The 54,693-nt window shown below is 60.2% G+C and carries 59 protein-coding genes (2 of these 59 cut by a window edge); 35 read left to right on the top strand and 24 right to left on the bottom strand.

Translation table 11 applies throughout. The annotated features are described in order from the left end of the window. Window positions 1-867, top strand: partial view of a CDF family Co(II)/Ni(II) efflux transporter DmeF gene (gene dmeF / locus WA845_RS00930; RefSeq protein WP_112553458.1) — the 3' portion only. Its footprint begins 153 nt before the window's first position; 867 of the gene's 1,020 nt are visible here — the last part of the coding sequence; the start codon falls outside the window, past its left edge; its stop codon occupies window positions 865-867. Between the two features lie 10 nt (window positions 868-877). Here the strand turns inward: dmeF and WA845_RS00925 are convergent, their stop codons facing one another. The 6 genes from WA845_RS00925 to WA845_RS00900 all read right to left on the bottom strand — a co-directional run bounded on the left by WA845_RS00925 (window position 878) and on the right by WA845_RS00900 (window position 7,380). Then, window positions 878-1,165 carry a hypothetical protein gene (locus WA845_RS00925; RefSeq protein WP_004440595.1) on the bottom strand — a complete coding sequence of 96 codons (288 nt, stop codon included), beginning with the start codon at window positions 1,163-1,165 and terminating at the stop codon, window positions 878-880. Between the two features lie 375 nt (window positions 1,166-1,540). After that, a complete protein-coding gene (locus tag WA845_RS00920; protein WP_004440598.1) occupies window positions 1,541-2,644 on the bottom strand; it encodes a quaternary amine ABC transporter ATP-binding protein in 1,104 nt (367 codons plus the stop codon). After that, a complete protein-coding gene (locus WA845_RS00915) occupies window positions 2,637-3,545 on the bottom strand; it encodes an ABC transporter permease (RefSeq protein ID WP_004440601.1) in 909 nt (302 codons plus the stop codon). Before WA845_RS00915 ends, WA845_RS00920 begins: the two co-directional genes overlap by 8 nt. A 242-nt stretch (window positions 3,546-3,787) precedes the next feature. Next, on the bottom strand, window positions 3,788-4,798 hold the full coding sequence (locus WA845_RS00910; RefSeq protein ID WP_112553462.1) for a glycine betaine ABC transporter substrate-binding protein: 1,011 nt from the start codon (window positions 4,796-4,798) through the stop codon (window positions 3,788-3,790). A 357-nt stretch (window positions 4,799-5,155) separates the two neighbouring features. Continuing rightward, complete coding sequence (locus WA845_RS00905) at window positions 5,156-5,281, bottom strand: hypothetical protein (RefSeq protein WP_257784218.1); 126 nt, start codon at window positions 5,279-5,281, stop codon at window positions 5,156-5,158. After that, window positions 5,281-7,380: a S9 family peptidase gene (locus tag WA845_RS00900; RefSeq protein WP_337322147.1), complete on the bottom strand. Its 2,100-nt coding sequence runs from the start codon at window positions 7,378-7,380 to the stop codon at window positions 5,281-5,283. Before WA845_RS00900 ends, WA845_RS00905 begins: the two co-directional genes overlap by 1 nt. A 223-nt stretch (window positions 7,381-7,603) precedes the next feature. On the opposite strand from WA845_RS00900, the gene WA845_RS00895 reads away from it, so the two are divergent. The 4 genes from WA845_RS00895 (at window position 7,604) to WA845_RS00880 (ending at window position 11,149) form a co-directional block, all read left to right on the top strand. Continuing rightward, the gene (locus WA845_RS00895) at window positions 7,604-8,005 is read left to right on the top strand and encodes a DUF930 domain-containing protein (RefSeq protein ID WP_004440606.1); all 402 of its coding nucleotides are present in this window, start codon (window positions 7,604-7,606) and stop codon (window positions 8,003-8,005) included. Window positions 8,006-8,109: 104 nt separating this feature from the next. Further along, window positions 8,110-9,018: a dihydrodipicolinate synthase family protein gene (locus WA845_RS00890; RefSeq protein WP_112553468.1), complete on the top strand. Its 909-nt coding sequence runs from the start codon at window positions 8,110-8,112 to the stop codon at window positions 9,016-9,018. Window positions 9,019-9,079: 61 nt separating this feature from the next. Further along, complete coding sequence (locus tag WA845_RS00885; RefSeq protein WP_112553470.1) at window positions 9,080-9,805, top strand: polysaccharide deacetylase family protein; 726 nt, start codon at window positions 9,080-9,082, stop codon at window positions 9,803-9,805. 258 nt (window positions 9,806-10,063) lie between these two features. After that, window positions 10,064-11,149, top strand: coding sequence for a methylated-DNA--[protein]-cysteine S-methyltransferase (locus WA845_RS00880; RefSeq protein ID WP_112553472.1), 1,086 nt, complete (start codon window positions 10,064-10,066; stop codon window positions 11,147-11,149). Window positions 11,150-11,225: 76 nt separating this feature from the next. Here the strand turns inward: WA845_RS00880 and WA845_RS00875 are convergent, their stop codons facing one another. Together WA845_RS00875 and WA845_RS00870 are read right to left on the bottom strand one after the other, a co-directional pair. Next, on the bottom strand, window positions 11,226-12,386 hold the full coding sequence (locus tag WA845_RS00875) for an AI-2E family transporter (RefSeq protein WP_004440617.1): 1,161 nt from the start codon (window positions 12,384-12,386) through the stop codon (window positions 11,226-11,228). Between the two features lie 85 nt (window positions 12,387-12,471). Beyond that, window positions 12,472-13,332 (bottom strand): VOC family protein, encoded by an 861-nt coding sequence (locus WA845_RS00870; RefSeq protein WP_107341003.1) that lies wholly within the window; start codon window positions 13,330-13,332, stop codon window positions 12,472-12,474. A 274-nt stretch (window positions 13,333-13,606) separates the two neighbouring features. Between WA845_RS00870 and WA845_RS00865 the strand changes: the two genes are divergently transcribed. The 4 genes from WA845_RS00865 to WA845_RS00850 all read left to right on the top strand — a co-directional run bounded on the left by WA845_RS00865 (window position 13,607) and on the right by WA845_RS00850 (window position 16,046). Then, window positions 13,607-14,017 (top strand): universal stress protein, encoded by a 411-nt coding sequence (locus WA845_RS00865; RefSeq protein WP_112553474.1) that lies wholly within the window; start codon window positions 13,607-13,609, stop codon window positions 14,015-14,017. A 122-nt stretch (window positions 14,018-14,139) separates the two neighbouring features. Then, window positions 14,140-14,460 carry a TraR/DksA family transcriptional regulator gene (locus tag WA845_RS00860; protein ID WP_006700060.1) on the top strand — a complete coding sequence of 107 codons (321 nt, stop codon included), beginning with the start codon at window positions 14,140-14,142 and terminating at the stop codon, window positions 14,458-14,460. Window positions 14,461-14,776: 316 nt separating this feature from the next. Continuing rightward, window positions 14,777-15,445, top strand: a complete 669-nt coding sequence (trhA, locus tag WA845_RS00855) for a PAQR family membrane homeostasis protein TrhA (protein ID WP_004440627.1) — start codon at window positions 14,777-14,779, stop codon at window positions 15,443-15,445. A gap of 103 nt (window positions 15,446-15,548) precedes the next feature. Further along, a complete protein-coding gene (locus WA845_RS00850) occupies window positions 15,549-16,046 on the top strand; it encodes a GNAT family N-acetyltransferase (RefSeq protein ID WP_035210812.1) in 498 nt (165 codons plus the stop codon). A gap of 194 nt (window positions 16,047-16,240) precedes the next feature. Here WA845_RS00850 and msrB read toward each other — a convergent pair whose 3' ends face one another. After that, on the bottom strand, window positions 16,241-16,648 hold the full coding sequence (gene msrB / locus WA845_RS00845) for a peptide-methionine (R)-S-oxide reductase MsrB (protein WP_004440632.1): 408 nt from the start codon (window positions 16,646-16,648) through the stop codon (window positions 16,241-16,243). Between the two features lie 207 nt (window positions 16,649-16,855). Between msrB and WA845_RS00840 the strand changes: the two genes are divergently transcribed. The 10 genes from WA845_RS00840 to WA845_RS00795 all read left to right on the top strand — a co-directional run bounded on the left by WA845_RS00840 (window position 16,856) and on the right by WA845_RS00795 (window position 25,372). Next, a complete protein-coding gene (locus WA845_RS00840) occupies window positions 16,856-19,222 on the top strand; it encodes a putative monovalent cation/H+ antiporter subunit A (RefSeq protein WP_004440634.1) in 2,367 nt (788 codons plus the stop codon). Next, window positions 19,219-19,638, top strand: a complete 420-nt coding sequence (locus WA845_RS00835) for a Na(+)/H(+) antiporter subunit B (protein ID WP_004440637.1) — start codon at window positions 19,219-19,221, stop codon at window positions 19,636-19,638. The genes WA845_RS00840 and WA845_RS00835 overlap by 4 nt, the downstream gene beginning before the upstream one ends. Continuing rightward, the gene (locus WA845_RS00830) at window positions 19,638-20,015 is read left to right on the top strand and encodes a Na+/H+ antiporter subunit C (protein ID WP_006700064.1); all 378 of its coding nucleotides are present in this window, start codon (window positions 19,638-19,640) and stop codon (window positions 20,013-20,015) included. Before WA845_RS00835 ends, WA845_RS00830 begins: the two co-directional genes overlap by 1 nt. 19 nt (window positions 20,016-20,034) lie before the next feature. Continuing rightward, on the top strand, window positions 20,035-21,600 hold the full coding sequence (locus WA845_RS00825) for a Na+/H+ antiporter subunit D (RefSeq protein WP_112553476.1): 1,566 nt from the start codon (window positions 20,035-20,037) through the stop codon (window positions 21,598-21,600). Next, window positions 21,597-22,076: a Na+/H+ antiporter subunit E gene (locus WA845_RS00820; protein WP_035210819.1), complete on the top strand. Its 480-nt coding sequence runs from the start codon at window positions 21,597-21,599 to the stop codon at window positions 22,074-22,076. The genes WA845_RS00825 and WA845_RS00820 overlap by 4 nt, the downstream gene beginning before the upstream one ends. Next, window positions 22,073-22,459: a cation:proton antiporter gene (locus tag WA845_RS00815; protein ID WP_112553478.1), complete on the top strand. Its 387-nt coding sequence runs from the start codon at window positions 22,073-22,075 to the stop codon at window positions 22,457-22,459. Before WA845_RS00820 ends, WA845_RS00815 begins: the two co-directional genes overlap by 4 nt. Beyond that, window positions 22,459-22,788 carry a monovalent cation/H(+) antiporter subunit G gene (gene mnhG, locus WA845_RS00810; protein WP_004440653.1) on the top strand — a complete coding sequence of 110 codons (330 nt, stop codon included), beginning with the start codon at window positions 22,459-22,461 and terminating at the stop codon, window positions 22,786-22,788. The genes WA845_RS00815 and mnhG overlap by 1 nt, the downstream gene beginning before the upstream one ends. A 432-nt stretch (window positions 22,789-23,220) precedes the next feature. Next, on the top strand, window positions 23,221-23,649 hold the full coding sequence (gene ros / locus WA845_RS00805; protein WP_004440665.1) for a MucR family transcriptional regulator Ros: 429 nt from the start codon (window positions 23,221-23,223) through the stop codon (window positions 23,647-23,649). 480 nt (window positions 23,650-24,129) lie between these two features. Next, window positions 24,130-24,552 carry a helix-turn-helix domain-containing protein gene (locus WA845_RS00800; protein ID WP_004440668.1) on the top strand — a complete coding sequence of 141 codons (423 nt, stop codon included), beginning with the start codon at window positions 24,130-24,132 and terminating at the stop codon, window positions 24,550-24,552. Then, the gene (locus WA845_RS00795; protein ID WP_112553480.1) at window positions 24,545-25,372 is read left to right on the top strand and encodes a DUF6456 domain-containing protein; all 828 of its coding nucleotides are present in this window, start codon (window positions 24,545-24,547) and stop codon (window positions 25,370-25,372) included. Before WA845_RS00800 ends, WA845_RS00795 begins: the two co-directional genes overlap by 8 nt. Window positions 25,373-25,375: 3 nt before the next feature. Here the strand turns inward: WA845_RS00795 and WA845_RS00790 are convergent, their stop codons facing one another. Together WA845_RS00790 and WA845_RS00785 are read right to left on the bottom strand one after the other, a co-directional pair. Beyond that, window positions 25,376-25,792, bottom strand: coding sequence for a SufE family protein (locus WA845_RS00790; RefSeq protein ID WP_112553482.1), 417 nt, complete (start codon window positions 25,790-25,792; stop codon window positions 25,376-25,378). A gap of 179 nt (window positions 25,793-25,971) precedes the next feature. Beyond that, window positions 25,972-26,397 (bottom strand): DUF5330 domain-containing protein, encoded by a 426-nt coding sequence (locus tag WA845_RS00785; protein WP_112553484.1) that lies wholly within the window; start codon window positions 26,395-26,397, stop codon window positions 25,972-25,974. 487 nt (window positions 26,398-26,884) lie between these two features. Here WA845_RS00785 and WA845_RS00780 point away from each other — a divergent pair, with 487 nt between their 5' ends. The 3 genes from WA845_RS00780 to WA845_RS00770 all read left to right on the top strand — a co-directional run bounded on the left by WA845_RS00780 (window position 26,885) and on the right by WA845_RS00770 (window position 29,828). Continuing rightward, a complete protein-coding gene (locus WA845_RS00780; protein ID WP_112553486.1) occupies window positions 26,885-28,417 on the top strand; it encodes an ATP-binding protein in 1,533 nt (510 codons plus the stop codon). Further along, window positions 28,389-29,291 (top strand): peptidoglycan-binding domain-containing protein, encoded by a 903-nt coding sequence (locus WA845_RS00775; protein ID WP_022555835.1) that lies wholly within the window; start codon window positions 28,389-28,391, stop codon window positions 29,289-29,291. Before WA845_RS00780 ends, WA845_RS00775 begins: the two co-directional genes overlap by 29 nt. A gap of 180 nt (window positions 29,292-29,471) precedes the next feature. After that, a complete protein-coding gene (locus WA845_RS00770) occupies window positions 29,472-29,828 on the top strand; it encodes a DUF1491 family protein (RefSeq protein ID WP_045532458.1) in 357 nt (118 codons plus the stop codon). Window positions 29,829-29,901: 73 nt separating this feature from the next. Here the strand turns inward: WA845_RS00770 and WA845_RS00765 are convergent, their stop codons facing one another. After that, the gene (locus tag WA845_RS00765; RefSeq protein ID WP_202049000.1) at window positions 29,902-30,837 is read right to left on the bottom strand and encodes a DUF2336 domain-containing protein; all 936 of its coding nucleotides are present in this window, start codon (window positions 30,835-30,837) and stop codon (window positions 29,902-29,904) included. Between the two features lie 553 nt (window positions 30,838-31,390). On the opposite strand from WA845_RS00765, the gene WA845_RS00760 reads away from it, so the two are divergent. Then, on the top strand, window positions 31,391-31,579 hold the full coding sequence (locus tag WA845_RS00760) for a hypothetical protein (RefSeq protein WP_004440680.1): 189 nt from the start codon (window positions 31,391-31,393) through the stop codon (window positions 31,577-31,579). 20 nt (window positions 31,580-31,599) lie between these two features. Here WA845_RS00760 and WA845_RS00755 read toward each other — a convergent pair whose 3' ends face one another. The 3 genes from WA845_RS00755 to WA845_RS00745 form a co-directional block, all read right to left on the bottom strand. Next, window positions 31,600-32,148 carry a DUF1254 domain-containing protein gene (locus tag WA845_RS00755; RefSeq protein WP_004440682.1) on the bottom strand — a complete coding sequence of 183 codons (549 nt, stop codon included), beginning with the start codon at window positions 32,146-32,148 and terminating at the stop codon, window positions 31,600-31,602. After that, window positions 32,141-32,728: a DUF1214 domain-containing protein gene (locus tag WA845_RS00750; RefSeq protein WP_004440683.1), complete on the bottom strand. Its 588-nt coding sequence runs from the start codon at window positions 32,726-32,728 to the stop codon at window positions 32,141-32,143. Before WA845_RS00750 ends, WA845_RS00755 begins: the two co-directional genes overlap by 8 nt. A gap of 110 nt (window positions 32,729-32,838) precedes the next feature. Continuing rightward, window positions 32,839-33,447: a LysE/ArgO family amino acid transporter gene (locus tag WA845_RS00745; protein ID WP_004440685.1), complete on the bottom strand. Its 609-nt coding sequence runs from the start codon at window positions 33,445-33,447 to the stop codon at window positions 32,839-32,841. Window positions 33,448-33,547: 100 nt separating this feature from the next. Here WA845_RS00745 and WA845_RS00740 point away from each other — a divergent pair, with 100 nt between their 5' ends. Beyond that, window positions 33,548-34,447, top strand: a complete 900-nt coding sequence (locus tag WA845_RS00740) for a LysR family transcriptional regulator ArgP (protein WP_112553488.1) — start codon at window positions 33,548-33,550, stop codon at window positions 34,445-34,447. Between the two features lie 244 nt (window positions 34,448-34,691). Here the strand turns inward: WA845_RS00740 and WA845_RS00735 are convergent, their stop codons facing one another. The 3 genes from WA845_RS00735 to WA845_RS00725 all read right to left on the bottom strand — a co-directional run bounded on the left by WA845_RS00735 (window position 34,692) and on the right by WA845_RS00725 (window position 39,990). After that, entirely contained in the window at window positions 34,692-35,987 is a 1,296-nt protein-coding gene (locus WA845_RS00735) for a serine hydrolase (protein WP_162719124.1), read from the bottom strand. A 25-nt stretch (window positions 35,988-36,012) separates the two neighbouring features. After that, on the bottom strand, window positions 36,013-37,455 hold the full coding sequence (locus tag WA845_RS00730; RefSeq protein ID WP_112553492.1) for an alginate export family protein: 1,443 nt from the start codon (window positions 37,453-37,455) through the stop codon (window positions 36,013-36,015). Window positions 37,456-37,797: 342 nt separating this feature from the next. Further along, window positions 37,798-39,990: a PBP1A family penicillin-binding protein gene (locus tag WA845_RS00725; protein WP_162719114.1), complete on the bottom strand. Its 2,193-nt coding sequence runs from the start codon at window positions 39,988-39,990 to the stop codon at window positions 37,798-37,800. Between the two features lie 253 nt (window positions 39,991-40,243). Here WA845_RS00725 and WA845_RS00720 point away from each other — a divergent pair, with 253 nt between their 5' ends. From WA845_RS00720 to WA845_RS00690, 7 genes are all read left to right on the top strand, one after another. After that, window positions 40,244-40,723 (top strand): YcgN family cysteine cluster protein, encoded by a 480-nt coding sequence (locus WA845_RS00720; RefSeq protein ID WP_112553494.1) that lies wholly within the window; start codon window positions 40,244-40,246, stop codon window positions 40,721-40,723. 170 nt (window positions 40,724-40,893) lie between these two features. After that, a complete protein-coding gene (gene blaOXA, locus WA845_RS00715) occupies window positions 40,894-41,718 on the top strand; it encodes a class D beta-lactamase (protein ID WP_112553496.1) in 825 nt (274 codons plus the stop codon). Between the two features lie 34 nt (window positions 41,719-41,752). Further along, on the top strand, window positions 41,753-42,361 hold the full coding sequence (locus WA845_RS00710) for a methyltransferase domain-containing protein (protein WP_112553498.1): 609 nt from the start codon (window positions 41,753-41,755) through the stop codon (window positions 42,359-42,361). 67 nt (window positions 42,362-42,428) lie between these two features. Beyond that, on the top strand, window positions 42,429-42,809 hold the full coding sequence (locus tag WA845_RS00705; RefSeq protein WP_337322146.1) for a YkvA family protein: 381 nt from the start codon (window positions 42,429-42,431) through the stop codon (window positions 42,807-42,809). 49 nt (window positions 42,810-42,858) lie between these two features. Next, the gene (locus WA845_RS00700; protein WP_337322145.1) at window positions 42,859-45,444 is read left to right on the top strand and encodes a heavy metal translocating P-type ATPase; all 2,586 of its coding nucleotides are present in this window, start codon (window positions 42,859-42,861) and stop codon (window positions 45,442-45,444) included. Beyond that, complete coding sequence (gene cueR / locus WA845_RS00695; RefSeq protein WP_004440702.1) at window positions 45,441-45,863, top strand: Cu(I)-responsive transcriptional regulator; 423 nt, start codon at window positions 45,441-45,443, stop codon at window positions 45,861-45,863. Before WA845_RS00700 ends, cueR begins: the two co-directional genes overlap by 4 nt. A gap of 46 nt (window positions 45,864-45,909) precedes the next feature. Continuing rightward, window positions 45,910-46,110 carry a heavy-metal-associated domain-containing protein gene (locus tag WA845_RS00690; protein WP_006700082.1) on the top strand — a complete coding sequence of 67 codons (201 nt, stop codon included), beginning with the start codon at window positions 45,910-45,912 and terminating at the stop codon, window positions 46,108-46,110. Window positions 46,111-46,158: 48 nt separating this feature from the next. On the opposite strand, the gene WA845_RS00685 is transcribed toward WA845_RS00690, so the two are convergent. Together WA845_RS00685 and WA845_RS00680 are read right to left on the bottom strand one after the other, a co-directional pair. Continuing rightward, window positions 46,159-46,461: a hypothetical protein gene (locus WA845_RS00685; RefSeq protein WP_162719116.1), complete on the bottom strand. Its 303-nt coding sequence runs from the start codon at window positions 46,459-46,461 to the stop codon at window positions 46,159-46,161. Between the two features lie 35 nt (window positions 46,462-46,496). After that, complete coding sequence (locus WA845_RS00680) at window positions 46,497-46,745, bottom strand: hypothetical protein (protein ID WP_004440706.1); 249 nt, start codon at window positions 46,743-46,745, stop codon at window positions 46,497-46,499. 176 nt (window positions 46,746-46,921) lie between these two features. Between WA845_RS00680 and WA845_RS00675 the strand changes: the two genes are divergently transcribed. Then, entirely contained in the window at window positions 46,922-48,307 is a 1,386-nt protein-coding gene (locus WA845_RS00675; RefSeq protein ID WP_337322165.1) for an MFS transporter, read from the top strand. A 19-nt stretch (window positions 48,308-48,326) separates the two neighbouring features. Here WA845_RS00675 and WA845_RS00670 read toward each other — a convergent pair whose 3' ends face one another. Together WA845_RS00670 and WA845_RS00665 are read right to left on the bottom strand one after the other, a co-directional pair. Then, window positions 48,327-48,500 carry a hypothetical protein gene (locus tag WA845_RS00670; protein ID WP_004440709.1) on the bottom strand — a complete coding sequence of 58 codons (174 nt, stop codon included), beginning with the start codon at window positions 48,498-48,500 and terminating at the stop codon, window positions 48,327-48,329. A gap of 72 nt (window positions 48,501-48,572) precedes the next feature. Next, window positions 48,573-50,291 (bottom strand): glycoside hydrolase family 32 protein, encoded by a 1,719-nt coding sequence (locus WA845_RS00665; RefSeq protein ID WP_004440712.1) that lies wholly within the window; start codon window positions 50,289-50,291, stop codon window positions 48,573-48,575. A gap of 171 nt (window positions 50,292-50,462) precedes the next feature. Between WA845_RS00665 and WA845_RS00660 the strand changes: the two genes are divergently transcribed. After that, entirely contained in the window at window positions 50,463-51,923 is a 1,461-nt protein-coding gene (locus WA845_RS00660) for a protein adenylyltransferase SelO family protein (RefSeq protein ID WP_112553502.1), read from the top strand. Window positions 51,924-52,066: 143 nt separating this feature from the next. Here the strand turns inward: WA845_RS00660 and WA845_RS00655 are convergent, their stop codons facing one another. After that, on the bottom strand, window positions 52,067-53,167 hold the full coding sequence (locus WA845_RS00655; protein ID WP_112553504.1) for a saccharopine dehydrogenase NADP-binding domain-containing protein: 1,101 nt from the start codon (window positions 53,165-53,167) through the stop codon (window positions 52,067-52,069). A gap of 123 nt (window positions 53,168-53,290) precedes the next feature. Here WA845_RS00655 and WA845_RS00650 point away from each other — a divergent pair, with 123 nt between their 5' ends. Further along, window positions 53,291-53,722, top strand: coding sequence for an Lrp/AsnC family transcriptional regulator (locus WA845_RS00650; RefSeq protein ID WP_004440719.1), 432 nt, complete (start codon window positions 53,291-53,293; stop codon window positions 53,720-53,722). Between the two features lie 232 nt (window positions 53,723-53,954). Here the strand turns inward: WA845_RS00650 and WA845_RS00645 are convergent, their stop codons facing one another. Beyond that, window positions 53,955-54,323 (bottom strand): winged helix-turn-helix transcriptional regulator, encoded by a 369-nt coding sequence (locus WA845_RS00645; protein ID WP_037091555.1) that lies wholly within the window; start codon window positions 54,321-54,323, stop codon window positions 53,955-53,957. Between the two features lie 143 nt (window positions 54,324-54,466). On the opposite strand from WA845_RS00645, the gene WA845_RS00640 reads away from it, so the two are divergent. Beyond that, window positions 54,467-54,693, top strand: partial view of an NmrA family NAD(P)-binding protein gene (locus WA845_RS00640; RefSeq protein ID WP_112553508.1) — the 5' end (the start) only. Its footprint extends 613 nt past the window's final position; 227 of the gene's 840 nt are visible here — the first part of the coding sequence; the start codon lies at window positions 54,467-54,469; the stop codon falls past the right edge of the window.

Below are 54,693 nucleotides of genomic sequence, written 5' to 3'. Positions count from 1 at the left end.
TCCATGGCGCTAACGGCGGATGGCTGGCACATGTCCACCCATGCGGGCGCGATGCTGATTTCGGCACTCGCTTATCTCTATGCCCGCCGCGAGGCCCGCAACCCACGCTTCACCTTCGGCACCGGCAAGTTCGGCGATCTCGCGGGTTTTGCCAGCGCCATCGTGCTGGCGGTGGTGGCGTTGCTGATTGCCGTGGAAAGCGGGATGCGCCTCGTCAGTCCCGTCGAGATCGATTTCAACCAGGCCATCCTCGTCGCCATCATCGGCCTTGCCGTCAATCTTCTCAGCGCCGTGCTTTTGAAGGATGACCATCACCACGATCATGGCCACGGCCACGGCCATGCCCACGGCTCACATGCCCACCATGGGCACGGCAGCCACGCCCACCATGATCACGGGTCCCATGCCGGGCACCATGCCGGGCACGGGGCAAAGGGCGGCCGGGACAATAATCTGCGCGCTGCCTATCTGCATGTGCTGGCGGATGCGCTGACCTCGGTTCTGGCAATCGTCGCGCTGCTGCTCGGCAAGTGGAACGGCTGGTCGTTCCTTGATCCGTTGATGGGTATCGTTGGCGGCCTGGTGATTGCCCGCTGGTCATGGGGCCTGATCCGCTCCACGGCGACAACCCTGCTTGACGCGCTGCCGCCGGCCGAGGATCTGTCGCAGGAAATCCGTGAAAGCGTGGAGACGGAAGAGGATCGCATTACCGATCTTCATGTCTGGCAGGTGGGGCCGGGGCATCACGCCGCCATCGTGGCGATCCTTTCGCAGGCGCCCAAAGCACCGGCATTTTATAAGCAGAAACTTGCCGCCATACATGAACTCTCGCATGTGACGGTGGAAGTCAGCCCGGCAAGAGGCTGATTGGAATCGCCTATTCGGTATATTCCGAATAGGCGCTGCGTACCCATTCAGCCTGCGCTTCCGCCTTGTCCTCGGGGGAGGCGGTGGCCGCATCCTGATAGGCCGGCGCGCTGCCGTTGCCGACGGCCCATAGAACATTGGCCAGCGACTGGGAAAGAATGGTGCTGGAAACGGTGGGGTTGCCGGGGCCGCGTTTTACCGCCTGCTCCTCCGGCGCGCTTTGGGCGCTGCCAGCTTTTTCGATGTCGCGGATGCGACCCTGATAGTTGTATCCGCCAATATTGCTTTCGATCTGCATGTCGGTGATTCCGCGTTCAAAAGTTAACGAATGGTTAACGGCGGCGACTTGTCCGAAACTTGCGCTTGCTGCGCTGCAGCGACTGTCGAGGGTTGACAGCCGGCGAAGTAGTGCTTCGTTTTGGCATAGTGAAGACGGGGCAGGAGGCAATTGCCAGCTTTGTCCCTCGCGGCATTGCAGTCCGGTTTAAATTTCTGGCGCCGTGAATACCTCACTCCCGTCATTCCGGCCTTGAGCCGGAATCCAGCCGACGCGCGTCTGCGCGGCGAGAGAGTCCTTTCAGCCCAAGGACTTGGGCTGGCTGGATACCGGCTCAAGGCCGGTATGACGGAAAGAGGACATCTCGCGGACGCGGCCAATCCGTCCGGTACCGGATTACGCCGTTTCCTTCTCCACCGACATAACCGTTTCCTGGAGCTTTTCCGGCTCCTCCGCCTTCACCTCCGCCTCAACCTCCTGCGGTGCGGGCGTCACCATCGCAGCCACCAGCGTATCAAGCCCGATGCTGCCGACCGGCTTGCCGTCCTCGTCCACCACATGGGCCTGCGTCTCGTTGGCTTCCGACATGTCGCGGGCGATGGTTTCGAGCGTTGCGGTCTCGGGGACCGGCATGCCCTCGGGCTTGCTCTCCAGCGGCTCCATGACAGTGTTTGCCTGCAGCACGCGGCCACGATTGACGTCGCGCACGAAGTCGGTGACGTAACCATCGGCTGGCGAGAGGATGATGCTCTGGCCGTCGCCCTGTTGCACCACTTCGCCGTCTTTCAGGATGGCGATATGGTCGCCAAGCCGCAAAGCCTCGTCGAGATCATGGGTGATGAACACAACGGTCTTCTTCAGCTCCTGTTGCAGATCGAGCAGCATCGTCTGCATATCCACGCGGATCAGTGGATCGAGCGCCGAATAGGCCTCGTCCATCAGGAGAATATCGGCGTCATTGGCAAGCGCCCGGGCAAGGCCCACACGCTGCTGCATGCCGCCGGAAAGCTGGTTCGGATAATAATCCTCGTAACCGGCAAGGCCGACACGCTCCAGCCAGTAACGGCCCTTTTCCTCGCTTTGCTTGCGCGGCACGCCCTGGATATCGAGGCCGTAGACGCTGTTTTCGAGTACCGTGCGATGCGGCAGAAGGCCGAATTTCTGGAACACCATCGCCGTCTTGTGGCGGCGGAATTGCCTGAGCGCCGAGGCGCTCATGCCGCAGATATCCTCGCCGTCATAAAGAACTTCGCCGGCGGTCGGGTCGATCAGCCGGTTGATGTGGCGGATCAGTGTCGATTTGCCGGAGCCTGACAGCCCCATGACGACGGTGATCTTGCCGCCCGGCATGGTGATGTTGATGTTGTTGAGGCCGAGAACGTGGTTGTGCCTGTCGTTCAGCTCGACCTTGTCCATGCCCTTACGCACCGCTTCGAGGTACTTCTCGGGATGCTTGCCGAAGATCTTGTAAAGATTCCTGATTTCGATGCTTTTAGCCATGGGAGACCTCGCGGTATTTCTGCAGGCGCTTGCCGAAAGCCTGGCTCGCCCGGTCGAACATGATGGCGATGGCGACCAGAGCGAAACCGTTCAGGAAGCCCACCGTGAAGAACTGGTTGTTGATGGCCTGCAGCACATTCTTGCCAAGCCCGCCGACACCGACCATGGAGGCAACGACGACCATGGCCAGCGCCATCATGATGGTCTGGTTGATGCCGGTCATGATGGTCGGCAGCGCCAGCGGCAGCTGCACGTTGAACAGCTTCTGACCGTTGGAGGAGCCGAAGGCGTCTGCCGCTTCCAGCACTTCGCGATCAACGAGGCGGATGCCGAGGCTGGTCAGGCGAATGACGGGTGGAATGGCATAGATCACCACTGCTATCAGGCCCGGAACCTTGCCGATGCCGAAAATCACCACCACGGGGATGAGATAAACGAAACTTGGCAGGGTCTGCATCACGTCGAGCACGGGATTGATGAGGCGTTGCAGGCGTTCGGAACGACCCATCAGAATGCCGAGCGGCAGGCCGATGACGATGGCGATCAGGGTAGCGATGGCGACGATGGAGAGCGTCGTCATGGCATCGCGCCAGAGGCCGACCGCGCCGATCATCAGCAGGGAAATGGCGGTGCCGCCTGTGATCTTGAAGCTGCGTCCGGCCAGATGCACGATGGCGAGAATGACCAGCATGGTAATGATCCACGGCGTCTGGATGAACAGACGCTCCGAGGAATTGAGGAAAAGCTGCAGCGGGTGAACGACGACGTCGATCGCATCGCCGTAATTGCGCACGATATCGCGAAACCCGTCATCGATGGTTTTGCGAGCCACGCGCATGGTGGAGTTGTCGATTGCCGGGAACTTGCAGAGCAGGTCCGGCAGGTAGGTGCAGAGGGCCATTATTGTTGTTTTCCCTTTGGGTTGTTGGGGAATGGTGCGGCGGAGGTTGGTGCGTGCGGGCACCCCCCTCTGTCCTGCCGGACATCTCCCCCTCAAGGGGGGAGATCGGCAGGGCGCACCCTTTCCAAAATCTCAACGTAAGCGATGGGCGAGACCCCCGCCGCAGGTCGATCTCCCCCTTGAGGAGGAGATGCCCGGCAGGGCAGAGGGGGGTAAGCGGCTTGCGCCAACCCCGCCTCCCGTCACATCGAAGCCTTGATCTTCTCAGCCACCTCGGGCGAAACCCACTTCGTCCAGAGTTCCTCATGGTTCTCGAGGAAATATTCGGCCCCATCTTCATTGGTGCCCTGATTTTCATCCATCCACGCCAGAACCTTGGCGACGGTGTCGTTGTCCCACTGCCGCTTGCGGATGTAGTCGATGGAAGGGCCCGCCTTTTCGGCGAAATCCTTGGTCACGACGGTGAAGACCTCCGCCACCGGATAGGCATTTGGCTTGGGATCGGCGCAATCGGGCTTGGCGATGCAATTGTCGTAAGCCGCCCGGTCAAGCGGAACGCCATCGTCCAGCTTCACCATATCGTATTTGCCGAGAATGGCCGTCGGAGCCCAATAATAGCCGAGCCAGCCCTGCTTCTTTTCGTAGGCATTGGAAATAGAGCCATCCAGACCGGCCGCGGAGCCGGTATCGATCAATGTAAAGCCCTTCTCATCAGCCTTGCGGGCCTTGAACAGGTTGGCGGTGGTTGGCTGGCAACCCCAGCCCGGCGGGCAGCCGAACACGGCGCCCTTGCTGGCGTCTTCAGGCGCGGGAAACAGTTCAGGATGCTTCAGCGCATCCTCGACGGTCTTGATGTCTGGATGTTCGTCGGCGAGATATTTCGGAATCCACCAGCCTTCAACGCCGCCTTCGCTCAGGATTTTGACTTCCTGAATGAGATTGCCGCTCTTGACGGCTTCCTCGTAGGGGGTGCCAAGTGTGTTCACCCACATTTCGGGCGCCATATCCGGCTGGCCCTTTTCATTCATGGAGGTGAAAGTGGGGGTGGTGTCGCCGCTGACGACATTGACCGTGCAGTCATAGCCGTTTTCCATGATGAACTTGTCGACGTAGGCCGCGACACCGGCGGATGCCCAGTTCATTTCGGCGATGGTGATGCTGCCACAGCTGTCTGCGGCATTGGCGGAAGATGCTGCACCGGCAGCGATGGTAAAGCCCGTTACGAGAATGGTCGAGGCCAGGAGTTTCTTCATGAGGAGACCTCCAAGTCTGATGCAGTGTTTTCATTTGGCAAAGCGGGAGCACTGCAAAGCCCGGATTGCCAAGGGCGAACTGACATGGCGCGTGGAGATGCCGAAAACCCGGCGAGAGAATATCCGCAGAACAAGCCGCGGGATTGCCGCGGAAACTGCGGCGAAAAGGCGCATGAATATGTCAACGCCGTGCATAATACGGCCAAAAAGTGATATTGCAACGCGGCAATGCGCAGGGCAGCCATGCAGGTGATCTATGGAGCGATTTTCCTGTCCGGGTAATACATGGCGTGTATTTTATTATTCAGTAGAAAATATAGACTATACAGTAGATCGAAATAAAAATTCCCAATAATTTCAAGTTTTGTTTAAATAAGAAATTTTTGCCGCAATTTGTGGAAAAAATAATCTGAAATCTTTTTTCGCGAGGTATTTTTGTGCGAAACGATGCGGGCGGCAGCCTACGCCGCCCGCATCGGGCATCAGACGGCGTCCTTGCCGGCTACCTTCAGCGCGAAGGCGTATTCGAAGGCTATTTCCTCCAGCCGCTGGAAGCGGCCCGACTTGCCACCATGGCCGGCCGCCATGTTGGTCTTGAGCAGGATCGGCGCTTCACCCGTGGTCTTTTCGCGCAGCTTCGCCACCCATTTGGTCGGCTCCCAATAGGTCACACGCGGATCGGTGAGGCCGGAAAGCGCCAGAATCGGCGGGTAAGGCTTCGCACCGACATTGTCATAGGGGCTGTAGGCGGCGATCCAGCCATATTCCTCTGCCGATTCCAGCGGATTGCCCCATTCCGGCCATTCCGGCGGCGTCAGCGGCAGCGTGTCGTCCAGCATCGTTGTCAGCACGTCCACGAAGGGAACGGCGGCGATGATGCCGGCAAACTTCTCCGGCGCCATGTTGGCGACGGCGCCCATCAACATGCCGCCGGCAGAACCACCTTCGGCGATGATGCGCTCGTAAGACGTGAAGCCTTCCTGAACGAGATGATCGGCAGCGGCAATGAAGTCTTTGAACGTGTTCTGCTTGTGCTCCATCTTGCCGGTTTCGTACCACTCGAAACCCTTGTCCTTGCCGCCGCGAATATGGGCGATGGCATAGATGAAACCACGGTCCGCCAGAGACAGCGTCGTGGTGGAGAAGGAAGCGGGAATGGTGATGCCGTAAGCGCCGTAGCCATAGAGCAGGCAGGGGGCGGAACCGTCGAGCGGCACGTCCTTGCGGTAAAGCAGGGAGACCGGCACCAGCTCACCATCATGCGCAGGGGCCATGATGCGGCGGGTGATGTAATCATCAGGATTGTGGCCCGATGGCACTTCCTGCGTCTTCAGGAGTGTGCGTTCGCGCGTCACCATGTCGTAATCAAACAGCTGGCTCGGCGTCGTCATCGAGGAATAGGAGAAACGGATGACGTCGGTGTCATATTCCGCCGCGCCATGCAGGCCCAGCGAATAGGCCTCCTCGGCAAAGGCGATGGAATGTTCCTCGCCGGTGCGGCGGTCGCGGATGACGATGCGCGGCAGGCCGTCACGGCGTTCCAGCCAGATCAGATGGCGGGCATAGGCATCGACGGAGAGGATCAGCCGGCCCGGCTCATGCGGCACCACCTCTTTCCAGTTTTCCTTGCCGGGCGCGGTGACCGGGGCTTCCACAATGCGGAAATCCTTGGCATCGCCGTCATTGGTGAGGATGAAGAAGACATCGCCGCCTTCGCACATCGAATATTCGATGCCCTCTTCGCGTTCCGCCACGATAGCCGGTTCGGCGGTCAGGTCTTTCGTAGAGAGAATGCGATATTCGCTGGTCTCATGATCGTGAATGTCGATGAAGATGAAATCATCGAGAACGGACGCACCGACACCCATGAAGAAACCGGGATCCTTCTCCTCATAGACCAGCCGGTCGGCCGATTGCGGCTCACCGATAATATGGTGGAAGACCTTGGAAGGGCGGTGGTTCTCGTCCTGCAGCGTATAGAAGAAGCTCTTGCCGTCAGGCGCCCATGCGCCGCCGCCACCGGTGTTTTCGACGATATCGGCAAGGTCCTCGCCGGTTTCGAGGTTACGGATGCGCAGGGTGAAATATTCCGAGCCCTTGTCGTCATAACCCCAGATGCCGTGTGTGTGATCGGAAGACTGGTCGAGACCGGCAAGACGGAAATAATCCTTGCCCTCGGCTTCTTTGTCGCCGTTCAAAAGCACCTGTTTCTCACCGCCGCCGCGCGGGGTGCGGAAATAATGCGGCTGCTCGCCGCCAGTCACGAAAAGCGTGCCATAGGCGTATGGCCCGTCATTGACGGGCACGGAGGAATCGTCCTGCTTGATGCGGCCCTTCATCTCCTCGAAAAGCTTCTCCTGAAGCGCCTTGGTGTCGCCCATGGCCGCTTCCATATAGGCGTTTTCCGCCTCCAGATGGGCGCGGATCGCCGGGTCGAGAATGGAGGTGTCCTTGAACATGGCCTGCCAGTTATCGGCCCGGAACCATGCGTAATCGTCGGTGCGGGTAATGCCGTGATGCGTATCCTGAACGGGGCGTTTTTCGGCGGTCGGGGCGGCGGGCAGGTTCTTGAAAATCGGCAATGGAAACTCGCTTTCCTGTAAAAATTCTTGAGCGGCACCAAGATGTAGAGCGGGGCTTGCGGCCGATCAAGTTTCAAATCTCCACAGGCGGAATGGCGTTCGGGCACAATTTCGTCAGCTTTCGATCACATTTTGGCAATATCCGGCAAATCAGCGATGATGCGTGCCGCCCGCTGGCACGCCATCCATCGTCAAGAACAAACGAAAAAACTGACAGGAACCCATGCGAAAGCTTCTTCCCGCTGCCCTTTCTGCCTTTTTCCTTGGCTTGCAGACCCTTACCCCCGCTTTTGCGATTGATGCCAGCGTCATGCGGCAGTTGAACGCGCTTGCTCCCGAGGAGCGTCTGGAGCAGCGTTGCGACATTGAGGCGATGGAGCGGATAGCAACCGAGCAGAAGGGCATGAAGCCGGACAAGGTGATCGCCTATACGTTCGGTGATCCGGAAGTGGGAAAAAACTCCATCAAGGCGCCGGGCGCGGTCTTCAGAAGTTCGGGCGAATGGTACAAGCTCAGATACAAGTGTCAGCTGAAGAGCGATAGTCTCAGCATCCAGTCCTTCGACTACCGTGTGGGCGACAAAATTCCCGAGGAGCAGTGGAAGAAGTTGTATCTTTATGACTGATCACGGAATTTTTCGGTTTCGAACCGGCGTTTAGCCGCCGCTTTGTTGCCCCGTCGCAACCGGCTCTGTAACCCTGACATCTGATCGAAGTGAGGGGCACAGACATGGCGAGACGATTCAAAGGACTTTCTGCTTTTCCGATAACGCCGGCAGATGAGGCAGGGCGGGTCGATGTTGAAGCCTTCTCCGCCCTGATCGAGCGGCTGGATGTCGCGGCAGTTGATTCGGTCGGCATTCTCGGCAGCACCGGCATCTATATGTATCTCACCCGCGAGGAGAGACGCCGCGCCATCGAAGCGGCCGCCGCCATCCTCAAGGGCAGGCGCACACTGATGGCCGGCGTCGGGGCGTTGCGCACCGATGAAGCCGTAGCGCTGGCAAGGGATGCGGAGGCCGCCGGTGCCGATGCGCTGCTGCTCGCGCCGGTTTCCTATACGCCGCTGACGCAGGAAGAGGCCTATCACCATTTCGCCGCCGTGGCGGGTGCGACGGCCCTGCCGCTCGCCATCTATAATAACCCGACGACCACCCGCTTTACCTTCAGCGACGAACTTCTGGTGCGGCTCGCCTATATTCCTAATATCCGCGCCATCAAGATGCCGCTGCCCGCTGATTCCGATTATGCGGGCGAGCTTGCGCGGCTCAGGCCCAAACTGTCGGAGGATTTCGCCATCGGCTATAGCGGTGACTGGGGCTGCGCCGAGGCCACACTCGCCGGCGGTGACACCTGGTACAGTGTTATTGGCGGCCTGCTGCCGGTTCCGGCGCTGCAATTGATGCGGGCGGCACAGACCGGCAATGCGGAGGAGGCAAAAAGGCTCGATGCTGTCTTCCAGCCGCTCTGGGCGCTGTTCAGGGAATTCGGCAGCATCCGCGTGGTCTATGCAGCCGCCAATACCCTGTCGCTGACGGTCAGCGAACCGCCCCGACCGATCCTGCCGCTTACGAGTGCGGAACGCCAGCGGGTGGAAGAGGCGCTGGAGGCGCTCTCCGCGCTGGAAACCGCGCCATAATTCGGGCGCTTTGCGGGCGGATTGCCACACACCATGACTGCATGAAATTGCGGAACCAGAAATGATACGTCGTCTCCTCCTCGCTGCCCTGTTTGCCTCTGCCGCCACGACCGCCTTTGCGGCGAACGGCCTTGTCGAGCCGTCGCTGAAAATGTCGCCGCAGCATGATGGCAAGGTGCGGGTGGCGATGACGCTCGACGCCTGCATGGGCAAGACCGACCACCGCATTCTCGATATGCTGGTGCGGGAGCGCATCCCCGCGACGATCTTCGTCACTGCCCGCTGGCTGAAGCATAACAGCGAGGCTCTCGCGGTGCTGATGGCAAATCCCGACCTGTTCGAGATCGAAAACCACGGCGAAAACCATGTTCCGGCGGTGGACAAGCCCGTTTCGATTTACGGCATCGCTGCTGCGGGATCGGAAGCTGCGGTCGTGCAGGAAGTGGAAGGCGGTCGTCAGGCCATCGTCGCTGCCACAGGCATCCAGCCGCAATGGTTTCGGGGTGCGACGGCCAAATATACAAGCTCGTCCATGGCCACCATCAACCGGCTCGGCATGCGCGTGGCGGGTTACTCCGTCAATGGCGATGGCGGCTCGCTGCTGGGCGCTGCCGCGACGGCCAAACATATCGCCGCGGCGAAGAATGGCGATGTCATCATCTCCCACATCAACCAGCCCACCCACGAGGCGGGCGAGGGCGTGGTGAAGGGCCTGTTGGCGCTCAAGGCACGCGGCGTGATTTTCACGCGGCTGGACGACCCATCCTTCGCGCCGCCGGGGAATTGATCTCCGAGGTTGCCGCCCGTTTCTTCTCCCCGCCGGGGAGAAGATGCCCGAAGGGCAGATGAAGGGGCAAGCTTTCCGCATATCTCTGCCCTTGCCCCCTCATCCGGCGCTGCGCGCCACCTTCTCCCCGGCGGGGAGAAGAAATATGCCGCAGACTTTTCCTTCAAACGGCGCGGAAGAAAAGAGCTGACAACATCCTCCACATCTACGCCCGTTTTTCGGCGGCGTGCCGTTCGAAATTGCGCTAGCATCTTCGTCATGATGTTGTTCAAACGCCCCGACACCGAAACCCTGTATTCCGCCCTTGTGAACAAGGACCCCGCCTATGAAGGCGTGGCCTATGTGTGCGTGACCTCGACCAAAATCTTCTGCCGCTTCACCTGCACGGCGCGCAAACCGAAGATCGAAAACTGCCGGTTCCGCGAGACCATCGCCGAATGCCTGGAGGCGGGGTTCCGCCCCTGCAAGCGCTGCAAACCGATGCTCTCCTATGGCACGGCCGATGAAACGGTAACGCAACTGCTGACGGCGCTGGAAAACGAACCGGCGCGGCGCTGGCGTGAGGAGGATGTGGTGGCGCTTGGCCATGATCCCTCCACCGTGCGCCGCACCTTCAAGCGCCGTTTCGGCATGAGCTTTCTGGAAATCGCCAGATTGCGCCGATTGGGAGATGCGGTGGAAAGCATCGCTTCCGGCGAAGCGGTGATCGGCGCGCAGATCGACGCCGGTTACGACTCCGGCAGCGGCTTCCGCGCCGCGATCAACCAGTTCTTCGGCTCCTCTCCCGCCGCCATGAAGGGCAGGGGGTTCCTGAAGGGTGACTGGATCGATACGCCGATTGGTCCGATGCTCGCCGTTGCCGACGATCATGCCCTGCATCTGCTAGAATTCGCGGACCGGCCGGCGCTTCCGGCCGAACTGAAGCGGCTGAAGAGCCGCACCGGCGCGGACATGGTGCTCGGCCGAACGGCGGTAACAGGTCAGATCGAAGCCGAGCTCAAGGCCTATTTCGCCGGGCAGTCAGCCTCCTTCGAAACCCGCCTTGCCGGCCAGGGCACGCCCTTCGAGCGCGATGTCTGGCGCAGCCTGCGGCAGATCCCGGTGGGTGAAATCGTCAGCTATTCGGCACTCGCAACCGCCATGGAAAGGCCATCCGCCGTGCGCGCGGTGGCACGCGCCAACGGTGCCAACCAGATCGCCATCGTCGTGCCGTGCCACCGGGTGCTCGGTGCGGATGGCAGTCTGACCGGTTATGGCGGCGGCCTGTGGCGCAAGAAATGGCTGATCGAGCATGAGCGTCGCATGGCGCAAGGGCAGGTGCGCGAGATGCCGCTCGCTTCCTGAGCGGCCTCGTTGTGGGGTTTCAGGAGATTTTCCGTTGGCGGAGGCGCGTCGCGCCCTCCGCCTCTGTATCCGCCGTTCAATCCGGCAGGTTCGGCACGACCCGGCGGGAGGGGAAGAGTTCGCGCGTCACCGTCATGACGATCAGCGACAACGGCAGGGCCAGCATGGCGCCGGCCGCGCCCCACATCCACGTCCAGAAGATGATCATCACAAAGACGAGGAAGGGGTTGATCTCCATGTTGCGGCCCACCACCGCCGGAAAGGCGAGGTTTTCCATCAAGAGGTGGATGGTGAAGAACACTCCCGCCGGCAGCAGCGCGAGGATCATGTTGTCATGCGTGATGATACCGGCGACGGTCAGCGATATTGTCATCAACGTGATGCCGAGAAACGGAATGAAGCTCGAAAGAAAGGCAAAAAGCCCCCAAAGAAGCGGCATGGCGAGGCCACCGAGATAAGCGATCACGATCATCGTCACACCCAGCGCGGCGTAGATGAGGCTTGCCGTGGCAAAATAGGTGCCCAGCACCTTCTCCACCGAGCCGATGATGCGAATGGTTCTGAGCCTTTGATGGCGCGCCGGAAAGGCCATGATGAGAGCCTTGCGCAGTCGCAGCCGGCTGTAGAGAAACATTAGAAGAGCCGCCAGGAAGATCAGTCCCTGAACGATGGCCGGCGTCACATTCGCGCCAAGCAGGGAAATGATTTCGCCGCTACGCGACAGCAGCGATTCCATCGACATGGAGCCCATGCTGAACGTGGCCGCGGAAATATTCAGCCACCGCAGATTTTCGAGGTAAGGAAGGAAGCGGTCAATGCTGCGCTCGATCAGGGCAGGGCCTTCCGATGCCAGCTGTGAGACCGGGTCGATCAGGGAATTGACCACGAAAAAAATGACCGCAGCGACGAGTGTGGACAGGATGATGGCGACACCGGCACCCGGAATGCCGTAGGAGGCCAGTTTTTCGGCGGAGATGCCCAGGATCATGCCAACGACGACAGCCATGACGACGGGCATGAGAATCATCGATAATTCGTGAATCACCGCCATGGACATGATGAGGAAAATGCCGATGACCGACCAGGCAACGAAAACGTCAAGCGCCTCGCGCCCCAGCGGCTGCTGACTGCGCGCGTCATCCCGCTGTGAAACAGAGGCGGGTGTCGCAAGCGGATCGGCCTTGTCTACTGGCAAGGCCGCAGTGCCGGAAAGATCCGGCTTGGCATTCTCATTCATCGGACTATCCCCCAATAAAGAGGTTAACGTCCGACAAATCCGGCGGTTCCGGGGCGGCTGAAATTTCTGCCGCCCCGTTCAGCGTTTATGCGGAAAGCTTTAGCCCTATGCCCCACGGATCCTTCAAAAAGACGCCGTCACTTTGCCTTTCGGTGGAGATTTCCAGCCGGTCGAGTGCGGCAAGAGCCGTCTCAAGCGCGGCCGGCTCGTTGAATTTCAGCGAGTAACCGGAAAGCCCGGTCATGTTCTCCCTGCGGGCCACGGCGCCACGGCTGTTCCAGATATTGGCGGCCACGTGGTGGTGATACGCGCCCGATCCGAAGAAGCTTGCTCCGGGATACCGCGCCATGATCTTAAGCCCCAGCACATCCTGATAAAACTCATCCGCCTGCGGAATATTGCCGACCTGCAGGTGAATGTGGCCGATGGCGGTTCCCTCCGCTGCACCGGTGAAGGCCGCCTTCGGGGCGCTGTCGTAAAGCGCCTGAAGATTGAGGCCGATTGTCGCCATCTCCACCGTGCCATCCGGCTGGTAGGTCCATTCTTCCGGCAACCGGTCGCGATAGACCTCTATGCCGTTGCCTTCCGGATCTGCGAGATAGATTGCCTCGCTGACCAGATGGTCAGACGCACCCTGAAGCTGAACATTGTTCTGAGCGGCATGTGCCAGCCAGTGCGCGAGGTCATCGCGGCTCGGCATCAGGAATGCGGTGTGGAACAGGCCTGCGGCATTGCGCGGCGCGCGTTCCGCCGTGCTGGAGGTGGAAAGCGTGAGCAGCGGCTGGCCTCCGACGCCAAGCACCTCGCCGCTCGGGTTCTTTTCAAGAACGGAAAGACCGATGATCTTTTGATAGAAATCCGAAACGCGCGGCAGATCGTGAACGACGAGATGGGCCTGGCCGACATAGGCCGGCCGCGTCAGGGCGAATTGTTTGATTTCACTCATCATCATCTCCATATTGATTCCGACGCGCCAAGGGGTGGGCCGGTTGCCGACGAGGTCGGCTTCGCCGCTTTGCGGCGTTTGTCGAAGACGAATATGGGCAGGTTTCGTCGTTCAGCAAAGATCACCAGTTGGCGATTGACTGTCCACTATTCGTTGACAATGCCCTGTTCCGGCATGGCTTCGGCTTTGACTTCGATCAAGGTGAAGGCTGCGCCGGCCGGCAAATATGAGCTTGAGCCCGACACAACGGCGGATCACGTCAAAGGAGACAGCCATGTACAAGAAGATCATCGTACCGGTAGACCTCAGCGCCACTGACAAGGGAGAAAAGATTCTCGACAAGGCCAAGGCGCTGCTGGACCCCGACGGCGAGATCGTTCTCATCAACGTTGTCGAGGAACTGCCGGGCTATATGGCGATCGACCTTCCTGTCGACCTCATCGAAAACGCCATCAAGGACGCCAAGGCGAAACTCTCGGACCTCAAGGCCAGGGTCGGTTTCAACGGCAGCCATGAAATCAGAAGCGGCGCGCCGGCGCGGGAAATCATCGCTGCGGCAGAGGAACACAAGGCTGATCTCATCATCATCGCGTCGCACACGCCTGACTTCAGCAACTATTTCATCGGCGCCACCGCCGACCGCGTGGTGCGCCACGCCAAATGCTCTGTGCTGGTGGATCGCTAAGGTTTGACGCTTTAGGGTTGCGGGCGGGTTTCCCGCCCCTCCAAGCATTTCCAGGAAAAGTGGAATCCGGTTTTCCATCCGGAAATGCGACAAAACAAGAAGATCGGCTGGAGGAAAAGTCCATGAATACCGAAAGTTACGAGAAAATCCTGCGTGACCGGCAGCGCGAGCTTTATCGCCGCCTGCATAAGATCGAGGCCGACTTCGAAGAGCCGCGCAATCCTGATGACGATGACAGGGCCGCCGAACGCAGCAATGACGAGGTGCTGGACGAGCTGGGGCAGGTGGGACAGGATGAGTTGCGCGCTATCGACGCCGCCCTCGAGCGTATCGCCAAGGGCACTTTCGGCACCTGCGTCAAATGCGGAAGCGAGATTTCGGAGGATCGGTTGAAGGCTGTTCCCTATACGCCGTTCTGTCAGGAATGTGCTGCGGCGTTGTGAGGGCAGGGAAAGCGTGGCTGGGTTTCTTTCCCGCTGGGGAGGAGGTGGCCCGAAAGGCCGGACGAGGGGGCAAGCTCTCCGACCACATCTACCCTTGCCCTCTCATCCCGCTGCCGCGGGCTTCTCCCCGGCGGGGAGAAGAAACAAGTGTATACCGCTCGCTTCACAGGCAATTGGTCTGGCCGCAGGGCAACCCAGGACCTCTCCTTTCGCAACAGCACCGAACGCAATTTGATCGCCATTAACCGGCTGCTGTCTTGTTCCTGTCTAATATTGTCTTCATGCTTTGGTGAAAGCACGCAGACAGGATTGGACTATGAGTGATTTGTGGCGGTTCGGACGCCAGTATGATTTTCACGAGATTGTCGCCGATGGCATCGTCCACGGGGTCGGCATCGTGCTGGCGCTTATCGGCGCAACGGCGCTGATTTTCTACGCGATGGTATGGGGTACGCTCAGCGCCATTGCAGCGGCGTGGATTTACGGCCTCGGTCTCGTCGTCTGCCTATCCGTCTCCTTCACCTATAATATCTGGCCGCACTCGAACGTGAAATGGTTCCTGCGCCGGCTGGATCACTCGGCGATCTTCATTCTCATCGCAGCCACCTATACGCCGTTTCTGATGCGCGGTATCCACGATCCCATGATCGCGGTCATGCTGGGGCTGATCTGGCTCGCTGCGATCTGCGGCATCCTTCTCAAATGCCTGTTTCCCGGCCGTTACGACCGGGTCGCCATCGGCCTTTATCTCGCCATGGGCTGGAGCGGCGTCATGGTGGTCGAGCCGCTGTCGTCGCATCTCGCGCCGGTCACGCTCTGGCTGATCGTCGCCGGCGGCGTCATATATTCGCTCGGCGTCATCTTCCATGTCTGGGAAAAGCTGCGCTTCCAGAATGCGATCTGGCACGGTTTTGTGGTCGCAGCCGCTGCGGTCCACTATTTTGCCGTGGTCACCGCCTTCAGCCTCGTTCCCCTGGCTTCGTAAAGATCGTGAGAGCGCGGCGCTGGACATGTCTCCGTCTCATCGCTTAAGGCTCGGCGCAGGCGCGGCAAAGCCGCGTATTCGCAAACCAGGCGGAGCTAAGAAAATGACCATGGAACTTCGTGACGCGACCGTTGATGACCTCTCCGGCATCATGGAGATATACAATGACGCTGTCGTGAACACGACGGCGATCTGGAACGAGGTGGTGGTCGATCTCGACAATCGCAAGGACTGGTTCGCCGCCCGCAAGTCGCGCGGCTTTCCCGTCATCGTCGCGGTTCTGGACGGCAAGGTCGCGGGCTACGCTTCCTATGGTGACTGGCGCGCTTTTGACGGTTATCGCCATACGCGCGAACATTCCGTCTATGTGCATAAGGACGCCCGCGGCCACGGCATCGGCAAAAAACTGATGCAGGCGCTCATCGATCATGCCGCCGGCAACGACGTGCACGTACTGATCGCCGCCATCGAGTCGGAAAACACCGCTTCCATCCGCCTGCATGAAAGCCTCGGTTTCACGGTCGCGGGCCGGTTCTCGGAAGTCGGCACCAAGTTCGGGCGCTGGCTGGATCTGACGTGTATGGAACTGAAATTAGGTTAAGCCAAGAAGCTTAAGCCAAGAAGCTTAAGCCATCTTTTGATCGGTCGAGTGTCACGAGTCTCTTCTCCCCGAGGGGGAGAAGTCCGCGGCAGCGGGATGAGGGGCAAGCTCTCCGAATATCGCTAACGTAGCCCCCTCATCCGACCCTTCGGGCCACCTTCTCCCCGCCGGGGAGAAGAAATACGCGGCATGGCTCACACCGGCTCGAACACCATCGAATGGCCGTTGATGCAATAACGCAGACCGGTGGGCGGCGGGCCATCGGGGAAGACGTGGCCGAGATGACCGCCGCAATTGGCGCAGCGGATTTCAGTGCGCACCATGCCATGGCTGGCGTCGCGATGTTCCGTCACTGCGCCGGGCTTCACCGGTTCGAAATAGCTTGGCCAGCCGCAGCCGGCGTCGAATTTCGTGTCGGAGAGGAACAGCGGCTCGTCGCACGCCGCACAGCGGTAGAGGCCTTTTTGGAATGTGTCCCAATAGGGCCCGGTAAAGGCGCGCTCGGTGCCGTGCTCGCGCAGGATGCGATATTGCTCCGGCGTCAGCTGCTCACGCCATTCGGCGTCGGTCTTCTTCACTTTTGGGGATGTCAGATCGCTCATGGAATGATCCTTTCTGTTCATGCCTCAGATAATCATCGCCATGACGGATTGAAAGAGGACATATCCCATAACGACTCCGTTATGATGCGGGACCGGGAGTCGATTTGGGTTGAGAAGGCATTGCCTATGCCTTAACTGAAAAATCCGATTTGAAACAAGAACGCCAGCCATGGCGCGCAGGGGTGGGGGACACCCCGGGAGATATGAATGACGTCCGATGTCACGCCGATGACATTTCTGTCGCTATTTCTGCCGTTTCTCGCGGCGCTCGCCGCACCGGCGCTGGTGAAGAGATTCGGGCACAATGCCGCCTGGATACTGGCGATTGCGCCGGCGCTTTCCTTTGTCCATTTCGCACTGATGTTGCCGCAGGTGGCGGCTGGCGGCGTGGTGACGGGCGGTTATGCCTGGGTCCCAAGTTTCAATCTCAGCTTTTCCTGGTTCATCGACGGCCTGTCGCTGACATTTGCGCTGCTGATCACCGGCATCGGCCTGCTGATCGTGCTTTATGCCGGCGGCTACATGAAGGGGCATCCGCAGCAGGGCCGATTCCTGTCTTTCCTGCTGCTGTTCATGGGCGCGATGCTGGGCGTCGTCGTCTCGGACAGTCTGCTGATGCTGTTCGTCTACTGGGAGCTGACCTCCATCACCTCCTTCCTGCTGATCGGTTTCGACCATGAACGTGCCGCCTCGCGCCGCGCCGCATTGCAGGCACTGGTGGTGACCGGCGGCGGCGGACTGCTGCTGCTGGCCGGGCTGATCTTCATCTGGGACATGAGCGGGATGACGCAGCTGTCGATGCTGGTGCGCAGCGGCGATATCCTGCGTGACAGCCCGTTTTATCTGGCCGCGCTGCTGCTGGTGCTCGGTGGCGCCTTCACCAAATCGGCGCAGTTTCCCTTTCATTTCTGGCTGCCCAACGCCATGGAGGCGCCTACCCCCGTTTCGGCCTATCTGCATTCCGCGACCATGGTGAAGGCCGGCGTCTATCTGCTGATGCGGCTCAATCCGGTTCTGGGCGATACCGCCGCCTGGCAGATACTGCTGCCCTTCTTCGGCGGGCTGACCATGCTCACCGGCGCGCTGCTTGCCATACGCCAGACCGATCTCAAGCTGATGCTCGCCTATACCACGGTGTCGTCGCTCGGCCTGCTGGTCATGCTGACGGGTTTCGGCTCCGACCATGCCATCGAGGCGGCGGTGCTCTATCTGGTGGCGCATTCCCTGTTCAAGGGCGCACTGTTCATGGTCGCCGGTATCATCGACCATGAGACCGGCACACGCGACGTGACGAAGCTTGGCGGCCTGCGAAGAGCCATGCCCGTCACCTTTGCGGCGGCGCTGGCGGCCGCGATTTCCATGGCCGGCCTGCCGCCCTTCTTTGGTTTTCTTGCCAAGGAAGAGATTTATTATGCGCTCGCGCATGGCAATCCGCGTGCCGTGCTGTTCACCGGCATTGCCATTCTCGGCAACGGGCTGATGTTTGCCGTCGCCTTTGCAGTGGCGCTGAAACCCTTTCTCGGCAAGCCGGTAAAGACCCCGAAACATGCACATGAAGGCCCGCTGCTGCTCTGGCTCGGCCCGGCGCTTCTGGCGCTGAAGGGGCTCACCATCGCTCTGTTCTCCGGCATCGCGCATTTCTACATCTCGACACCCATGGCAAGCGCCATTGCCGGTGAGGCGCGACCGGTGGAAATCTCGCTCATTCCGCATATCGGCGTGCCGCTCGGCCTGTCGCTGCTCACCATCGCACTCGGCATCGTCCTTTATACGCAGCTTTCCGCTGTCCGTGGCCTCATCGATCGCACCTTCAGGGCGCTGGGGGCAGGGCCGGACCGAGGCTTTGACGTCTTCATCGAAATGCTGGTGAAAATGTCGTTCCACATCACCCGGCTGATCCAGCCGGGCCGTCTCGAATTTTACGTTACCGCCACTTTCGCTGTCATCGCCGCCGTGCTGCTCGTGCCGCTGTTTCTTTATGGCGAATTGCCGTCCATGCCGTCATGGCCGCGGGATGCGCCGATCCATGAACTGACCTTCATCGCCATTGCCGTGGCAGGGCTCATCGCTGTGCTGACGGCCTCGAGCCGCCTGACGGCGATCATCGCGCTCGGCATCCAGGGCTTCGCGGTGGCAGTCATCTTCCTGCTGTTCGGCGCCCCGGACCTGTCCTTCACGCAGTTCATGGTGGAAACGCTGTCCGTCGTCATATTGACGCTGGTGATGACGCGGTTGCGCCTGTCGCCATCCGACCATCGCGGCCTTGGCCAGAAGCTCTTGGACAGCAGCATTGCAATCGCCTGCGGGACTGGCTTTGCGCTTTACCTGATGCGCGCGACGCAGGTGAGCTTCGACAATCGCCTGACCGATTTCTACAACAGCTATTCCAAGGTCATCGCCCATGGAGCGAACGTCGTCAACGTCATCATCGTCGATTTCCGCGGCACGGATACGCTGGGAGAAATCGCTGTCGTGATGATAACGGGCCTTGCCATCCTGGCGCTGATCCGTATCCGCCCTGCCGCGGTCAAGGAGCCGGCGAAAAGGTTCAAAAAGAAGGGAGCGCGGGCATGAACACGCTCATTCTGCGCACCGTGGCGCCCGTCGTCACCAGCCTGATGGTGCTGTTTTCCATCTTCGTCCTGCTGCGCGGCCATAACGAGCCGGGCGGCGGCTTCATCGGCGGCCTGATCGCGGTCTCGGCGCTGGCGATCTACGGCATCGCCTATGGCGTGGCGGCGGTGCGGCGCGCAATCTTCTTTCACCCGCTGGCGATTGCCGGGGCAGGGCTCCTGCTTTCGATGCTCTCCGGCCTCGTTTCCATTGTCGCCGGCGTGCCCTTCATGACCGGGCTTTGGGTCTACCCGAACCTCTTCGGTGTCGAACTGGCGCTCTCCACCGTCATGTCCTTCGATATCGGTGTCTATCTGGTCGTGGTCGGTGCCATCACATCCATTGCGCTGGCGCTGGAAGAAAGGGAAAGCGACTGATGGAAGCGATCTTCTCCATTCTCGTCGGCATCTTCTTCTCGGTCGCGATCTACCTCATGCTGTCACGTCACAGCATCCGCGTGCTGCTGGGCATCGCCATTCTCGGCAATGCGGTGAACCTGCTGCTCTTCACGGCGGGGCGGCTCACCCGGGAGGTGCCGCCGATCATTCCGGCGGGCATGGACACGCTGCCCGCAGGGGCTGCCAATCCGCTGCCGCAGGCGCTCATCCTGACGGCGATCGTGATTTCCTTTTCATTCTTCTGTTTCCTGCTGGTCCTGACATGGCGCGCGTTTCAGGAGTTGCAGACCGACGATACCGATGAAATGCGCACCGCAGAACCGGCAGGCGAGCCCCTGCCGCCGCTCGGTTATTGAGCGGCGAGGCTGAAACGACATGGCTTCATCCCCCACCTCCGCTGTTACCGATCTGTCCGCCGCGCTCGTCATGGCGCCCGTGCCGCTGCCGGACTGGCTGATCATTCTACCGATCGCGCTGTGCATCGGCGCGGGCGCGGTGCTGATGATGATGCGCCACGCCATTCGCTACCATGCGCCGGTCGCCATCACCGCACTGGCCCTCCTCGTGGTTCTCGATGCCGCCCTCTTATGGAAGGTTGCCACGCAGGGGCCGTTCACCATGGTCATGGGCCGCTGGCTGCCGCCCTTCGGCATCGCCTTCACGGCCGATCTCACCGGCGCGTTGCTGTCACTCGCGGCCGCCATCGTCGCGCTGGCCGGCGCCATTCACGCCGGCAGCGATATTGACGCCAGCGGCAGACGTTACGGCTTCTATCCCTTCCTGATGCTGCTGATGGCCGGCGTTACCGGCGCGTTCCTGACCGGAGACATCTTCAACCTCTATGTCTGGTTCGAAGTGCTGCTGATCTCGTCCTTCGGCCTCATCGTGCTCGGCTCGACGCGGGAGCAGATCGACGGCGCGTTGAAATATGCCGTCCTGAACCTCATCGGCACGACGCTTTTCCTGATCACAGTGGGTTATCTCTACGCCATCTTCGGCACGCTCAACATGGCCGATATCGCGTTGAAGGCAAACGGACTGCGCGAAACCGCGCCGCTGATGACGCTTGCCAGCCTCTTCACGCTTGCCTTCGCCATGAAGGCGGCGGCTTTTCCGGTGAATTTCTGGCTTCCCGCTTCCTATCACACGCCGCGCATCGTCGTCTCCGCCCTGTTCGGTGGACTGCTCACCAAGGTCGGCATCTATTCGCTGCTGCGCGTCATGGTGATGCTGTTCCCGGTCGAGCGGGAGGAACTCAGCATCGTCATCGCCGCTTCCGCCGCGCTGACAATGGTGCTCGGCGCCATGGGTGCGCTCGCCCAGAACGATATTCGCCGGATGCTCGGCTATATCGTCATATCCGGCATCGGCTACATGATGGCGGGCATCGCCATCGGCACGCCGTCAGGCGTCTCGGGCGCGATCTTCTACGCGCTGCATTCCATGGTGCTGATGACGGCGCTCTACCTTGCCGCAGGCCACGCCGCCCGTCTCGGCGGCGGTTTCAGCCTCACCGTGCTTGGCGGCCTTTACCGGCAGGCTCCGTGGTTTTCGGCGCTTGCGCTCGCGCTGTTTTTCGCCGGTTCCGGCCTGCCGCCCTTTTCCGGCTTCTGGCCGAAGGCGGTCCTGGTCAAATCGGCGATCGATATCGGCGCATGGTGGCTGGCCGCCGCCATTCTCCTCTCCGGTTTCATCGCCACCATCGCCTTCGGACGCGTCTTCCTTCTGTGTTTCTGGCGTCCGGCGGCAAAGCCATTGCCGCAACCCTCCTTGCCCGCCGCGGCGCCCTCCGTCGCGCCGCTGGTCGCGCTGACGCTGCTGGTCGTGTTCTTCGGCCTGTTTCCCGAAAGCCTGCTTGATCTCAGCCAGGATGCCGCAGCCGGGCTCGGGAACCCGCAAGCCTATATTCATTCGGTCTTTCCAGAAGGAGGCAAGCCATGAGCCTCTATGTCGTGCAATTGCTGTTCGTGGCGGTATGGCTTGCGGTAACGGGCAGCCTGACGCTGGCAAACATCATCTTCGCCCTCATCGTCTCCACGCTGGCGCTCTGGCTTATCCGCCACCAGCTTCCCGGCGGGCGCAATCACTGGCTGCGTCTTGGCCGCGTGTTGTCGCTGGTGCTGTTGTTCTTCAAGGAGCTTGCGCTTTCCGCCTGGAAGGTTGCCGTGATGGTGACACGCCCGAAACTGGACGTTCAACCCGGCATTTTTGCCTATCCGCTGACCGTAACCACGGATTTCGAAATCACGCTGCTCGCCAATCTCATCACGCTCACGCCCGGCACGCTTTCCGTCGATGTTTCCCCTGACAGAAAGATGCTCTACGTGCACGCAATCGATTGCAGCGATATCGAAACCGCAAAAAACGACATTAAGAACGGCTTCGAAAAGAAGATCATGGAGGCGTTTCAGCAATGACGCCGGAACAGATAGTTTCATTTGCAAATATACTTGCGCTGGTTGTTCTCTCGGTGGCCTTTTTGCTGACAGTCTACCGCGTTGTCGTTGGTCCCACCTTGCCGGACCGTATCGTTGCGCTGGACATGCTGGTCGGCATCGCCATCGGCTTCATTGCGGTCATTGCCATCCGCACCGGCTTCAATCTCTATGTCGACATTGCCATTGCCCTCGGGCTCGTCGGTTTTCTGGCCACGGTGGCGTTCGCGCGGTTCGTGCTGTCGCGCGGACCGGATGGCGGGCGCGGCCCGAAAGGGGTTCTGGATGGCGCACGCCGGTCTGAATTCGCTGAGAACCCCTCGAAAATTCAGGTGAATAGCGGAAAAGAAAAGGGAAGGCAGTAATGGGTTGGATCGTTGCTATCCTGGTTGCGGCGCTGATGATCTCGGGTGCCGCCTTTTCACTGATCGCCGCAATCGGACTCAATCGCCTGCCTGATGTTTACACCCGCATGCATGCTGCATCCAAGGCGGGGACGGTCGGCTCCGGCCTGCTGCTTCTGGCGGTAGGCATCCACTCTATGGATATATCGACGCTGGCTCGGGCGCTCGCCGGTTTCTTCTTTTTCGTTCTGACGGCGCCGGTTTCCGCGCATCTTCTTGCAATGGCTGCGCACAAGGCAGGTTATCCGCTTTCCGTTAAATCGGTAGTTGATGACCTCAAGAAAATTTGAAGTTGAATTACCCCCTAATAATAGGGGGTGCGCGTTTTCAATTACTACTAGGCATAGTATTTTATTACCCGTAATTTTTTGTATTCCGATTAGACTGTTTTGAACTAAAAAATTCACAGCAGGAATTTGACTTTTGCTGTTTTGCTGTTATCCAAATTAAGTGTAAAGTTGCTAATCGCGATTTGCATCTAGCCTCTTCATAGTCGGCATAGGCATTTTATTAATGTCTAATCTATGGGCCTCAGGACCATTGCTGCCCATGTCGCGGGTCATAAGTTGAATCTCGGACCAATACGTTTCCGGTTTTCGCTTGAAATCTAGGGGTAGATTTCACGTTGGTTTCAACAGGGCGAAGGTGGGGGCACCGGTAACTTCACATCGCTCGATGCGGCGTTCGCCCGTGTCAGGGGATCACTAACAGGAGATACTTAAATGACGGAAACTGCATACGGTAACGCCCAGGATCTGCTGGTCGAACTGACGGCGGATATTGTGGCTGCCTATGTTAGCAACCACGTCGTCCCGGTAACGGAGCTTCCCGGCCTTATTTCGGATGTTCACACGGCGCTCAGCGGAACGTCCGCGCCGGCATCGGTAGCGGTCAATGTTGAAAAGCAGAAGCCGGCCGTCTCTGTCCGCAAGTCGGTTCAGGACGATCATATCGTCTGTTTGGAATGCGGCGGCTCCTTCAAGTCGCTCAAGCGCCATCTCACGACGCATCACAGCATGACGCCGGAAGAATACCGCGAAAAATGGGACCTGCAGGTCGATTATCCGATGGTTGCGCCCGCCTATGCCGAAGCCCGCTCGCGGCTCGCCAAGGAAATGGGTCTCGGTCAGCGCCGCAAGGCCAACCGCTGATTTTCGAAGACAGTCCGGCTTGCAGTGAAAGCCGGAAGTCGCAAGTTAATACGGCCGGTCCTTAGACCGGCCGATTTTGTTTTCGGGATTGAAGACCATGCCTTGGCGTGCCGTTCCCCGGGAACGAAGCCGAGCATCATAAGGCCGCCATCAACGTCGTATCCGCTCCGTGAGAAACAACCCTTTCGCGATAGGGAACCTTATTGCGCTGCACGCCGGATGCTACGCGGCGAAAGCCTGCGGGCGCCGCTGCTTGCCATCATCCACTCTCCAGTGAAAATCATCACCCCCCAGCCAGCGTGGAGATCGGCTTTTTTTCGTCTCGCGCAATATCGGATGAGGAAAAAAATCCTCAATTACGTCCGTCACTTTCGAGAAAATCAAGCCATGTCAATGGCCTGAACTCCATCGCAAAATTTGCGCTTCCCCAGGCCTCTCCTCAGGTGTATGAATTAATTCCTATTCGTAGAGGAGTTGCATATGCCGTCGGATACCGTGTTTCTGCCTGCTGCCGCGCGGCCTTGCCTGCGGGTGCGTGATCGTCCCTTTCGTTCGTGGCCGTCTGCGGGCGGGCGGGATGACATTTCCCGTCTTTGCCGTCTGGTGCGGCAACTCACCGGGGAGATGGTGCGATTGACGGGTGAGCGAACACCGGTGCGCCGCGATATCAGGCGCATGGAGTGCCACGTCCGCCAGATCGCCATGTATGTGTGCCATGTGCAGCTCGGCATTCCCATGTCGGATATTGGACCCTGCTTCGGCCGGGACAGGACGACGGTCGGCCATGCCTGCCAGGTGGTCGAGGACCGACGGGACGAACCGGCATTTGACGAGTTTGTCGCCACGCTCGAGCGGCTTACCGGCAGTATCGTCAACGTGATGACAGGGGGCCGGGATGACTGAGACGAAACCTATGCCGGCTGCCTCCTCCGATCCTCATCTATTGCGGCTGCTGCGGTGCATCGCCGCCGGCGCGGCCGAGATGTCCCCGGAGGGGGGCGATATTGTGCTGCGCCGGGGGCGGGCAGGGCATCCCGCACTGCGGCTTCCGGCCGCGACGGTGCGGCTTGCCGTTTCGTCCGGGCTGGTCGAGCAGCGGGAAAACACCCTTCATGCGGCGCCGCCGCTCGCCTCCTACCTGAAACGCGCAATGGCAAAAGACCGCGCCGAGATTTTTCAGGAGCAGCATCGGGATATGCAGACGGTTGTCGTGGATATCGGCGATGCGAAGCAGTCGGCCAGGCGTAACCTCAACACCTCGCAGCTGATCAGCCTTTCAAGGCTGAAGGAGCGCGACGGCGCGGCATTCTTTCCACCGGATGCGCTGGAGGCAGGGGAGCGGCTGGCCGCCGATTTTCATCGCGGCCACCTCAATCCCAGGGTGACGGCAACATGGGAACCCAGAACGGCGAGCCGCACAAAGGGTGAGGCGGGAGGCGCGCTCGAACTCACCGAGGCAGCAATGGCCGCAAGAACACGGTTTTCCCGCGCAGCCGAGGCGATGGGGCCTGAATTATCCGGCGTGGCTATCGATATCTGCTGTTTCGAAAAGGGATTGGAGACGGTGGAACGCGAGAGGCAATGGCCGGCGCGTTCGGCAAAATTGCTGCTGCGTGCCGCATTGCTGGCGCTGGCCCGCCACTACGCGCCGACTGCAACCCGTGCAGGCAGGAAAGAACACCATTGGGGCGATGCTGATTATCGCCCATCGATGACGCGATAAATCTCAGGCGGTAAGCAGCCGGGCTTCCTCGCGGATACGCTTGATCATCGAGCGCAGGCCGTTGGCGCGCTGCGACGACAGATGTTCCACGAGCCCTATTTTGTCGAAAACCTCGATCGCGTCGAGACCGGCGATTTCGGAGGCCCTTTTGCCGGAATAGACCGCAAGCACGATGGCGACGAGGCCGCGCACGATATGCGCATCCGAATCGCCCTCGAAGGTCAGGAGAGGGTCTTCGGCGCCGTCGCTATGGCTGACGAGCCAGACCTGACTGGCGCACCCCTGAACCTTGTTTTCAGCCGTGCGCTTGTCTTCAGACAGATCGGGCAGCGCCTTGCCGAGTTCGATGACATAACGATAGCGATCCTCCCAGTCATCGAGGAAAGCAAAGTCGTCAAGGATCGTTTCGAGAGAGGCCATTTGTGCGCCGTATCATCCGTTATTGCAGGTCTTCGTCACGATATAGGTGAAGTGCGGTCGGTTTTGAACCATAGCCCACGAAAAAGCCCACGGAAAACAGGTTCCGTGGGCAAGTTTGGCAGGCAGTGGCGGAAGGAAATCTCCATCCGCAATAAAGGCGGGCGCAGTGGCCGGCAGGATCAGGGAGCAGGGCGCTTCTGCGGCAGGGGAATGACGGTGCCGGTCTTCAGCATGTCGGCATCTGCGGGAAACTCGACGCTGACAACAGGTGCCGCTGCAAGCTTTTCGGCTTCTGCCGCAACGTCGGCAACATCGGCGGGCTTGTCCCCGGAGGCAAGCTGCTTGTCCAGCAGTTCATAGGCAACCTTTGCGCCTTCCTTTGCCCTTTCGCCCAGCGCATGGAAGGTTTCGGCGCCCTTGATGCAGACATCGGGCTTTTCGGTGCAGATGGCGCTGACATAACGATAGGCCTCGCCGGCAGCCGAAACGGCGCTGGGAATATCGAAGGCCGAAGGTTCCTTGGCCGGATCGTTGCTGCTGCCGAAATAGGACAGCGCCACCAGTACCAGCGAAAACCAGAATGTTCCTTTGATCAGAAACCACATTGTCAGACACCCTGCCAGATGATCTTTGTTTTCGAAAGCCCCGCCCGGTTTCGGGTCATCGGCCTTTTTCCCGTTTTTCGGGCTTGTGAACAACCTACAGACGACCGGCGAACAGCCGATTGCAAAAAGCGGCGCAATTTAATTCAAATTGTATCTATTCTGCTCGGATCGGGGCGGTGGCCATCAGTTCACTCGCATTTTAACGGTCCATGTTAAGCATAATTGCGACAGAGGCCGCGCGTTCCGGGCGAAAGCGGCGAAAAGCTCTGCCGCAAAAGTTAACGCGATGGCAAAAATGAAGCGAAATCCGTCGCTTACCCGTCATTAACCATGATTGGCAAAGCTTCCTGGAAATGCCCCGTAATGGGACTGTCACGCATTTGACGGGCTTTTCAGCCCATTCTTTTTATCCATTCCTTAAGCCGCCGCCTTCTATTGTCGGAGCCGTTGGAACCGCCTTCAGGATTCGGGTTTGGTATTGCGTAATATGAGAGAAAAAGCGGTCGCACTGGTCGACCATGCAGCGGGCAGATGGCTTGCGCGCATGGAAGAGGACGCCGAAAGGCGCGCCGGGACCGTTGCGCGCCTGCGCTGGCTGATTGCCTTCAGCGCCGTTGGCCTTGTGGTTGTACCAGCCATTTTCAGCCTCGTCGTCAGCCCCGCCATCGCGCTGCCCATCGGTGCGGCCCTGGTGCTGGCGCTGTTTCTGGCCGCCGCCGCCCTGCTGATCGCCTTCTCCCATTCTGCGCACGGCGCATCCGCTCATTCGGTTTCCTCGGTGAACGACGATCTGATCGCGGCATCGCAGGTGCCGGGTCTGGTGCTGGTGATCGGTGAAACCGGCTTCGTCGAACACGTGTCCGGTCGCGATTGCGCGGCATTCCCGGCCGACCTTCAAGCCAGCAAAGGACATATCCTCGTTGAATATGTCTATGTCTCCGATCGTATCGAACTGATGCAGGCTTTCGACGTCCTGCGGCAGGGTGAGGACAGGGCAACCGCCGAACTCCGCTTCGAGACCGGTGCGAAATCGCGCCAGGCGCAATTCATGCACGCCCGTATCGAGATGACCGCCATTCGCGGCGCGACAGGTCGCCTGCGCCGCATCGTCGCCCAGCTCACCGATATTACCGAGATGGAGCGTCTGCGCCGCGATGTCGCCCGCAAGGCAGCCGAGGCGGAATCCGCCAATGACGCCAAGTCGCGTTTCCTCGCTGCCGTCAGCCATGAACTGCGCACGCCGCTCAATGCCGTCCTCGGTTTCTCCGATATTCTCGCCGGCGAATATTTCGGACGGCTGGAGAACGACCGTCAGCGGGAATATGTCGGCCTCATCCGCCAGTCTGGCGCCCATCTTCTGTCCGTCGTCAACACCATGCTCGACATGAGCAAGCTGGAGGCCGGCCGTTACGAGCTGATGATGGAAAGCTTCCCGATTGCGGAAACCATCTCGTCCTGCGAAGCCATGCTCGGCCTTCAGGCGAAAGAAAAGGGCCTGACCCTGACCAGCCGCATCCAGCGCGGCATCGGTGAAATCTCGGCCGATCAGCGCGCCATCCGTCAGGTTCTCATTAACCTCGCCGGCAATGCCATAAAATTCACCGATGCCGGTGGTGTAGTATCGATCGACGCTGCGCGCGAAGGCGCAATGCTGAAATTGACGGTAAGCGACACCGGCATCGGCATCGCGTCTGACAAGATTGAACTGCTGGGCCAGCCCTTCATGCAGGTTCAGAATGAATATACCCGTCGCTATGAAGGCACGGGTCTGGGATTGTCCTTGGTCAAGGGGCTCGTGGCTCTGCATGGCGGCACATTCGCCATCGCCAGCAAGCCCGGCGAGGGGACGGTCGTAACGATCACTTTGCCTGCCGATGGTTCCGGCATGGCGGGTGGCGGCGAAAGCGCTGACGCCGAAAGCATGGTGGAGTTCCCACCGCGCATTCGGCAGCTTGGCGACATCGCCGCGAAAATGAGAAAGGACGGTGACGATGGCCCCGCGAAAGCGAAAATCGCCTAAGAAAACAACGGCCCAGATTGGCGCCGGGATTGTTTCCTTGGTGGTTTCGGCCATCGGGCGCGAAATCCTGCGCCATCCGAAACTGGTGGGCGGCTGCGGTGCCTTCGCGGTCGTCTTCGGTTTTGTCGCCGCCAATGCGCTCTGGTACCAGCCTGGTGTGCACCCGTCGCCCTTCCTGCGCACGCGCGATGCGGAAAACCCGAACGGCATCGCCGGTTACCGCCCGGCCGAACCACTCGGCACCCATGGCAACGTCACCACATTCCGCATAGAGCGCCCGGCAGAAACGGAAACGGCACAGCAGCAGCCTGCGGCCGAAACGCCGGCGCAACCCGTCGCCGAAAGCCAGAAACCGCAGCAGATCGTCGCCGACATTCAGGGCGAACTGAAGAAGCGCGGGCTTTATGAGGGCGAGGCGGACGGTCGCATGGGACCGAAGACGGCCGCCGCCATTATGTTCTTTGAAGAAACTCTCGGCATGGAACAGACCGGCGAGCCGACAAGCCGGGTGCTGGCGGCGCTCAGGATCGATGGCGCAACGGTTGCCGCGATCCCGAAGGACCGGCCTGCCGATAGCAGCGGCGGTGTCGAAATCGACCCCGTTGCCGCCGCCATTCGCAAGGCGGAAGCGCCGCATCCCAAGGCCGAACCGGTCTCCCTCAACAGCGCCGCGAAACCCGCAAGCCGCGATCTCATCGCCAAGATCCAGCAGGGGCTGATCAATATCGCCTATGCCGACGTGAAGGTGGACGGCGTGGCTGGCCAGCAGACCCGCAATGCCATCAGGGCGTTCGAAAAACACTACCGTCTGCCGGAAACCGGCGAGCCGAGTGAGGCCGTGCTGAAGAAGTTGAAGTCGATCGGGGCGCTTTAGGTTTTGACGGCAGCGTGGGGCGTGTGTGGCTCTACCCCCCTCTGCCCTGCCGATCTCCCCCCTTGAGGGGGAGATGCCCGGCAGGGCAGAGGGGGGTAAAGCCACGCACACCTTCGTCAGCTTAAAAATCAACATCGAAACCCCGCCCACCTAGGCAGCGCAAAAATCGAAAGCAAACCCATGCGCCTCAAATCCGAAATGTTCGTCTCAGCCCTCATCCGCCGCGTCTTCGCTGCCGGTGGATTTGCCGCTGTCGAAAAGAAGGGTGCGGAGGAGGCGGGCGCTATCTTCGTTCGCCAGCGGCTGCGTGACGGCCGCGAGAACCTCTATGGACCCGCCCCGCAAAGTTTCGCTGAGGACGAGGACATCATCCGCGCCGAGCGCCGTTTCGAAACGCGTCTGGCCGGTGTCGAGGGCGAGGAAAGTGCTGCCCTGCTGGAAAGGGAGCGGCGGTTCGACAGCGACCTGTGGGTCGTGGAGATCGAAACCGATGACATCGGAACGTTGCTGACGCTGGTGGATCAGCCCAAAGCCTAGAACCAGGGAAAGTGGAATCCGGTTCTCCATGCGCGAATGACCTCGCACTACTGAAGATGCAAGGCCAGCCCGCTTAACCCTGCGTCCCGGTTCTCTGCGCAGCCGGTGCGCTACGGCCCGGCCGCTCGCGGCCATGGGTGTAGCTGTCGGCGCGCCGCCAGCTTTCCAGCCGCTCTTCGCATTCCACGGTGTTGAGACGGTCAAGCAGGGCTTCCGCCCGGCTCATATCGCCTTCCGCGGCGGAAAGATGCGGATAGAAGCACTGCAAGACGAAGGCGGCCTCGGAAAATTCCATGCCGAGGCCGGTCAGCGTGGTGGCAAGCTGCGCGCCCGATATATCGAGCATGATGCGCTCCGACAGCCAGTAGCTGGAGGAGAGGGAATCTGCCAGCGCCACCGCGAACTGCCGCGCATTGCGTTCGCGGGCAAAACGCACCAGCAGCGCGTCCTGCACCTCGCTGAGGCGGCGAAGGCCGAGGACATCGCTTTCCGGGCGGTTGAGATGGCGCGCCATCTGCTTGATCCGCTGGCGCATTTCCTCTTCGAGCGCGGAAGCCGCGGCGATGTTGTCCGTCTTCACTTCCGCCTTCGGCGCTTCGATGCTCACCGCTGCCGGCGGTTCAGTGGCAGGCGTTTCCTCTTGCGGTCGCTTGAGGTCTTCGATGTGCCGCAGGCCCACGAGCGCGTCGATGACGGTGGGGGAGAGGTCCTCCCGCCGGACGATGGCGCGTGCGTGGGCGGCCCCTTGCGTGCGGGCAATGGTGATGAGCGTGTCGTCGTCGAGGCACTTCGAGGCAATGAGGAAAGGAGCCGCAAGCGAAATCGGCTGGCAGGCAATGAAGAAGGCAACCGCGGAAGGCACGTTCGGGTGCTGCGAAAGGGCGGCAATTGCCTCCCGCTTGGCTTCATCGGTGGAGGCATTAAAAAGCGGCATGAAAAGTTCGGCGAATTGCCGGAGATCCGTTTTTGACGGAAGGGGAACATTCTCGAAATTCGTCACGGTGGCCATCAGCACCACATCTTTCTTCCTCACGGCTCTTGGCCTCTCAAGTTCTCGAAACCGGTCGGTCAACGCACTACCCAACAAACGCAAACACAATATCGGTTCAATTTAGAGCAAATCCGTTGACGTCCTGTTAACTATGGGTGCCGCCAAGAGAGAAACCGCCAATATCAACAGGCAAATTTTTAAATCGTGTGGTGGGGAAAATGCCGCGGAACTTTGCGGCCTCGCCTTTGTTTTCAACGGGTGTGGCTCGGCAAAGGAGAAAACGCCACCCGGTCATTAGGGTTAACGGATCATTAACCTCTGTCTGTTTGTAATTTCATGGGCAGTATTAGGATTCCATGTTATTCTGAAATCCGGAATAAGAGCCGAACCGGCGTCTGATGCCTGAATGTCCGCATAGCCCAGCGTTAAAACCCGCGATGGTTTTCAGGGATATGCGAAAACCAGCCTGTGGGCTGGATTATGCGCAATGTGATGGTGATGAAATTCCCGACGCAAGACGAGGCTTGCGCGGTTCCCATGGGCAACATTGACTCCCGAAGAGGAGAAGAGCATGGCAGACATTATTCCACTTGTTGACGCCCGACGAAGCCTGCGTCCCGCAGGCGTGGTCAGCACGATGATCGGCCCCGCGAAAGTGGTTCTGTTCACCGGCGTTCGTTATGAGAAACGCGACAGCGAGCCGGCAGGCAAGGTTGCGCGCAAGGGCAAATCCGCACCGGAAACCGCCTTGAAATCCTGATTAATAAAAATAAGCCGCGGTTATTTCCACGGCGTCGGCTGGCACTTTGCCTCGTTCAGGAACCGTTCCGCCTCTTCGCCGAAACTCGGCTGCGGTACGAGGGTCCTCAAAACCACATATCCTTCCGTCTGATCCGATTCCGCCAGAATTGCCTGTGAAAGCGCGGGCGGTTGCGCCTTGCGGATGGCGGCGATCTGCACCGCATCTGCCACCAGAATATCCATGACGCCGGCGGCGGATGTGCGGTCATTCATGCTGAACACCTCGTTCGAGGCCTTGTCGTAAACCGCCACGGACCAGAAGGGCACGGCCCCGATGGCGGTCAGCCGGATCGGCTGTTCCTCAATATTGAAGGTGCATACGGCCACCCGCATGAAGGGATCGCCGCTGCCCAGCGTCTTTTTTTCCGTCGTTTCTTCAAGCAGATGGAACAGGTGCGGTTTTCCTTCCGCCACTGCCCGCGTATAGGCGTCGCGATTGCTGAAGTGCGGTATCGCCAGGAGAATGATGACATGCAGCACGGCCGCGCCGACGAGACCGGTGACGATGGCGAGCAGGACCCTAAGCATTGCCACACCCCAGCTTGCGGATCTGCGGCATGGAAATGTCGATCAGGCCGGAACTGCCGGCCACAGGCGTGTCGAGCAGGGTCAGGACGAGCTTGAAGGTCTGTCCCTGAGGCACCGCGAGCCAGTTATAGGTCTGGGCATCCGGAGCAATGGTGATGTCTATGCCGCCATCGGCGCTGCGCAGAAGCGTGCGGGAATTGAGCGCGAATGGCCGTCCGGCATCCTCAGCCAGCACATTGCCCTGCTGATCGGCGGTGTAAAGCGTCCAGAAACGTGCTGGTGGCACAGCCCCGGCCAGCCGGTAGCGGCATTCGCCGCTCAGGCGCTGGCCCTCGCTGTCGACGGACGCGGTGAAGGCCAGCCCCTCCGCCGTTCCGTAAAGCAGCTTGCCGGCGTCAGCGCGGTGCGACTTGGCATAAGGATCGGCCTCGATCGTCTGCGCTTCCGGAAACGCGTCCCAGGAACCGATACGGATCGAACCGAAACCGGAGGTCGCTTCAAGTGCCGCGAGCGTTGCGGCAATACCGCCGCCAAAGGCGATCAGAAGGGCGATGCCGACAAGGAATGGAACTCGGAACACGCTGTTTTCCCGTTTATGAACAGGTCGAGGACTATCACTGATTCCCTGTTTGGAAAATGGCGCGGCTTGTTTAGTCCTCGTGAAAGTGACTGGAGCGCGAAATTCCTGGCCTATGCGCCCATGACGAGCTTGAAGGCGATGGCCCACATGGTGATGGCGATGACGCCTTCGAGGATGCGCCAGGCGGAAGGTTTTTCGAAGATCGGTCGCAGCCAGCGCGCTCCGTAGCCCAGCGAAAAGAAGAACAGCAGCGAGCCGGTGGCCGCCCCTGCGGCAAAGGTCTTTTCAAAGCCGGGAAACTGCGTGGAAATCGTGCCGAGCAGCACGACCGTGTCGAGATAGACATGCGGATTGAGGAAGGTGAGGGCCAGGCAGATGGCCAGCGTCTGCCACAGGCTCGCTTCCCGTCGCTCGGCCACTGACAGCGCTTCCGACGAACGCAAAGCCGAGTGCAGGCTTTTGGCACCATACCAGATGAGGAAGGCGGCGCCGGCATAACGCATGATGGGATCAAGCGCCGGCATGATGGCGCTGATCCGCTGGAAACCGAACACGCCGACGGTGATCAGCAGCGCGTCCGATATCGCACAGGTGGCGCAGACGGCAAACACATGCGAGCGCGCCAGCCCCTGTTTCAGCACAAAGGCATTCTGCGCGCCGATGGCGACGATGAGACTGAGGCCCATGGTGAGGCCGGTAAAGAAGATCTGGATGTCCACGCCTACCGCTCTTTGTCGAAATGATATGAAGCAGGGCTTGGATATTTCCCCATGACAGATTAATCAAATTAAACAATCTCAGTCAGGATAAGAGCTACTAATGTTGGACTATCCCGCAATGCGCGCTGCGGCGCTGGTTGTTCAGACCGGCAGCTTTGAAAAGGCGGCGCAGGCACTGCATGTCACGCCATCGGCCGTTTCCCAGCGTGTCAAGCAACTGGAGGAGCGGCTGGGCGTGGTGTTGATCGTGCGCGGTAACCCCTGCGTTGCAACGGAAAAGGGTGAGTGGCTCTGCCGTCACATGGATCACGTCGGCATGCTGGAAAGCGAATTGTTCCGCCAGCTACCGGCCTTGGCGGAAGCGGGAGCGGCGCAGGAGCGGGTGACGCTCAACATCGCCACCAATGCCGACAGCCTGGGCACATGGTTTCTGGATGCGGTGTCGAAATTCACCGGTAGCAGCGATTATCTCGTTAATATCGCCGTCGACGATCAGGATCACACGGTGGAATGGCTGCGCGCGGGCAGGGTGCTCGCCGCCGTGACCGCCCATGACAAGCCGGTGCAGGGCTGCCGGGTAACGCCGCTGGGCGTGCTGCGTTACCACGCCACCGCCAGCCCGGATTTCATGACCCGCCATTTTGCCGAAGGAGTAACATCAGCGACGCTCGCCTGCGCGCCGGGCTTGACCTTCAACCAGAAGGACCGGCTACAGGCGAGCTGGGTAAGGGAGGTGCTGGGTGAAGACATTGCCTACCCGACGCACTGGTTGCCTTCGACCGATGGATTTGTGAAGGCGAGCCTTGCCGGCATGGGCTGGGGGCTCAATCCGGTTCAGTTGGTGGGGGAGCATTTGCAGGCAGGGCGGCTGATGGAGGTCGTTCCCGGCACGCCGCTCGATATCCCGCTCTATTGGCAGGTTAACCGGCTTGCGGCGGAAAGGCTGGCGGGGTTGACAGATATGGTGGTGGGGACGGCTAGGGCGACGTTGTTGGTGTGAGGCATCGCGGAGCATGGAGCGTGCGGCTTACCCCCCTCTGTCCTGCCGGACATCTCCCCCACAAGGAGGGAGATCGACCCGAGGCCAGGTCTCGCCCATCTCAACGTTTGAGATTGAAGTGGCGGTAGAGCGTCTTGCCGATCTCCCTCCTTGTGGGGGAGATGTCCGGCAGGACAGAGGGGGGTGAGCCACACACTCCGACGGAAAACTTCAGTCGATTCGCCCCGACTTCACCGCTCTGCCCTCACTGCTTCCCCGCCCGTTCCATCAAATAACGGGCCACAGCCTCATAAGCTGGCAAGGATGTCGCATCGTTGGCGGCGTTGCTGGCAACAGGATGCGACGAGAACCGTGCGATGACCATGTCGGCCGCGGGATCGACATAGATCGCCTGGCCGTGCACCCCACGCGCCATGAAAGCGCCGTTGGCATTGTGGGTGATCCACCACATGGCGCGATAGCTCCAACCCTGCAGCGCCGGATATCCGCCTTTTGCGAAAACCGCCTTGTCGCCGCCTTGACGGATGGCGTCGATCGCCTTTTGGGGAATGAGCCGCTCGCCGCCCATCATACCGCCGTCGAGTAGCAGCTGGCCGATGCGCGCCATGTCGCGCAGGCCGGCATTCAGCCCGCCGCCGGCAAAAGGCGTGCCGGTGGAATCGACGGTGTAATAGGCGTCCTGTTCGGCGCCCATCCGGCTCCAGATGCGCTCGGAAAGCAGCTTTGCAACCGATTTTCCCGAGGCGCGGGCAATGATCCAGCCAAGCGCATCGCTGTTGATGGTCTTGTACCCGAAGGCGGAACCGTGTTCTCCCTGCTTCACCACCGTCCTCAGATAGTCGAAATAGCTGCGAGGGCCTTCGTAACCCTCGGGCTTGGGAAGCGGATTGCCGGCGGCGGAATATGTCCATACGTCGGCATTAGGATCGGCGTAGTCCTCGCTGTAACGCAGGCCGGTCGTCATATCCAGCACCTGCCGGATCGTCGCATCGCCGAACGCGCTTTTTTCAAGTTCGGGAACGACGGTCGCGACTTTGGCATTCTCGTCCAGCGTCCCTTCGGCAACCAGCATCTCGCCCAGAAGCCCGGTCAGCGATTTCGTTACCGACATCGCCCCGTGCTGCCCCGTATCGTTGAGGCAGCCGGAGTAGCGCTCATAGACAAGCACTCCCTTGTGCAGCACGACGATGCCATCGGTATAGTTGGCCGAAAGCGATTGCAGCCAGGTCATGTCCTGCTCACCGCCGGTCGGGCGGAAGGTCACGGCGTCGATGGCGGGGTCGGGCTTGCGCTCAAGGGCCGCTGGCGCGCCGAGCCCACGGCTGACATTGACCGTCGGCATCAGCTGGCGGAAGTGACACACTGTCCAGCGCAATTTCGGAAAGTTGAAATAGTCGTTGTCCGAAAAGCGGATGATCTTGTCTTCCGGCGGCGGAAAGCCCTGCATCCAGCCGAGCTTCAGCGGGTCCGACTGCTCGGCTGAAAGCGGCGCGGCTTGCTGACTGGCAGCGGCATAGGGGTAAGCCAGAACAGGCACCATGGCTGCAAGAAGGACGGGCAGGGTTCTAGAAATTGACGATGACATTGACGAAACCTCCAAGCCAGTTCGGCGAACGCTCTGCCGTCAGGGAATCCATGCCCTTGCCAGGGAATGAAATGCTGACGCCGGCGGTGAGATAGGTATTGGCATTGATGATGCGCGAATATTCCAGATAGAGATCATCGGCGAGATGGCGGTTGCCGACGCCCGCAACGGGGGTGGGCGTGCCGTCAATGTCGTCGAGCCGCGTGCCCTGTCCAAACTGGATAGGGCTATCCAACTCGTTGGCGCGGATATGCGCGTAACGCAGCGTCCATGTATCGGCCTGCGTTGGCTTCACCTGCAGGCTGATCTGATGCGCATTGACGTTGGAATTGAGAAACATCATCGAGGACTTCGTGCCCGTCGACCATGCGCTCGGATTGCCCTCGTAATACAGCGGATCGAAGCGTTCGAGACGCGAGGTTGAAGGATCGTCGCCGGAGAAGCTCTGGTAGCTATAGGCGATCGTCGGCATCCATGAAATATCTTCGAAAGCATAGCCGATCTGGGCGCGGCCGCCCCAGGCTGCAAGGTCGATGTCGGGATTCCATTGATAGGCGATATCGCCGCCGATGAAAAATCCCGGCAATGGCACATCGAACGGATTGGTACGGGTATAGGCGTTGATGAAGCTCAAGCCCTCGCGCGCACCCGGCATGATGACCGGCGCGCCGATGCCGCCAGCCGCGGCCCGAGGGTAAGGCGAGCCGGATTCCGGCACATGGCCGAATGTGACGCCGAAATATCGACCCTCTTGCGGTTCATAACGCAGATCCGCTCCCACGATCTTCGTTCCGCTGTCCTTGTCGGATAATTCATTCGCGTCGATGAAAAAGGCCGTGGCCGTCAGGTCATCCTTGCCGAGCCGGAGGATCGCCGCCTGCTCCCAAGCCTTTCTCGGCCCTAGTTTCAACGCGCCACGCTCAAAACCGCTTGATCCGCCATTGGCAATCAGCATGCCCGTTCCCGTCTTGAACGGACGCGGCCCCAGGGAGATATCGAAGAACGGGCCGCTCTCCGCCTTCGAGCGCAGGCCGAGATAGCCGTTTTCGAGTGTCACGGCGCCCGTGCCACCGGCATCGAAGGCGTCGGTGCCGAGCGTGCCGGAGGCAACGGCCGAGATTTTTCCATAGACCTGAAGCCGGTCGCCGGCGTCGGCGGTAAAACCGATGCCGGGCATCAAATAGCCCTCAAGCCAGCGCGTGTCGCTGTCGAAGCCGGCGTCCGGCGCAAATCGATCGGCAAAGTTCCAGAACAGGTTCTGTTCGGTAACGGCATTGATGCCGGCCTGAAAATACAGGCGCAATTCAAAACCCGGCTCGTCGATCAGCAGCATGGGGTCCTGCGCATGTGCCGCATCCGCTGCAAACCACAGTCCGGCGAGGAGAGCAACCGCCGCCGCGCGCGTTTCCGCCGCATCATTCATGCCGTCCTCCGGGGCGCGCTGTTATCGCACAAGAGATAACCGCACCCACTTAGACATGAATTGACTGGCTAGGTCCATTCAATCTTGAAGTGTAAAAACAATATTGCGGAATATTACGTCTTGAAAGGCTCGGATAAAGACGGTTTGGGTAGGAATTGCCGTAAAATACTATTATATTATTCGTAGGCAGGAGAAGCCTGGATTGGTTTCGCACCTCATTTTCGTCGATGGCAGATCGACCATCCCGGTCATGGAGGCAACCAAGGATTGTTTAAACGTGCAGGATTCCGCCTGTTATTCCTTCTAGAGTCTCACGATACCTTATAGGGATACTGAAACACCCTAACGCCGCGCGGCTTCGTCTTTGTTATCGCGGATGGCGGCATCCGCCACCTTCTGCGTCGTCACATTCAGCGCCGTGGCTTCCTTCATCTTCCGCCCGATGGAGCGGATTACACGGGTCGCCTCGGCCGAGAGCGAGCGGGGACGGGTGAGGGCCGGCAGGGCGGGTGTGCTGCTGGCTGCGGCTGCCACTTCCGCAGAAGGCTGCGGTCGGGCGCCGGTCGGCAGCGGGTTCTGGATGCCGGGGATGGGGCGCAGCTCCATGCCCTGATGGGCATAGTCCATCAGCCGCTTGAAGGTCATGGCGGGCAGCGCACCGCCGGTCATGTTGTTCATCGGCGTGAAATCGTCGTTACCGAACCAGACGGCGGTGGTGTAGTTGCCGGTAAAGCCCACATACCAGGCATCGCGATAGGCCTGTGAAGTGCCGGTCTTGCCGCCGGAAACGATGCCATTGTCAAGCGCACCGCGCCGCGCCGTACCCATCACGGGAATGGTCACCAGCATCTGGTTCATCTTCGAATTGGCGTCTACGGACAGCACGCGTTTGGCGGGCGGCTCGTCATGGCTGAAATCGTAGAGAACATTGCCCTCGTAATCCAGCACCTGCTCGATGCCGTGGCGGCGCGACTGCATGCCGTCAGCCGGGAAAACGGCATAGGCGGTGGCCTGATCCAGTACCGTCACTTCCGATGTGCCGAGCGGGATGGTCTTGTCGCTGCGCAGCGGCGTGGCGACACCCATCGCCTTGGCGGTATCGACGATGACCTGCGTGCCGAGCACGTCCTTGGCGAGCCGGACCGGCACGGTATTGTAGGACTTGGCGAGCGCCATCTGCAGCGTCACCTTACCCGCATAGGAGCGGCCGTAATTCTGCGGCGACCAGCCGCGCCAGGTTACCGGCGCGTCGGAAATCAGCGTTTCCGGCTTCATGCCTTTTTCCATGGCGGCCGAATAGGTATAGACCTTGAAGGAGGAACCCGGCTGGCGCAGCGCCGCCGTGGCGCGGTTGAACTGGCTTTCGCCATAGTCGCGGCCGCCCACCATGGCGCGCACGCCACCGCCATTTTCGATCATCACCATCGCGCCCTGCTTGACGCGATACCCTTCGCCGAGTTCGCGCAGGCCCATTTCCATCGCCTGTTCGGCCGCCTGTTGCAGGCCGGTGTCGATGGTGGTGCGGACGACGACGGTGTGATCCTTGAACTTGCCCGCGGCGGCCAGCCGCTGCACTTCGTCAAAAGCCCAGTCGAGGAAATAATCCGGCGCCTTCACGTCTTCGCGGTCGATGACGGTGGCGGGGTTGCGGCGCGCGCCGACCACCTGCCCCTCGGTCATCAGCCCGCTCTGCACGAGGTTGGAAAGCACGGTGTTCGCGCGGGCACGCGCCGCCGGAAGGTTGACATGCGGTGCATATTTCGCCGGCGCCTTGAAAAGCCCGGCCAGAATGGCGGATTCCGAAAGCGTCACGTCGGTGAGGTTCTTGCCGAAATAAAACTGCGCGGCCGCAGCAGCACCAAAGGTGCCGCCGCCCATATAGGCGCGGTCGAGATAAAGGCTCAGGATTTCCTTCTTCGACATGTTGGTCTCGAGCCACAGCGCGAGGAAGGCTTCCTTGATCTTGCGCTCCAGCGAGCGTTCATTGGTGAGGAAGAGGTTCTTGGCGAGCTGCTGCGTCAGCGTCGAGCCGCCCTGCACCACGCCGCCGGCGCGGGCGTTTTCGCTCATGGCGCGGGCAAGGCCGATGAAATCGATACCGAAATGGTCGAAAAAGCGCCGGTCCTCGGTCGCCAGCACCGCCTTGATGAAATGATCAGGCATCTGGTCGATCGGCACGCTGTCTTCATGGATGATGCCGCGATGACCGATGGTGTTGCCGTATCGGTCGAGGAAGGTGACTGCGAAGTCACCGCGATAACGCCAGTCCTTCTTGGTTTCCTCGAAAGCGGGCATGGCAAGCGCCAGAAGCACGACCGATCCCGCCGTTCCAAAGGTCAGCGCGTCGCAGGTGAGATTGACGAGGAGCTTCTTCCAGCCGCGGACATGCAGCTTGCGCGAGGCGATGGTGATATCTTCCCAGAAATCCACCAGCCTTGCCGCAGCCGTCCACAGGCCGGAGTCGATGAAGCTATCGATCCGGAGCAGGATATGCCGTTTTTTGCGGCCTTTTTTATCGTCTTTTTCTTCCTGCACCTGGCGATATTTCCTGTTTAAGGCAATGCGACCGTCGATATTCTGCGCTTCAATCCATTCCCGACGCAAAACCGTGGCATGGTTATGTCGGAAGTGCTTGACGTGGCGGCCTTTCGCGGGCCAATGACCCCTTCGCCGCCTGCCAATATGCTAAAATATCGTACAAACCAGCCCTTGGCGATACGATATAAAGGATTAGGGACCGGTTAAACACTCCCGTCCAAGAGATCAAAATGAAACGGAAATGTTAACGATGAATGACGCGCCGTTCTGGAAAACCAAATCGCTGACAGAGATGACCGGCGAGGAATGGGAAAGCCTGTGCGACGGCTGCGGATTGTGCTGTCTCAACAAGCTGGAGGACTGGGACACCGGCGAAGTGGTGTTCACCTCCGTCCGCTGCGTGCTGCTCGACGGCGAGAGCTGTCGATGCTCGGATTACGAGAACCGCCGTGCCACCGTGCCTGATTGTATCCAGCTTGACCTGAAGAAGGTTCACGAGATCGGCTGGCTGCCGCCCACCTGCGCCTATGCGCTGGTGCGCGATGGCAAGGATCTCTACTGGTGGCATTATCTCGTCTCCGGCGATACCGAAACAGTGCATCAGGCCGGCATTTCCGCGCGCCGCCGCACCGTCAGCGAGGCCGATGTGGATGTTGACGACTTCGAGGATTATGTGGTCGACTGGCCGCTGACGGTCGGCGAAAGGGCGGGAGAAAAGGAGCGGACGTGATGAAAAACGGCAATTTTCGTTTTGGTCCTATTCCTGCCCCATCAGCCTCCTAAAGGCATGTCATCCGAAAACGTGTCACGGTTTCGGGCTATGACTTGTCTGAAATCAAAGACAGCTTCCGGCCATTCCGGCAATTGATCCGCAAAAGCGGACGAGGGACATCAAAACGCATGCGCTACCGGCTGCCCGCCATCTTTCTTTCATGCCTTGCCCTTCCGGGGCTCCTGCCGTTTTCCGCTGACGCCCAGCAACAGCCCCAGGCCTTCGAATGCACGCTGGTCACATCAATCGAGACCGGCGCCATCATCAACCAGCAGGGCGCCTGCGACCAGCGGGTGGCGCCAGCCTCCACCTTCAAGGTGCCGCTGGCGCTTATCGGTTACGATGCCGGTATTCTCCAGGATGAAAAATCGCCCGCCTGGGACTGGAAACCTGGCACGGAGGCGCGCGCCGCCGACCGTAAGACGGTCGACCCGACCATCTGGGAGCAGGATTCGGTGCTGTGGTATTCGCGCGAAATCACCCGCCGCCTCGGCCCGGAAAAGTTCGCCGCCTATGTGAAGCGTCTCGGTTACGGTAATGCCGATGTATCGGGCGAGCCTGGCAAGAACAATGGACTCACCCATTCCTGGCTGGGGGCGTCGCTCACCATCTCGCCGGTGGAGCAGGTCGGTTTCCTTCGCCGGTTGCTTGCCGGCAATCTGCCTTTCTCCCGCGATGCGCAGGCCAAGACGCGCGCCATCGTACCGGTCTTCGATGCGCCGGAAAGCTGGGCCGTGCACGGCAAGACCGGAACCGGCTACATGCGTGACGAAAAGGGCAATTCCGACCGCAACCGCCCCTTCGGCTGGTTCGTCGGCTGGGCGGAGCGTGAAGGCCAGCACATCGTCTTCGCAAGGCTGCGTGTTTCCGACAAGCCGTCAAACGAGCCGCTCGGCCCCGCCGTGCGCGATGCCTTCCTGCGCGATATCCCGCGGCTCGCCGTGCACAGGTAGGCGACGGCCCTCACACGGGAAAGGACATCAGCATATGTCGGATGCCTCTCGCGATGTCATCAAGCTCTATACCAAGCACGGTGCTGATTTTGACAATCAGCGCGGTCGTTCCCTTGTCGAAAAACCCTGGCTGGAGAGGTTCACCTCGCTTTTGCCCGATGGCGGCTCCATTCTCGATATCGGATGCGGTTCGGGTGAGCCGATCGCTGGCTATTTCATCTCCAACGGTTATGACCTCACGGGCATCGATGCGTCGCTGCCGCTGATCGAACTTTGCCGCAGCCGCTTTCCGGAAAAACTCTGGGTGGTTGCCGATATGCGCGAACTGGCCCTCGGCCGCCGTTTCGATGGGCTGATTGCCTGGCACAGCTTTTTTCACCTGTGTCCCGAGGATCAGCGCCGGATGTTCGGTATCTTCCGCCAGCATGCCAATGAAGGTGCGGCCCTGATGTTCACTGCCGGGCCAGTGCACGGCGAAGCAATCGGTACCCTTCAGGGCAAGCCACTTTATCACGCCAGCCTCGCGCGTGAAGATTACGAAGGCCTTTTGGCCACGCATGGATTCCGGCTTCTGGATCACGTCCTCAACGATCCGCAATGCGGTGGGGCAACGATCTATCTCGCCAGGCGGATCGTATCATAGAGACCATTGCATAGTCCCCGGGGATCACGCATAGGATCGACAGGCCGGATGTTTCAGGGACTTTCCCATGCTCGAAAAGCTCAAGCGATGGGCGAAATCCATCAAGCGTGACGTTCACGCCCTTTATCTTGCCGCACGCGATCCACGCACGCCGCTTCTGGCCAAAGTGGTGGCGATGCTGGTTGCCGCCTATGCGCTTTCACCGATCGATCTCATCCCGGATTTCATTCCCGTTATCGGTTATCTCGACGATCTGGTCATCGTCCCGCTCGGCATCCTCCTTGCGGTGCGTCTTGTGCCGCCGCCATTGCTGGCGGAACATCGATTGACGGCCGCGGCCGCGCAATCCCGTCCCGTCAGCCGCGTGGCTGCTGCCATATTCATCGCCCTGTGGCTGGCGGCGTCGTTCACGATTTTGTTTGCGGCAAAAAATGTCTTCTTCCCTTGACCTTCCCATCATGGGAAGCCCTACATAGGGTCTCGAAAGGGGATTTCCCATGAACGAGACAGTCAGACACGCCCATCCAAATCAACCGGTTTCCATTCCCGTGGAAGGCATGACCTGCGCTTCCTGCGTGCGGCGGGTGGAAACGGCCGCGGCCAAGGTGCCCGGCGTCATGTCGAGTTCCGTGAACTTCGCCACGAAGAAGCTTACGGTCGAGCCGGCTGAAGGTTTCTCAGCCAAAACGCTTGGCGCTGCGATCAAGAAGGTGGGTTACGATATTGCACCGGATCGGCATGAATTTACCGTCGAAGGTCTGCACAGCGATGCGGATGCGGCGCGGTTGAAGGCTGTTCTGGAAGCTGTCGCAACCACCATTAACGCCACTGTCGATACCGCAGCCGGCAAGGCCGCCGTGGAGACGATCGGCGGCCGGCGTGAACGGGACGCGCTGGTGGAAACGGCGAAACTTGCCGGCTTTGCATTGGCGACGCCAAAGCCGCACGACCATTCCTCCCATCAATCCCACAACAGGCACGAGGGGCATCACCACGGCCACAGCCAGATGGCGACGGCCGGTGAAAGTGGCGGCCATGACCATATGCACCATGCGGGCGAAGAGGGCGCGCTGAAACGCGACCTGACGATCGCCGCCATCCTGACGGCACCGCTTTTCGTGCTGGAAATGGGCGGCCATCTCTATGAGCCGATGCACCACTGGCTGATGGGCATCATCGACACGCAGAACCTCTATTATATCTATTTCGTGCTGGCGACGGCGGTGATTTTCGGACCGGGTCTGCGCTTCCTCAAGACCGGTTTTCCGGCCCTGCTGCGCGGCGCGCCGGAAATGAACTCGCTGGTGGCGTTGGGCGTTACTGCCGCCTATCTCTATTCCGTCGTGGCGACCTTCGCGCCCGACCTGCTGCCGGCAGAGGCGCAATTCGTCTATTATGAAGCGGCAACGGTCATCGTGACGCTGATCCTGACCGGACGGCTTCTCGAAGCCCGCGCCAGCGGCCGCACCGGAGACGCCATCCGTAAGCTGATGAGCCTGCAGGCGAAGACCGCCCGTGTAGAGCGCGATGGTGCCACCATCGATATTTCTCCTGACGATCTGGTGATGGGCGATATCGTCGTCATCCGTCCCGGCGAGAGGCTGGCGGTGGATGGCGAAGTTGTTGAAGGCTCGTCCTATGTCGATGAATCCATGATTTCAGGCGAACCGGTGCCGGTGGAAAAGACGGTTGGCGCTGCGGTCGTTGGCGGCACCATCAACAAGACCGGGGCCTTCAAGTTCAAGGCGACCAAGGTGGGCGCCGATACCATGCTGTCGCAGATCATCCGCATGGTGGAGGAGGCGCAGGGCTCCAAGCTGCCGATCCAGCTGCTTGTCGACCGGGTTACCGCGCTGTTCGTGCCCGTCGTCATTGCGATTGCGGTGCTGACCTTTATCATCTGGGCGATTTTCGGTCCCGAACCTGCCTATACATTCGCGCTGGTCAATGCGGTCGCGGTGCTCATCATCGCCTGTCCATGTGCCATGGGTCTTGCCACGCCGACTTCCATCATGGTCGGCACCGGTCGGGCAGCGGAGCTGGGCGTGCTGTTCCGCAAGGGACAGGCCCTGCAGGAACTGCGCTCGGCTGAGATCGTCGTGGTCGACAAGGCCGGCACCGTCACCAAGGGCCGCCCGGAACTGACCGATCTCGTGGTTGCGGAAGGATTTGTCGATAACGACGTGCTGGCGCTGGTTGCCGCCGTCGAGGGTCGCTCGGAACATCCGATCGCCGAAGCCATCGTCCGGGCTGCGGAAGATCGGGGGGTCGTAGCGGGAGAGGGACTTGAACCCCCAACCGTCGAGAACTTCGAAAGCGTGACGGGTTACGGTATCGCCGCCACCGTCAATGGCCGCAAGGTCGAGGTCGGTGCGGATCGTTACATGGCCAAACTGGGTCATTCGGTTGATGTCTTCGCCGAAGCCGCTGCAAGGCTGGGTGACGAGGGCAAGACGCCGCTTTATGCTGCCATCGACGGCAGGCTGGCGGCTGCGATCGCCGTCGCCGATCCGCTGAAACCGTCAAGTGTCACCGCCATCAAGGCGTTGCAGGCGATGGGCATCGAAGTGGCGATGGTGACGGGCGACAATGAGCGTACGGCAAATGCCATAGCCCGGCAGGTCGGTATTTCCCGTGTGGTTGCGGAAGTACTGCCCGAGGGCAAGGTAAAGGCAATCCATGAGATGCGGGCAGGCGGCAAGGTGCTGGCTTTCGTCGGCGATGGCATCAATGATGCGCCGGCACTGGCAGAGGCCGATATCGGCATTGCCGTCGGCACCGGCACGGATGTCGCCATCGAAAGCGCTGACGTGGTGCTGGTTGGCGGCGATCTTCTTGGCGCGGTCAACGCCATCGAGATGAGCCGCGCGACCATGCGCAACATCAAGGAAAACCTGTTCTGGGCCTTTGGTTACAACGTGGCGCTGATACCGGTTGCGGCGGGCGTGCTTTATCCGTCTTTCGGCATCACGCTGTCGCCGATGATCGGTGCGGGGGCGATGGCGCTGTCCAGCGTCTTTGTTCTCGCCAATGCACTGCGGTTGAAACGGGCGAAGGTCGCTCATCGGGAGGTGAAATCGTGAATATCGGCCAGGCATCGGAGGCATCGGGCGTTTCCGCCAAGATGATCCGTTATTATGAGCAGATCGGCCTCATCACCCCCGCCGCGCGCACCGGTAATAATTACCGCGTCTATGGAGAGCAGGATGTCCATAACCTGCGCTTCATCAAACGTGCGAGAACGCTCGGTTTTTCATTGGAAGAAACCGAGACGCTGCTGAAACTCTGGCAGGACAAGAGCCGTGAGAGTTCGGCGGTAAAGGAAATCGCGCTCGTCCACATCGCCGATCTCGAACAGAAGATCGCAGAGATGAAGAGCATGGTGAAAACGCTCTCCCATCTCGCCCATTGCTGCGGCGGCGACCACCGGCCCGATTGCCCCATCCTCGATGATCTCGCGGGTGCCGACAAGACAGACAGCAAGCCCGCCAGAACCCACTGAAAGAAAGCCGGTGCGAAAATATCGGCGCCGACCAATAGGAGAAATCATGACCCCAACCACCTTCCTCATCCCGGACATGACCTGCGGCCATTGCGAAAAGACCCTGCGCGGCGCACTTTCGGACGTCCTTCCCGACGCCGCCGTCAATATCGATCTTTCCACGCATAGGCTCACGGTAACGGGTGACGCCGCAACCGCGGAGGAAGCAATCCGCGAGGCCGGTTACTCGCCTGAACGGGCGGGCTGACGCACGTCGTTCCAGGAATGAAAAGGAAAGATATGCTGCTGAGTAGCATCATTTTTCCTTTGAAGGCAGAACTCCAATGTCCGTCTCGACCATCTCCTTCAATCCTATCGCGGCCTCGGCGACACGCTGCCGGAGGCATTCGAGCGGGCGGTCCTGCGCATCGGCGCTATTGAGGCGGATATGCAAACCCTCGGCAAGGCACCGTTTCACGGGACATTGATGCCTGAACTTTTGCCCGGCCTTCGTCGGGTCGCGAAAAATCAGGCGATCTTTCATTTCGGTGTTGATGACGGCGAGAAGACATTGCGTGTTCTCGCCGTCTTCTTCGGTGGGCAGGATCATCAGCGCCACATGTTGAAACGCCTCGCATCCGGCCTGACAAGCGGTTAAACCTCGTCGAACGCCCCGCCCTCGCGCGAGGGATTGCGGTTGATCACCCGTTCCTCCGCATCGTCGGGCAGGGCCTCGTCGCTTTCCTGATAGGGGTCGTCCTCGCTCTCGGCCTCTTCTTCCTCGATTTCCTGCTCGATGAATTGAGGAATTTCTCCCTTGGCGGGGAGGGCGTCGATGTCGAGGTCGAGCAGGTCTTCATCCATGGCGTCTTCGTTCGAGGGCAGGATTTTTTTGCGGTCCATGACGGTATCCTTTCTATCGGTTATTCGGCAAACGAGCGGAAACGCGCAGGGTTCCTGTCGCCTGCGAATTCCTTCGGATCGAGTGGCGCGAAAAAGCTGTCTTGACCTCAATGGCGCTTGAGGTTCTAGTTTGCCCGCCGTATCGCGAAAATCGAAAGGATGCGGCTTTGACGAGTATGGAAATGACGGAGAAAAACGGCTGGGGTGAATTGTTGAGCGGGACCAATCTCTCGCTTTTAACCGTCATCTCCTCCGGTATCGGCCTGCACGCTTTCAACCAGTTCGCGGTCGTCACGGCCTTGCCGGTGGCCGTGAATGAAATCGGCGGAGCGGCCTTTTATAGCTGGGCCTACAGTCTTTATTTCGTCGGTTCCGTCGCTGGCGGCGTCACCGCCGTGCTGTTTCGCGAACGTTTCGGCGCGCGCACGGTCCTGCTGCTGTGCTGCCTGATCTTTTCTCTGGGTTCCATCCTTTCGGCAATCGCCGACGACTTCTTGTGGGTCGTCGTCGGTCGCGCCTTGCAGGGTCTGGCGGACGGGTTGATCGTTGCCGTGTGCTACAGCCTCATTCCCGCCGGTTTCCGCTCCGGCCTGTTGCCGAAGGTCTTTGCCATCGAGGCGGCCATCTGGGCGGTCGCCTCGTTCATCGGCCCGCTCACAGGCGGTTTCGCAACCGAACATATCTCCTGGCGCGCCACCTTCCTGTTGTCGGCACCCCTGATTCTGTTGCTCGTGGCCTATACTGCCATTGCCGTCTCCGCCGAGCGACCGGTGGTGACGACGCGCAGGCCGCTGGTGCCGCTGGCACTCTGCCTCGTCGGCGCATTGGCGTTTTCCGCTCCCTCTGCCTTCGAGGATGCGAGCCTGCGCGCCCTGTCCCTGCTGGCGGGTGCAGCACTCCTGTGGGCCTCGCTCCGCGCCGGTACACGGCCTTCCGTTGGATTGTTTCCGAAGGATTCGTTTCGGTTGAAGACGGTGCTCGGCAGCGGCTTCTGGGTGCTGTTCCTGATGTCCTACGCCCACGCTCTCGGCAGCGTCTATCTGGCCTATGTCGCCATCAATCTCTGGCGTCATGAACCCACCTTCGCCGGTTTTATCGTGGTAACGATGCCGCTCGCCTGGAGCCTGGTGGCAATGCTGATTGGTAGCCTGCGCTCCGATCGCCTGCGCGAGGTTTGCCTGCATTACGGCCCGTATCAGATGGTGCCGGGCTGCATTTTGCTCGGGCTCGGGCTTTCGTCCGGCAGTTCGGTCGAAATGCTGCTTGGGCAAATCCTGATAGGATCGGCTTTCGGCATGTCATGGGCAGGTATCAGCCAGGCGGCCATGGAAGCCGCACCGGAGGAGGAACGCAAGATGACGGGCGCTCTGCTCCCCACGGTCGCGACACTGGGAGCCGCCGCCGGTGCGGGTGCAAGCGGCACCGTGGCCGCTGCAACCGATCTCGTGACGCAAGTCGATCGGGCAGACGTGACGATGCCGATAATGTATCTTTACGGACTTGGTGTCGTGGTGTCGCTGCTGGCGATCTTCACGGCAAGGGGGCTGCGCAGCGTGCGCTAGCGCCCCCGCCGCGGCCTGGTCAGGACTGGGTAGTGGCGATGGTGATCGCCGTCAGATAGACCACAAAGGCCATGACGGCGATCGCGCCGATGACGATGACGATACCCTTTCCGGCGCGCTTCTTCTCGGTCTTGTTCTCGTTGGCTTCCGTCGGAAACAGGATGGGATCGCTGGTGTCGCGGATTTTGGTCATGCCGTTTCTCCTTTCGGCGGAATTTTTCGGGCGTTTCTGGTCTATCAACCACCCAATCCGCCAAAAGGTTCCTTAGGGACGCAGCGCCCAGGTCGTGGCGTGGACCACCGCCCCGGGCTCGGCCTTCAAAAGAGCGGCGCGCACGGGCTCGAAGCCCTCGATGCGTTTCGTGCCGACATACCGTCCGCGATTGGCAAAAACCTCCATGGAGCCGTAATCCAGAAAGATACGGACGCGCGAGGCCCTTGCGCCTTTGGCAATGTAATGTGGGGAGGGGCCCTCCCGCCCATCCTCGTGGCGGATCCAGAGGCCCGTTTCGTCGCTGACGAGACCGAGCGTGACCGTCGGGTGATCAAGCGCGAGTTCGAAGGGCACCCCCGGCGACGCAAGCTCGATCAATATCTCCACTGCGCCGTTGATGAAGGTGACGCGCTCGCCGGCCGCAAGCCGGGTGCGGTCGAGAATGTGGCTGCGCAGGCTTTCGGCCGCGCCGATGGGTGGGGTCAGAAGCTCGCCATTCACATAAGTGATCCGGCGCGGTAACGTCATGGAGGTGGGGAAATCGATCTCGGGATTGGCGTCGGCCCAATTGGCCAGCCAGCCGATACCGATGATGCTATCCCCGTCCAGAAAGGCCTGAAAGGCATAATTATCGGTGCCGAAATCGAGCTCCTGACCGGATTCCTTGGTGAAGACCTTGCCGTCGAACCAGCCCACATCGGCCATCGTCAGGTTCTTGCGGCCTGTCTCGGGGTCTTCCGAGTGCATCAGTCCGTAGATCAGCACCCAGCGCGTGGAACGGGCATTGGCGGGGCCATCGAGCGGCAGCAGGCAGGGGCATTCGATGGCTGTGGTTTTATAACGCGTTTCCACCCAAAGCTTGCCCACATAGGTCCAGCCGGAAGCAGCCGTGGGGTCGAGCGTTTCGTAAAGCAGGATGACACCGCCGCCCTCGCTCTGGCTGCCGAGCACCATTTTCCATAAGCCATCGGGACCGCGAAAGACGTAAGGATCGCGGAAATCCGGCGTCAGCCCCTGTCCGTCCGGACGATGGCCCAGAATGACGTCTGCCTGCCCTGCCATGATGAGATCGGACGAGGTGGCGGTGAGCTGTATCTGCTGTTCGGGAATGCGGTCCTGCACCTGCTCGGTGAAGAACACGCGGATGCCGGTGCCTTCCACCAGCGGAATGGTGGAGCCGGAATAGGCGCCGCCGCGCTTGTCCGGACGGGTGGTCAGGTCTTCTGACGGAAAAAGGAAGATCGGCAGATGCCGCCAGCGAAGATAATCTGAGGAGACAGCATGTCCCCAATGCATGGTGTTCCACCGCAGCCCGTGCGAATAATGCTGATAAAACAGATGCGGACGGCCCTCGAAGCGGCCAAAGCCGTTCGGGTCATTCATCCAGCCGAAGGGCGGGCGGAAGTGGTAGCTGCCGGGAAGTTCCGGCGCGGCATTGTCAGGCTTGGTATGGACAACCGTGATGCCGGTTTCGAGTACATCCGATGCCGTGAACCAATAAATCACCGAAACGGCGGTGGTGACCGTGTCGTAACTCAGCTCCACATGGCCGCCGCCAAAAACCTGATAGATCCGAAACCCGTACTCTTCGGTGTTGACGCTTGAAACTTCAGCGAATTTTCCGTTTTGATTGGAGAAGGAAACCGCACCCGGCTCGCCGGCTTTTTTTGCCTTCAGCCAGACATGGAAGGTGGCATTGACGGGCAGATCGGTGTGAATGGTACGGATGGCGCTTTCCGGTTCGGCGGTTACGGCTTCAACGACGGTCATTGCTTTTCCTTTCCTTTCGGCATTCTGCGGGTCAAGCATAGGAACGATGATGGCGATGGAAAGTTCATTGCGCAAAATTGAATGAGGCGAAGGAGCGGAGCTTCGGCATTTATCGCTCGCATCCGCCGCCCTCCGGCCCCATATAGAGGCAAAGCAGGGAGTTTATCCGTGATGAAATTTGACAATTCCTATGCCCGCCTGCCGGAGCGTTTCAGCGCCGCGGTGCTGCCGACGCCGGTAAAGGCACCGCGCCTCATCGCCTTCAACCGTGGGCTTGCCGACGAGCTTCGTCTCGACGTCACCGGCCTTGACGATGAAAGGCTGGCGGCGATCTTTTCGGGCAATGTTGTGCCTCAGGGAGCCGAACCGCTGGCCATGGCCTATGCCGGCCACCAGTTCGGCGGTTTCGTACCGCAGCTGGGCGATGGTCGTGCGATTCTTCTGGGCGAGGTGATCGACAGGAACGGCAAACGGCGTGATATCCAGCTGAAAGGCTCCGGCCCGACGCCGTTCTCGCGCAGGGGTGACGGGCGCGCCGCGCTTGGCCCTGTGCTGCGCGAATATATCGTATCGGAAGCGATGTTTGCGCTGGGCATTCCCGCCACCCGGGCCCTGGCGGCTGTTCTCTCCGGCGAAAGGGTGCAGCGTGAAGTCGGCCTGCCGGGCGGCGTCTTCACCCGTGTCGCGGCAAGCCACATCCGTGTCGGCACGTTCCAGTTTTTCGCCGCGCGCGAGGATGACGAGGCAATCAGGAACCTCGCGGATTACGTCATTGATCGGCATTATCCCGAGGCGAAAGAGGCAGGCAATCCTTATCTCGCCCTGCTGCAGGGCATAGCGCAACGGCAATGCGACCTCATCGCCCGCTGGATGATGGTGGGCTTCATCCATGGCGTGATGAATACCGACAATATGGCGGTCTCCGGGGAGACCATCGATTTCGGCCCCTGCGCCTTCCTTGATGAATATCACCCCAACAAGGTTTTTTCCTCCATCGATGCGCAGGGCCGTTACGCCTATAACAACCAGCCCGGCATCGCCCAGTGGAACATCGCAAGGCTGGCGGAATGCCTGCTGCCGCTGCTCGATCCGCAGGTGGAAAAGGCCGCTGAACTCGCCAATGGGGTTCTCGCAGATTTTGCTGCCGCCTTTCCCAAACGCTGGCTTACCGGCATGCGCGCAAAACTTGGCCTGACGGCGGAGGAAGAGGGCGATATGGATCTGGTGCAGGGGCTGCTGGCGCTGATGCAGGCATCGGAGGCGGACTATACGCTGACCTTCCGTCGTCTTTCGCATGCCGTTAATGGCGACGCCGAGCCATTCCGCGGCATGTTCATCGATATTGCGGGCGCGGACGAATTTCTCGCCCGTTGGCGGGAAAGAGCCGGTCGGGAGGGGATTTCCGATTCCGAAAGATCGGCGGCGATGCTGTCAGTTAATCCCGCCATCATCCCACGCAACCACCGCATCGAGGAACTGATCGAGGCGGCAGTGGAGGAGGATGATTTCGAGCCCTTTCACGCCATGCTGAAGGCGATTGCGACGCCCTTCGAGGAGCAGCCGGATAATTTCGTCTATATGCAGCCGCCGATGAGCCATGAGCGGGTATTTCGGACGTTTTGCGGGACGTGACGACCTCACCGTCATGCCGGACTTGATCCGGCATCCAGCCGACGCGCGTCTGCGCGGCGAATAGAGTATTTCCAGCCCAAGGACTTGGGCTGGCTGGATACCGGCTCAAGGCCGGGATGACGGAATAATCTGAGGCCGGTAGCTCACCCCACCCGAGCCAGCGGCTCATGTGCACCATAATACCGGCCGAACCGGTTATTGAGGAACTTGGGCAGGTCCACTTCCTCCTGGCGCACGAAGCCCTTCTGCGGCAGCGTGCCTTCGGCAAGCAGATCGAGAACCGTGCAGATGCCTGAGGCGGTTGTGATCTGGATGGCGCTCATCATCCGGCCGGAAACGGGACCGGCATAGACCTTGTTGGCGTAGGTTTCCTGCAGGAAGCGGCCGTTACGGGTGCCGCAGACGGTGACGAAGACGATGACCACATCCTGCATGGTGCCGGGAAGGGCATTCTCGAACAGGTCCTTCAGCACATCGCGGCGATTGCGCAGGTTGAGATCGTTCAGCAGCGCCTTCATGATCGCGACATGGCCGGGATAACGGATGGTGCGGTAATTCATCGTCCGCACCTTGCCTTCCAGCGTGGCGCAAAGCGTGCCGAGACCGCCTGACGTGTTGAAAGCCTCATAGGTGACGCCATCGAGCGAGAATTCTTCACGCTCCTCAAGCGCCGGAACGGCGGTGAGGCGGCCTTCGACGATCGCTTCGCAGGGCTCGATATATTCGTTGATCAGCCCGTCCGTGCTCCAGGTGAGGTTGTAGTTGAGCGCATTGGACGGATATTGCGGCAGAGCGCCGACGCGCATACGCACGCTGTCCAGCTTGTCGAACTTGCCGGCAAGATCGGCGGCGACGATGGAAATGAAGCCGGGCGCGAGGCCGCATTGCGGGATGAGCGCCGTCTCCGCCGTTTCCGCCAATGCCTTGACCTTGCGGGTGGATTCCACGTCTTCGGTCAGATCGAGATAATGCGTGCCGACGGCAACGGCCGCTTCGGCAATGCCCGCCGTCAGGTGGAAGGGGGCGGCGGACAGCACGGCGAATTTGCCTTTTAGCAGTGCTTCCAGCGCCGGACGATCGGTGATGTCGACGATCTCGGTGTCGACGCGTTCGTGAGCAGGCACATTGGCCAGCTGGTCGGCCGAGCGATCGGCAACCGTGATGCGATAATCGCCTGTGGCGGCCAGCATCCAGGCGATGGCCGAGCCGATGTTGCCCGCACCTATGACGACGATGTTTTTCATGTTTTGTTCCCCGCAGAAAAATTCTTAGGGCACAATCATATTGCGGTTTCACTGCGATTCGGAGCTTCACTATGTGCAGATCGCTCGTTATTATTGAACGATAAGACGACAGGATTGATCACTATGACGATCACTGACAAGGACCGGGCGCTGCTGGCGCTGCTTTCCGAGAATGCCCGCATGCCGGTGGCGGAACTGGCGCGCAGGCTCGGCCTTTCGCGCACCACGGTGCAGGCCCGCATCGAGCGCCTGGAGGCAGACGGCGTGATCGCGGGTTATGGCCTCAGGCTTTCGGAAAGTTATCTTTCCGGGTTGGTGCGCGCGCATGTGCTCATCACCATCGGGCCGAAGGCTCTGCCAGCGGTGACTGCGGCGCTTGCCGCCATCAAGGAAGTGACGACGCTGCATTCGGTGAGCGGCACATTTGACCTCATCGCCATTCTGGCCGCCCCTTCGATTCTCGATCTCGACCGGCTGATCGACCGTATCGGCGCGCTCGACGGAGTAGAGCGCACGCTGTCATCGATCATTCTGTCGACGCGGATCTCGCGGTAAGAAGCGTTTGAAAGAGTGGAAGATAAGCGAAACCCACTTCCGTCATGCCGGACTTGATCCGGCATCCAGTCGATGCGCGTCTGCGCGGCGAACAGAGTCTTTTCAGCCCATGGACTTGGGCTGGCTGGATACCGGATCAAGTCCGGTATGACGGAAGCGATGGTCTGCAAAACGAAACAACAAAGGAGCTTGCCACTCCTATGTTTCTCTCGCTACGCGAAAGCGAAGCCGTCTAAACCACCGTCCGCTCATCATAAGCCCTCTGTGCCGCCATAACCGCGTCCATATTGCCCTCCGCCCAATGGGCAAGCGCCGCCACGGTGTCCGTCAGCGTGCGCCCCAGCGGCGTCAGTGAATATTCGACTGTGACAGGAACCGTTGGAAAGGCCTGCCGCGAAATCAGCCCGTCACGCTCCAGCTTCTTCAGCGTCTGCGACAGCACCTTCTGCGATATGCCCTTGATCTCGCGCCGTAACAGGTTGAAGCGAACGGCATCACGCCGCAGCTTGTCGAGGATCAGCAGCGCCCATTTGTCGGCGATCCTGTCCAGCACCATGCGGGTGGGGCAGCGGTCCTCATAAACGTCATAGATATTTGCCATCGATTTCACCCTGTTGTTTCAAGGCTATGCCGGTTTCCGCGAGGAAACCAGCTAACCGAAAAGTGCTCTCTTTTCATGATTTCTCTAACGCAGTATCTGTGTTTTCGAAACATGGTTTCCATTAGATACTAAGGAGATTTGAGATGGCAGGCGAGATACTCGTAATCGGTTCAACCGGCACCATCGGCACGCCGCTGGTCAGGGCACTGGTGGCCAAGGGCGAAAGCGTGAAGGCGGCGTCGCGCAGTGGCAGGGCGTCGGACGGCGCGGAAGGGGTGCGTTTTGATTATACCGACGTATCGACTTATGCGGATGCCTTCGACGGTGTTGACCGCCTGTTCCTGCTTCTTTCCGGCGGGCGTCTGGATGC

The organism is Agrobacterium sp. CMT1 (genome assembly GCF_037203725.1).
Classification (GTDB): Bacteria; Pseudomonadota; Alphaproteobacteria; order Rhizobiales; family Rhizobiaceae; genus Agrobacterium; species Agrobacterium pusense.
This window is presented reverse-complemented; position numbering and strand designations above follow the sequence as displayed.

Bases quoted from the DNA above. Each gene is read 5' to 3' on its own strand.
- WA845_RS00925 (WP_004440595.1), bottom strand. From the start codon at position 1,165: ATGCAGATCGAAAGCAATATTGGCGGATACAACTATCAGGGTCGCATC.
- WA845_RS00920 (WP_004440598.1), bottom strand. From the start codon at position 2,644: ATGGCTAAAAGCATCGAAATCAGGAATCTTTACAAGATCTTCGGCAAG.
- WA845_RS00915 (WP_004440601.1), bottom strand. From the start codon at position 3,545: ATGGCCCTCTGCACCTACCTGCCGGACCTGCTCTGCAAGTTCCCGGCA.
- WA845_RS00910 (WP_112553462.1), bottom strand. From the start codon at position 4,798: ATGAAGAAACTCCTGGCCTCGACCATTCTCGTAACGGGCTTTACCATC.
- WA845_RS00905 (WP_257784218.1), bottom strand. From the start codon at position 5,281: ATGCCCGATGCGGGCGGCGTAGGCTGCCGCCCGCATCGTTTCGCACAA.
- WA845_RS00895 (WP_004440606.1), top strand. From the start codon at position 7,604: ATGCGAAAGCTTCTTCCCGCTGCCCTTTCTGCCTTTTTCCTTGGCTTG.
- WA845_RS00890 (WP_112553468.1), top strand. From the start codon at position 8,110: ATGGCGAGACGATTCAAAGGACTTTCTGCTTTTCCGATAACGCCGGCA.
- WA845_RS00885 (WP_112553470.1), top strand. From the start codon at position 9,080: ATGATACGTCGTCTCCTCCTCGCTGCCCTGTTTGCCTCTGCCGCCACG.
- WA845_RS00880 (WP_112553472.1), top strand. From the start codon at position 10,064: ATGATGTTGTTCAAACGCCCCGACACCGAAACCCTGTATTCCGCCCTT.
- WA845_RS00875 (WP_004440617.1), bottom strand. From the start codon at position 12,386: ATGAATGAGAATGCCAAGCCGGATCTTTCCGGCACTGCGGCCTTGCCA.
- WA845_RS00870 (WP_107341003.1), bottom strand. From the start codon at position 13,332: ATGAGTGAAATCAAACAATTCGCCCTGACGCGGCCGGCCTATGTCGGC.
- WA845_RS00865 (WP_112553474.1), top strand. From the start codon at position 13,607: ATGTACAAGAAGATCATCGTACCGGTAGACCTCAGCGCCACTGACAAG.
- WA845_RS00860 (WP_006700060.1), top strand. From the start codon at position 14,140: ATGAATACCGAAAGTTACGAGAAAATCCTGCGTGACCGGCAGCGCGAG.
- trhA (WP_004440627.1), top strand. From the start codon at position 14,777: ATGAGTGATTTGTGGCGGTTCGGACGCCAGTATGATTTTCACGAGATT.
- WA845_RS00850 (WP_035210812.1), top strand. From the start codon at position 15,549: ATGACCATGGAACTTCGTGACGCGACCGTTGATGACCTCTCCGGCATC.
- msrB (WP_004440632.1), bottom strand. From the start codon at position 16,648: ATGAGCGATCTGACATCCCCAAAAGTGAAGAAGACCGACGCCGAATGG.
- WA845_RS00840 (WP_004440634.1), top strand. From the start codon at position 16,856: ATGACGTCCGATGTCACGCCGATGACATTTCTGTCGCTATTTCTGCCG.
- WA845_RS00835 (WP_004440637.1), top strand. From the start codon at position 19,219: ATGAACACGCTCATTCTGCGCACCGTGGCGCCCGTCGTCACCAGCCTG.
- WA845_RS00830 (WP_006700064.1), top strand. From the start codon at position 19,638: ATGGAAGCGATCTTCTCCATTCTCGTCGGCATCTTCTTCTCGGTCGCG.
- WA845_RS00825 (WP_112553476.1), top strand. From the start codon at position 20,035: ATGGCTTCATCCCCCACCTCCGCTGTTACCGATCTGTCCGCCGCGCTC.
- WA845_RS00820 (WP_035210819.1), top strand. From the start codon at position 21,597: ATGAGCCTCTATGTCGTGCAATTGCTGTTCGTGGCGGTATGGCTTGCG.
- WA845_RS00815 (WP_112553478.1), top strand. From the start codon at position 22,073: ATGACGCCGGAACAGATAGTTTCATTTGCAAATATACTTGCGCTGGTT.
- mnhG (WP_004440653.1), top strand. From the start codon at position 22,459: ATGGGTTGGATCGTTGCTATCCTGGTTGCGGCGCTGATGATCTCGGGT.
- ros (WP_004440665.1), top strand. From the start codon at position 23,221: ATGACGGAAACTGCATACGGTAACGCCCAGGATCTGCTGGTCGAACTG.
- WA845_RS00800 (WP_004440668.1), top strand. From the start codon at position 24,130: ATGCCGTCGGATACCGTGTTTCTGCCTGCTGCCGCGCGGCCTTGCCTG.
- WA845_RS00795 (WP_112553480.1), top strand. From the start codon at position 24,545: ATGACTGAGACGAAACCTATGCCGGCTGCCTCCTCCGATCCTCATCTA.
- WA845_RS00790 (WP_112553482.1), bottom strand. From the start codon at position 25,792: ATGGCCTCTCTCGAAACGATCCTTGACGACTTTGCTTTCCTCGATGAC.
- WA845_RS00785 (WP_112553484.1), bottom strand. From the start codon at position 26,397: ATGTGGTTTCTGATCAAAGGAACATTCTGGTTTTCGCTGGTACTGGTG.
- WA845_RS00780 (WP_112553486.1), top strand. From the start codon at position 26,885: ATGAGAGAAAAAGCGGTCGCACTGGTCGACCATGCAGCGGGCAGATGG.
- WA845_RS00775 (WP_022555835.1), top strand. From the start codon at position 28,389: ATGGCCCCGCGAAAGCGAAAATCGCCTAAGAAAACAACGGCCCAGATT.
- WA845_RS00770 (WP_045532458.1), top strand. From the start codon at position 29,472: ATGCGCCTCAAATCCGAAATGTTCGTCTCAGCCCTCATCCGCCGCGTC.
- WA845_RS00765 (WP_202049000.1), bottom strand. From the start codon at position 30,837: ATGGCCACCGTGACGAATTTCGAGAATGTTCCCCTTCCGTCAAAAACG.
- WA845_RS00760 (WP_004440680.1), top strand. From the start codon at position 31,391: ATGGCAGACATTATTCCACTTGTTGACGCCCGACGAAGCCTGCGTCCC.
- WA845_RS00755 (WP_004440682.1), bottom strand. From the start codon at position 32,148: ATGCTTAGGGTCCTGCTCGCCATCGTCACCGGTCTCGTCGGCGCGGCC.
- WA845_RS00740 (WP_112553488.1), top strand. From the start codon at position 33,548: ATGTTGGACTATCCCGCAATGCGCGCTGCGGCGCTGGTTGTTCAGACC.
- WA845_RS00735 (WP_162719124.1), bottom strand. From the start codon at position 35,987: ATGGTGCCTGTTCTGGCTTACCCCTATGCCGCTGCCAGTCAGCAAGCC.
- WA845_RS00730 (WP_112553492.1), bottom strand. From the start codon at position 37,455: ATGAATGATGCGGCGGAAACGCGCGCGGCGGCGGTTGCTCTCCTCGCC.
- WA845_RS00720 (WP_112553494.1), top strand. From the start codon at position 40,244: ATGAATGACGCGCCGTTCTGGAAAACCAAATCGCTGACAGAGATGACC.
- blaOXA (WP_112553496.1), top strand. From the start codon at position 40,894: ATGCGCTACCGGCTGCCCGCCATCTTTCTTTCATGCCTTGCCCTTCCG.
- WA845_RS00710 (WP_112553498.1), top strand. From the start codon at position 41,753: ATGTCGGATGCCTCTCGCGATGTCATCAAGCTCTATACCAAGCACGGT.
- WA845_RS00705 (WP_337322146.1), top strand. From the start codon at position 42,429: ATGCTCGAAAAGCTCAAGCGATGGGCGAAATCCATCAAGCGTGACGTT.
- WA845_RS00700 (WP_337322145.1), top strand. From the start codon at position 42,859: ATGAACGAGACAGTCAGACACGCCCATCCAAATCAACCGGTTTCCATT.
- WA845_RS00690 (WP_006700082.1), top strand. From the start codon at position 45,910: ATGACCCCAACCACCTTCCTCATCCCGGACATGACCTGCGGCCATTGC.
- WA845_RS00680 (WP_004440706.1), bottom strand. From the start codon at position 46,745: ATGGACCGCAAAAAAATCCTGCCCTCGAACGAAGACGCCATGGATGAA.
- WA845_RS00675 (WP_337322165.1), top strand. From the start codon at position 46,922: ATGGAAATGACGGAGAAAAACGGCTGGGGTGAATTGTTGAGCGGGACC.
- WA845_RS00670 (WP_004440709.1), bottom strand. From the start codon at position 48,500: ATGACCAAAATCCGCGACACCAGCGATCCCATCCTGTTTCCGACGGAA.
- WA845_RS00665 (WP_004440712.1), bottom strand. From the start codon at position 50,291: ATGACCGTCGTTGAAGCCGTAACCGCCGAACCGGAAAGCGCCATCCGT.
- WA845_RS00660 (WP_112553502.1), top strand. From the start codon at position 50,463: ATGAAATTTGACAATTCCTATGCCCGCCTGCCGGAGCGTTTCAGCGCC.
- WA845_RS00655 (WP_112553504.1), bottom strand. From the start codon at position 53,167: ATGAAAAACATCGTCGTCATAGGTGCGGGCAACATCGGCTCGGCCATC.
- WA845_RS00650 (WP_004440719.1), top strand. From the start codon at position 53,291: ATGACGATCACTGACAAGGACCGGGCGCTGCTGGCGCTGCTTTCCGAG.
- WA845_RS00645 (WP_037091555.1), bottom strand. From the start codon at position 54,323: ATGGCAAATATCTATGACGTTTATGAGGACCGCTGCCCCACCCGCATG.